Here is a 46,951-nt window from a genome sequence, read left to right as displayed (position 1 = left end):
ACAGCCCAAATATCCCAGGCGACTCATTAGCTAAATTATCAAGGTATTGTACTTATGAGAAAAGGAAAAATCGATTAAATTTTGAGCAACAAATTGAAAGAGCTTTTTGCTTAAGTTAACGCTAATGCCTGAAGGGGCGCTATATGAATAGTGCGGGCGAAGCCCTTGGATATGGATACAATAAGAGTTCAGGTCGGCTACATAAAGATATAACGAAGACTATTCTGTTTGCCGACCCATAAGCATGAATTTAATTGGCTTACACCCCTTTTGTACTTTTTTTTGGAAAAATCTAGTAAAAACAAACCCAATAATTTACCAATTAAGAACAAAGAAAAATTAAAGAAACTTCATCTCCTCTACATTCTCATCAAATACCTGATTCATTACCATAGCTACAGATCCTAGTAGTTTTACTTTATCTTGAAGAAGAGAAGTCACTACTTCAGTATCTTTTTTAATATGACTGATGGTGTATTTATTCAGAGTATTTTGGATTGGATTGATGAGATATTCTTCAGCCAGTGCAACTTTACCACCTATGATAATCATTTCGGGATTGAAAATATGTACTAAACTCGCTAAGGCTTCTCCTAAGAAATTGCCCAATTTATTAATGATTTCAATGGCAAATAAGTCTCCTTTATTCACCGCCTCAATCACATCGGAAACATGAATTTCTTCCAAATCGCCATTTACTAGTTCTTTTATCAAGCTTTCCTGGCCTTTTTTAATTCCCTGCTGTGCTTGTTCTATAATGGCTCCTCCGGATGCTACTGTTTCTAAGCAACCATACTTTCCACAAGTACAAAGATTTCCATCCTTCACCACATTGATATGACCAAATTCTCCAGCCAAACCACTCTTACCGCGGTAAACAATCCCATTCAAGATCATCCCTAAACCTACTCCATCACAGATATTTAAGCATAAAACATCTTTCTTGTCTTTTGCAAAACCAAAAGCCTGTTCTCCGATAGCCATCACTCGGCTATCGCTATCGATAATGGTTGGTAATTGATAATGATTCTCAAATAATTCAACGATTGATTTACCATTGATCCTTACATCCATATAGGTTTGGCCTGTCTTGGAATTAATTAAGCCAGGAATAGAAACACCGATACCTAAGAATAAAGATCTATCAAGATTTGCCGATGCTAAAAGCTCGTCCAACCTTTTAAAAAGATCGGTGAACATTTCATTTTTATCTTTAACATTACCAAAGTAGGTGACGATTTCTGAAACGGCTTCATTATCCAGATTAAAAACACCTAATTTCACCATTCTACAATCCACATCAATACCAATGATATAGCGTGCATTAGGATTAATTCCATAGAGATTGGGTTTTCTTCCCCCGATAGATTCTCCTATCCCCATGTCTTTGATAATACCCAAATCTATCAGCTCCTGAAGTAACTTGGTAATCGTAGGCGAGCTCATCTTTGTTAAGCGAGCAATATCTGGATTTGATGTTGGCCCTAGGTGATATAAGTATTCAATGATGGCATTTTTTTGAAATATTTTCTTAAGTTCTACGTTAGATACACCATTAGTAGACACTGACTTTTCAAGTAGACTTTTATTCATTGATGGGATTTTAGCTTTTGATTTTTTCTAAAGTCGCTAAAGTAATGAAATTATTTAAGAAAGTAATTATTTTGAACATTTTCTTATTAACCAATATAGGATTTCAATATATCATTCATTAATTTGAGAGCTAAAAATCTGCTATTAAACGAATTAGAAGCCTTCAGTTTTTATTAAAAAAATCCACAAGAAACTGTAATTTTGGAAACAATTTGACCATATCTCCTTTTTTCAATTTAAAATTTTAGAAAGATGAAAAGTATTAACCCTTGCAATGGCACTTTAATAAAGGAATATCAAGAACTTAGCACAGACCAAGTAAGGCAACATATTGATAAAGTTCAAAAAGCTTGGATTTCGTGGAAAAAAACCACTTTTGAAGAGCGTTCTAAACTCATGCTTGCTTTGGCACAGGAATTGAGAAAAAACCAAGAAGAATATGCTTCTATCATTAGCTTAGAAATGGGGAAACCCATTATGGAAAGCTTGGGAGAAGTGGGAAAGTCAGCCTGGGTATGTGAGTATTACGCCAATGAAGCTGAGCAAATGTTGAAGGATGAAATACTCGAATCCGATACCAAAGAAAGCTTTGTGAGTTTTGAACCCATGGGAGTGATATTAGCGGTGATGCCTTGGAATTTCCCTTTTTGGCAAGTCTTTAGATTTGCGGCTCCAGCTTTAATGGCCGGGAATGTAGGTTTATTAAAACATGCCAGCAATGTAATGGGCTGTGCAGAAGCTATTGAAAGCTGTTTTATAAAAGCTGGATTCCCTGAGAATACTTTCAAAAATTTAGCGATTGGAAGTTCCAAAGTGGAAGCCATTATCAAAAATCCACATATTAAAGCAACTACTTTAACCGGAAGTGAATATGCGGGTAGCAAAGTGGCCGGAACATCAGGAAGTGAATTAAAAAAATCGGTTTTGGAACTGGGTGGATCTGATCCTTTTATCGTATTAGAAGATGCCAATTTGGAGGAGGCCGCTTATTGGGGTGTATTCTCTAGATTATTAAATAATGGTCAGAGTTGCATCGCCGCTAAGCGATTTATTCTTCATGAAGTTATAGCTGATCAGTTTTTAGACTTGATTCAAAAAGAGATTAAGAATTGGAAAATCGGAAACCCCATGGAGAAAGACTGCAAACTCGGCCCACTCGCCCGACCCGATTTACTCATCGACCTCGAAATACAATTAAAAGATGCTGTGGATAAAGGCGCTGAAATTATCGAAGGTGGAAAAGCCATAAGTGGACCTGGAAATTATTTTGAGCCCACCATCATCAAAAACCTGACTCCTCAGATGAACATCTATCATGAGGAAACCTTTGGCCCTGTTTTCTCCATTTATATTATAAAAAATGAGGAGGAGGCCATTATAATAGCTAATGAGAGTGCATTTGGATTAGGAGCCAGCTTGTGGACCAATGATAAAGAAAGAGGAGTGAAATTAGCCCGACGAGTGGAGAGTGGTGCGGTTTTCGTTAACGGAATGACCAAGTCCGATCCTCGTCTACCTTTCGGTGGAATAAAAAAATCTGGTTTCGGTAGAGAGCTGTCCCATTATGGCATTAAGGAATTTCTGAATATTAAGACTATCTGGGTGGGGTGAGATTGATTGCTTCTAATCAAAAACCAAACGAAAGCGGATATTCTGACCAAACCTATCTGTCCAGCTCGGTAAAAATAGAAGAAAAAAAGGAAGAAACACATCAGTGCTTCTTCCTTTTATTGATTTTACCGAATGATATCTAAAAACCTATATTACTTTGAAGATAAACCTCTACTTTTAAGTAAAGGCTCAATAACGGCTTCTCGTCCACGGAAATTGATATACATTTCCAATGGATCGACTAAACCATTAGGCTCTAAAATGTTTTCGCGGAAAGATTTTGCTGTTTCCTTATCAAATAAACTAGTTTCAACAAAAGCTTCAAAAGCATCGTTGTCTAAAACACCCGACCATAAATAACTATAATAGCCTGCAGAATATCCTCCAACAATATGAGAGAAATAAGTGGTTCGGTAACGAGGAGCTATTTCAGGTATGAGTTTTCGTTCTGCAAAGAATTCATTCTCAAAGGCTCTAACATCAATATCTTGCTCTTCAGTTAGAGAATGGTATTCCATATCGATAAGTGCAGCTGCAACAAATTCAACAGTGATAAATCCTTGATTAAAAAGGCTTGCATTTTGTATCTTCTCTACCAACTCATTGGGAATGGTCTCTCCAGTTTCGTAATGTTTAGCATATACCTTTAAAACTTCTGGATGCATTGCCCAATGTTCCATAAGTTGAGAAGGCAATTCGGTGAAATCGCGAGCCCTATAAGTTGATTGATATCTCACATTGGAAAACAATCCGTCTAAAGCATGACCAAATTCATGGAATACAGTTGTTACATCATCAATACTAAACAAAGAAGGTGCATCTCCTACTGGAGCAGGTGCATTGGTTACAAAAGTAATTACTGGAGTAATTTTTTCGCCATCAACAATTTTAAAGCTTCTATATGCACCACACCAAGCACCACCACGCTTACTTGGTCTTGCATAAAAGTCTTGGTATAAAACGCCGATATGGGTTCCATCTGCTTCTTTTACTTCATAGGCAAAAGCATCTGGATGTGGTTTTGGAATGTCTTGAATTTCGGTAAAAGTAATCCCGTATAATTGTTCAGCCACATAGAAAATAGCATTTTGCACATTCTCGCGAGAGAAATAAGGACGAATCTGGCTGTCTTCGAAAGCATATTTATCAGCGCGTACTTTTTCAGCATAATACCACCAGTCTGAAGCTTCCAATTTAAAGTTTCCGCCTTCAGCATCGATAATGGCTTGCATATCTTCGATTTCCTTTTTAGCCAATTCTAATGAAGGCCACCATAGTTGGTCTAATAAATCATAAACACGCTCGGATGTTTTAGCCATGCGTGTAGATAGAATCAAGTCGGCATGACTTTCAAAACCTAAAATCTTAGCTTTTTTCACTCTTAGGTTGGTGATTTGAGCAGAGATTGCCTTATTGTCTCTTTCGTTATCATTATCACCACGCATGGTGTAAGCCGTATAAATCTGACGCCTTAAGTCGCGGTTAGTAGCATAAGTAAGGAAAGGATACATACTTGATCTTTGGGTCGTAAACACCCACTTACCTTCTAAACCCACACGATTGGCTTCCTGTGCACCAGCAGCTTTAACACTTTCTGGCAAGCCATCTAAATCTTTTTCATCTTCAATAATAAGTTGATAGGCATTGGTCTCACCCATTAGGTTTTGACCAAACTGTACTGCCAAACTAGAAAGCTTTGTATTGATTTCGGAGAGCTTTGCTTTTTCTTCGGCAGGAAGATTAGCACCGTTTCTTACAAAACCACCGTACATATTCTCTAGCATATATAATTGATCTGGATCTAATTTTAAGCTTTCTCTTTGCTCATATACCACTTTAATACGCTCAAATAATTCTTGATTGAACCTAATCTCATTACCATGAGCCGAACGTAAAGGAGAAAGCTCCTTAGCTAAACTCTGTAATTCTGGTGTAGTATTGGCTCCATTTAAACCACCAAATACCGAACTTACTCTGCTTAAAAAAGCACCTGTTTTTGAATAAGCCACTATGGTATTCTCAAAAGTTGGTGCATCAGGATTACTCACAATAGCCTCAACTTCTGCTTTTTCCAATTTCATTCCTTCTAAAAAGGCGGGCATATAATGCTCTGCTTCAATTTTATCGAATGGAGGAACCTCAAAAGGAGTCTCGAATTCCGAAAAGAAGGGATTGTCGCTGTTGGTCGTTTGCTGTTTTTCTGTATTGCAAGAAGCTAGACCTAAGCTGACAACGAAGAATAACATGATAATTTTTTTCATAAAAATATTTTTAAAATGGCTAAATGATTTTGCGCGATAAAAATAGGTCTTTTTAAGCTTCTGTTCTTAATAAGAATAGGTTTTGTTGGTCACAGATAATATTTGCCTAAATTTACCAATCCCAACGATGATGTTATAGACATTATACTGGGAAGCAATTATATAAATGTGCCTGATGGGTGGTGGACCAAATTTTAATAAATACCATCCTCAAAATAGGTTCTAATAATCCAATGAATATGCATGCAAACGAAGAATTCTCAAATCAAGTGATATTACCAGATCTACTCGCTCCAATAGAAGTTCAAGAATTTGAAGCTCTGGAAAAGAAGTATAAACTTATCAACCAAATAGGCGCTGCCATTATATTATTTATAGCACTGACTATCTTTTTCCTGAGTATCCAATTCTCAACTGGTGATATCCCAATCTTAGTATCAATGGGCATACCTTCTGTCTTTGTATTGATATTTATTTTGAGATTTGTCCTCGTCATTCTCGGTTTTCCCAAAAAAGGATATTTGCTTCGAGAACAAGATATATCATTCCGTAGAGGACTTCTGATTTACAAACTAACCACCATTCCATTTAATCGAATACAACATGTAGAAGTGAGTCAGAATATGATGGAAAAGAGCTTTGGTTTGTCGAGGGTTAAAGTATTTACAGCTGGAGGTAGTGTGAGCGATCTTTCTATCCCTGGGCTATTGCCAGATAAAGCCCTTCAAATAGAATCCTTTCTCTTATCAAAAGTAAACCAGCATGACTAAGCCTGATTTAACAAAACCCACTCGACAAGAACCTCGAGGATTTTTAGCGGTTTTCGCTTTTGAACTTCAAGCTAAATTACGAGCCTACTGGCCTATGCTCATCCTTATCTTTGCTCAGAAGCATCGACTACCAGAATCTATAACTATTCCTATGGTCATAGGGATTATTATCCTATTAATACTTGTTCACTCCATTCTTTTTTACCTGAATTTCTACTTTTTTATTGATGAGAATCAGTTTATTCTTAAAAAAGGATACCTCCGCAAGAAAGTACTTTCTATACCATTGGATCGTATACAGAGCGTGAACACAAATCAGAATCTCTTACAGCGGCTACTAAATGTACATTCCCTTGAGGTAGAAACCGCAGGCTCAGTAGGAAAAGAATTAAAGATATATTCCTTAAGTGGAGCTTATACCGAGCATTTAACTGAATTCTTGCAATCACATAAGGAAAAAGCAAATGAAAAAGATTCTGAATCCATTTCTAATGACAATGAAGAAAAAGAAATTCTAAAACTAAGTCCCTTAGATTTATTGCGAATAGGCATCAGCCAAAACCATCTGAAAACAGGATTAATTATTCTTGTTTTTACTTCTCAAATAGTAGATCAGATTCAAGATTTATTCAAAGAAGAAACCGATGCTTATTCTGATTCTTTTCAAAGCATTATAGCGAACTCAAGTATCTTGTTTTTTGCTGGATTAACTATTATTGCTCTACTCGCCTCCGTCCTCGCTACACTTCTATACACCGTCATCAAATATTACGATTTTAGATTGGTCAAGCATCAAGAAAGTTATAAAATTACTACTGGTTTAATTGATAAGCGTAAGGTTTTACTTCCATTCAATAAAATACAGCAACTCAACTGGGAAACCGGCCCCATAAAAAAGATATTTGGTATTTTTAGAATTAGCTTTAAACAAGCGGTAAGTAAACAGACCAAGCAAAAACAAGTGGCTGATGCTCCCGGTTGTCTTGAGCATCATATTTCAAGTATTAGAGGTGAATTATTTAAGGATGATTTGCCTGACCATAGCGAAAAGATTTATTCACATCCCAGATACTTTAATTTGCTATGGCTTCAAAGAGGAGTAATTCCTGCCATAGCCCCAAGCGTATTCTATTTTCATGAACCTTTATTGCTCATTGCTGGAGTTGCATGGTTAATTATATCTGGGCTATACTGCCGGATGATGGTCAGGAAAAGCTATTTTCAGTTTAATAAAACGCAATTGATTGTGGGCAAAGGAGCCATTAATACCGAGTGGCAACAAGCAGAATCTTTTAAAACACAATCTGTTGATTTCAGGCAATCCTTCTTTCAAAAAAGAAGGGGCTTGGCCACCTTAAGGGTAAATAATGCTTCAGGACAAATGAATATCCCCTATATTTCCGAAGATATGGCACATCAACTGATGAACTATCTTCTTTATCATGTGGAGACTTCTCGGGAAAAATGGATGTAATACCAATTGTATTATTATTGAGCCTTTTGTGAAATATGAAATTTCAATAACTTGTTCTGAAATTGTGTCGGATTTAATGCCGATAAGCCATCCCGATTTTTTGGGACAGAATTAAAGAGGTTTCATAAGAAATTCGAAATAAAGCCTGTCTGCTGCCAAGGCTGGCTTGCCTAACTGCCAGGTAGACTCATTTCAATTCATTATAGGGATAAATAAAACCAGTTCGGATAAAAACTCAATGCTTAAGAAAGCAATAAAAGAAAAATTTGATGGCATAACTATCTTATTTATAACGATCATATCGTAAATCTGCTCTAGCTTGGAGTAAGAGGATACACTATCCTTCAATCGTAATAAACTATTGTATGAATGTCCAATTTCAATGCCCAGAAGAAATTGCATTCCATCGTCTATTAAAAGTACTTATCTAATTTCGAAGTGGAATGACCTCATCTGGTGAGCCTATAAGGAAGCTGGATTTTTCGTGTAGAAATGCTTCTTTTTGAGCTTTTTATTGCTAAATAAAAAAGCGATTTTGATTAATTAAAAACCCCCATAACTTGTAAGGTATCCCAGAGATATTCGATTACCTTTGCTTTTTTTTACAAATATCAGATAAGGCATATCTAAATGAGAATATCAAAATATCAACTTTCAGAGACCATATATCTTTACACGCTTGTGCTTATTCTCCTTGCAGCTATAGCCTATAGTGGTGGCCGAAGGCATCTTTTCACTAAATCAAATATAGAGGTCGTTGTTACCTTAGAATCGGTACAAAACATCTTCCCAGAGGCAAATTCTTTTCTAAAATCCAATAGTAATATAATAGAAGTTAGGTCAGGAGAAATAGAGATAGGAAAAGCATTGGTTTCTTCTGATTATGTGACAGATAATATAGGTTATGGAGGGCTCGTGCCGATACTCATAGGTCTTGATGATAAATATAATGTAAAGGGGATAAGCTTGCTAAATAGCGGAGAGACGGTTGATTATTTAGCCTATGTTACTCGTGGTGACTTTTTACAACAATGGAATAATTTATCGCTTCGTGAGGTGAAAGAGCAAAGTGTAGATGGGGCTACTGGTGCTACAATGAGCAGCAATGCTATTATTAAAGGAATGAAAGGAACAGCGGCAGTATTTTATAATTCGCCAATAGATAGTTGGGAAAAACAGCCAATTTTAAGCACGATAAAAGATGTGTTATTTTTGGTTGTTGTCTTGCTATCGCTAGCGTTTGCATTTGGAAAGGCTCATAAGAAACTACGCCCTTACTATTTGGTTTTGGTAGTTATAGTGGTTGGAATTGTACTGAACAAAACCCTTTCGATATTTTTATTATACAGTTGGTTATTAAACGGAATTCCGTGGGTGCTTAACTGGCAATCGGTAATGCTATTTGTTTTAGCCATAGGCATATCATTTTTAGGAAAGCGAAAGTATTATTGCAACTACCTCTGCCCAATGGGAGCATTGCAAGAATTGGTAAATAAGGTTTCGCCATTTAAAAAAAAGATATTGCCAAAATCGTGGAAAAACTTATCGATAAGAGAGGCGTATCTATTCTTTATTGCAGCTATACTATTGTTTGGTTTTTCACCTCAATTAAATCATTTTGAACCTTTTATGATGTTTTCGTTCAGAATAGCAAGCTATGGTTTCTTTATAGCTGGAGGTTTAATTGTTATTTTATCTCTTTTCTTTAACAAACCTTATTGCACAGTCTGCCCAACAGGATGTTTCATGGATACTATTTCATATAAAAAACAAGCTCTTAAAAATACAGAAGATGGAAAAAAGTAAAATTTTAAATATTGGCTTAGCTTTTATCGTATTGGTATTGGTTGTTATGTTAACGCAAAAAGAAGAAACGACGCGTTTGATATCGTTGCCTGCACAGTTAACTTCAGGTTTTGCGGAGAATGATTCGACTGTAAATAATTTTGAAAAAAAATCGTTGGGCATAATATCCGCCTTGTATCCTAAACCAGCATTAGTTATTGGATCATATGATCAGGATGGGAAGCCTAATATGATGACTGCAGCATGGGTGAGTATTGCCAATTCGCAGCCGCTTAGCATTGCTGTATCTATGCGTCCAGCTACCTATTCATATCACAACCTTACCAATAAGAAGTTTTTTACGGTGAATATTCCAACTGAAGAATTAACAAAATATGTTTCTTATGTAGGGAAATATTCAGGAAAGGATATGGATAAGTTCAAAGAAACTGGGCTTACACCTGTAAGAGGAGAATTTGTTGATGCACCCTATATTAAAGAATTTCCTATAGTGATTGAGTGTGAACTAACGGAATATCATGATTTGGGCTCTCATAGACAATTCATAGGAAAAGTAATTGATGTAAAGGCTGACAAAGCTGTATTGGGGGCAAATGGTACTATTGATATGAATCTGCTAAAACCAATTATCTATGCCAATGGCGGCTATTATGGAGCAGGTAATTTTATAGGTATGCAGAGTGATATGTTTGAGCAGGTGGACGGGAAACCTTTTATTCCGTCAGTAAAAAGGACATATGCCAACGAAACATTGAAGACCATTCATAATAGAAAAAGTGTTAGACACTTTACTAATGACACTGTCTCTAAAGCCCAGTTGGAGCTTCTAGTAAGAGCGGGCATGGCTGCTCCTTCAGCAGTCAATCGTCAATCGTGGGCTTTTTATGTCGTTACAGACAAAGCCACACTAAAGAGACTCAGTGAGAAATTGCCCTATGGTAAAATGTTAGCACAGGCCCAAGCAGCTATTGTAGTATGTGGTGATATGGACAAAGCAGGCAAGCTCAAAGACAAAGACTATTGGGTGCATGATTGTGCTGCAGCATCAGAAAACATCCTATTGGCAGCAGAGAGTATTGGCCTAGGAGCTGTATGGACAGCAGCATTTCCCTATGATGATAGAACAATAGCAGTGGTAAAAGAGCTGAATCTACCCGAGAATCACATTCCCCTCAATGTCATTCCCATAGGTTATCCAACAGGAGAAGACCAAGCAAAAGACAAGTGGAAATTAGAAAATCTAATTTGGAAATAACACCCAAAAAACATCCAAATTGCCGATATAAACTATTTTGACTAAACCCTAAAAAAAAAGAGCCAATACACCACAAAGGTGAATCTGCTCTTTTCCATTATCTCCTATTAGCATCTTAGGCTAAGGGTTTTACTTTGAATATCTACCTACTTTTAATTTTGAAATAGCAGCATCGATATCTATTCTTACTTTTTGCTCGCTTGCTTCATAGTTTGAAGTCACATAATCACCATTCCCATTTTTTTGGAAGTTATCTAATTCCATATCTACTAAAAAGGATTCTGATTCTATCAAGCAACCTGCTTCTTGTGGAATATCGACTCTTATGGAAGCTGCACCTGCATCTATCTTGATAAAGGTATCTTCTTGTAGATCTCCAATTTTTACTTTTATTGCAGAGGCTCCACCATCGATATCCAATTTGCTCACTCTAAATTTTCTGAAATCGGCTCTAAAATCTGCTGCTCCAATATCTAAGTCTAAATCCCATTCTACTTTTGGGTTTAATTTAATAGAGGCTCTATTTCTATTGGTGCCATTTCTTATCACGCCATCCTCTAAGTCGATATTAATTTCAGCGGTATTCCCGTTCATTACCATATTGCTGGTATATGGGCCAATATTGCTATAGGCATCAAAGTCTATGATGTGATCATCCGTAGCTTCATCTATTCTAAATTTTCCAGCAGCTATGTCCATATTCAGCTTGGCATTAGTGATATTGGAGGTTGAATCTTCGTCGAATTTGAAATTGTAATAAGTATCATCATCGTCATCATAATCCTCGTCATCATCATTTCCATAATTCATATGAACATTTTTATCGAATTTATTGATGATGTGATCTTGCCACCAAAATGTTTTATCACTTGTAGAAGCATAAACCAAAGCAAATACCGCAATCAACAATCCCCCAACTGTTTTATACATCGGTTTCATTGGTAAAATACTAATTCCCCACAACACTAATAAAAGAGGCCATAGTCCAACTAAAGCAGAGAAACTAAAGTTGATTAAATCCATGTTATCTAGAATAAAGAGTCCGCCAACGGCTACTAAAAGGACTCCCCAAAATATATTACGATTTTCCATCTTGATCAGTTTCTTGTTTCTTATTATTATAATTCACTTTAATGATAGCCAATCCAGCAATAATTAAAGCTGCAGGCCATAGGTATTCCCAGCTCAGCCAAGGAAAGAAATCATCAGCTAGAAAGAACATTCCTATCATTATCAATAGGGCGCCTCCAATTAGGTTTCCATTTTTCCTTCTTTTTAGCACTTCTGGGTCCAGAGACTTACTTTTATCTTTTGCACCAAAAAAGTCTTCTTTAGCTCCCTTAGATTCAGCACCAAAAGGCTCTGCTTTGGGTTCTTGAGCATTGTCATTTGCTTCTGTTTTTTCATTGGCACTTGTGGATTTGTTTTCGAAAAAATCGTAATCGATTTCCGCCTTGGGAATGAATATCCACATTAGAAGATATATTAAAACACCGCCACCTCCTGTAAAGGTCAATACGATAAATAATATCCTGAAAATCACCGGGTCGGTTCCGAAATACTCTCCCAAACCTCCGGAAACGCCTCCTATAACTGAGTCTTTTAGACTTCTCCTTAATTTCTTTGTTTCCATGTTGTTTAATTTTGTCTTTTTGACGGCATTTTTAAATAGAGGTTACAGTATTAGGTGATTAGAATTGAATTTTTAGTCTGATGGCTGTGTTTTCTGGTATTTCGTGGATATATAATGATTTCTGAAACCCCAATTAAACCTTGAATTCATAAACTTGGAACATTCGCTAGTTCCACGCAAATATATACCCAAAGGCCGCATAAGAAAATAGAGTAAATTGAATCTTGAGCCCCACCTAAAGTTTACCTGGCTAGTCAACCGACAGAGGAGGCTGGATTTCAAGCATCTTGCCTTTGAACCTGGAATTCATAAACTTGGATAAACTTAAGGGATCAAAGCCTTGAGTATAGCGAAAGGATTGAGGCCCTGATTTGCTTATTGGTAAGTCAAAAACACTTATTTACCAAACAATAGGCTTGGTCATATCGAAACTCAGGGCAGACTTATACTTTAGGTTCATGATTTAGAATCGACATATATTTTAATAAAGAGAAAATCTAACCACGGATTCCGCTAACCGAAGCGAAGCGAGCTCACTGAAAGTAATTTTCACAGATTATTTTAAATTTGTGTTAATCCGCGGATAAAATAAAAGTATGCGTTTGCCCTGTATCGAAACTGTCATTCTTTATTAACAAACCAACAGAAGGCTGTAAGCTCGGACGATGCTTCACCAATGCATCATTCAATATGAAATAATTATCCAGATCCAGGGACGCGATGCTTTACAACTATAGTTCGCCTAAAATCCTGAATACTAAAACAACTGTTTGCCCTCTCCTTTGCATACTTGGTGTAAACCTCTCTTTGCGGTCTTGGCGTGGGGTCTTCTAAGACCATAATCCCAAGAAAACAAAAAACTATCACTCTAAATACTCCGGGCTTTTTTTGACTATCTAGTTTCAGGGACGCTATCCTTTACAAGGCTATCATCCCTTAGCTATGCCTGACGAAAAAAAATCTAAAAAAATGCTCCAAACCAATAACTTTAAATTCTTTAGGCACTTTAATTTACTTTATTACTTCTACAAAACCACCCTCACTATGCCCGCCAAACTCCGGTGCATAGATAGACTGTACCTCTGCTGGGCCTAGATTGAGCTTTCCGCTAATAGTGGCATTTAATTCGTATTCTATCACAAATTTACCTTTGGGTAGGTGATAGATAAAATAGTCGGTGGCCACATCGCCAGGAGCTTGATAATAGGAAATAGAACCTTGCCAATGATAACCAGACAGTGGATTCTGATTTTCGAAGCCTGCGGGTAAATAATCGCGCAAGTGCACAAAATCCATAGCCTGCTTATTATTTAAAATCATGCGAACTACAATTCTGTCGCCCAATTCTATTTTGGCTCCATCTTCTAATGCTAATAGCTCGTTTTTCCCATCTTCTGTCTTGGCTACAAACACTTGCTTTTGCAATTCCACACCACCTTCATGGGCATCAATTTCCGACATCTTTTCGAAATACTGATCGTAGAAAGCTCCGAAAATCATTCCCTTACCTTCTTTTCTGATTTCAAATCCTTCTAGTGCTTTTGGAATCTCGTTTCCTCTCCAGGTGATTTTGAAATATCCAGTTCCGGCATTTCCATCTATCAGTTGTTCTTCACCATTTATTATAAGGTATACTTTTGGACTATTCGACAAAGCAGTACTTCCGTTTAGCATAGCGAAACAGGCCTGTGCAGTGGCTTTATTATCACCCCAATCGTTGGCACGCTTTTGCTGCAATAACCAAAGTTTCATGCCTTCTATCCATTGATCATCAGTCTTAGCTAAGCTAAATAGCGAAATCATCTCTGCTTGTTTTCTCACCGACTCGTAACGCTGGAAGTCTCTCCAATAGATTCCTCCATTTTCATCAGTCAAGGATATATCTTTAAGAGCGGCCATTAATTCATTAGCCTCCTCAAAACGACCATTATACCATAATATACGAGCCAATCCCATTTTCTGAGATAATGATTTCTGATGTTTCTTTTCCGTCATCTTATTGAGGAAATAATCGAATGCAATTTGCTTTTCTTTTAATGGATAAGACTCTATGAAATAAGCTCTAGCTGAAACCAAACCATGGGCAGAATATCCTGTTTTTTTATTCAAAGCTTTCTGATAATTGATTTCAATTTCATCATCTAAATACTTCACTAAGTTCTTAATCAGATTTTTTATGGCATATTCTTTTTCAGGATTAATAATCCCTGCTTCTAAAAGCTGACCAAGCCCAGCAGAAATTTCAGCCGAGATATAAGTACTTGTTGGCATTCCATCTATCCAAGAAAAACCACCATTCGACTTTTGCAGTTCTTGAAGCTTCATTAATGCAGACTCCAATTGATAATTCAAATTGTTCTCATCGAATAATCTAGCTATTTCTCTTTTTCTGAGGCTTTGGTTTTCGGCATTGAACACCCATGGAGTTTCTTCTATCATTACCTTTTTCAGCTCTGGGTTTTGGAATAATTCCGATTCTAATTCCTCTGGCGAAAGTTGTTGCCATTGCTTAAATACTTCTTGAATCTCAGGATTCGTTTTTACAATATCCGAAGCCATGGCATGGATAAAATAATAATTAAACCAAGACAAAGCATTGGGCTTTTGAGGCAAGGCATAATTGGGTAAAGCCTGAACCACATACCATAATGGGTTTGTGGTGATTTCTAGAGTCAATTCATCCTGATTTGGTCTTTCCACCTCTCTCAAAGATAGCTCCTCTGGCGTGATACTATTTTGTGTAGAAAGACAGAAAGGATAAGTATCAGTCAGGAAATGAAGCTGACTGAGTACTGGAAGAATATGCTCTTCACCATCGCTATGCGCTGGGCCTTGAGCCAATACCCTGATGATAACTGCACCTATTTCTTCTGGAACTAGAATACTCCAACTGACCTCTGCTTGTCCTTTTGCAGAAATACTCAAACTCTGCTCACTTACTTGTCCACTCACCAACATATTCAGTGGCTCTTTGGTAGCCGCATCTAAAATTTCTAACTCTGCATTTATAACTTGTTCCTCCTCTAAAAGATTTAAAATCTTAGTACTTAATGTCATTTGATCACCACCTCTTAAAAAGCGAGGAAGATTGGGCATCACCATTAATTCTTTCTGAGTCACTACTTCCTGAGTAAAATGACCTATTTCCATATCTTGAGTCGTTGCCATCACCATCAATTTCCATCTTGTTAAAGCTTCAGGGCTGACAAAATTTAATGAAACCTGTCCCGCCATATCTGTCTTTAATTGAGGATAGAAGAATGCCGTTTCCTCCAGGTTTTTTCTTGGTGTGACAGGTTTGGGTTCTGTTTTTGGGTTTTCTGGTTCTTCTTCAATTACCATATTTGTTATTGCCACGCTTCTAGGTTGTTCTGGAATTGCTTCTGAATCCATGTCAGCTTCCGCCTTCATACCATCCATCATTGGCATGGCACCTGCACCAGCCATTTTCGAATACATAATCCTGTTATTACGAGAAGAATTAGTGAAAGCCAGTTCTAAAGGACTAGGATTAGAAAATGAAGGATAGGATGGTGAATCATATCTATTTCTAGTTTCGGAGAAATAGCTACCTAAAGAACTCCAATTAAACGGATTATTCTTAGGGTGATAGGGCCATAAAGTCCAATTATTCTCCTGAAAAACATCTAAAGAAGCATCATACATGGCCGCTAAAACTTCGGCATCCACTTGCGCTCCATCTCTATTTCTGATTTTGAGCTTCCAATGCTCTTTAGTTCCAGGTTCCATGGGGCTTCTAAAGGTGATTAATTCCACTTTTAATTCTTTATTATCGAAAGGAATGCTGATGTTTTGAGAAACATCGTGAACTTGATTATTAGCCACAAAGAAAAGCTGTAAGCTCAAACCTCCTCTATAATTCTCTGTAATAGGAATACTTATATGATTCAATCCTTTAGAAACTTTATACCAAGAAGAAGTAATCATTTCGGAACCTGAGCTTAACTGATAATAGTATTGAGGATTCTTTACAGAAGACCCAAAGCTAAAATGCAATGTATCTCCAACTTTTGCATTTTGGTGATTCATTATATGGAAGAACTCTTCGGCTGAAGCCAATTTATTCTCTTTGGAAGAGAATATTTTAAAGGACGCCGTATCTTTCACTTCTATTCCATTTTTATCTACCGTACTTAAAGTCATTTTATAACTGCCAATTGGTAAAGACTGGAAAATGCTTTTAGGTATGATGGAATCTATTTCTGTTTGCAGGGTTTTCTCTAGAACTGTAGCTTCAATTTTCAAAGGAGCACGTTTTTGAGCAAATACAAAATCTTTATAATCCTTTTTCAACTTTTCAGGAGAAATGAGGAGGGTATCCACATTCACTTTCACTAAACGACTGAGTTTTTCCTTCGTAATCAGCTTTTCCAACTTAAAGTGGATTTGGCTATTGAGTTTTTTGCCATTTGGGGTTTCAGCCTTCACTTCCACATCTTTGGGATGTTCCAAATCCATCACCTCAGGTAAATTAGTGGAGATGAGTATGGATTGTTTACCCAGTCGGATATCCATACTAGCAGTATGAGTTTCACCACTTTCATCACTTACTTCTGCTGTGATTTGATAATTAAACCAAGGCAAGAACTCTATATCATAAGGAGCAAGCGCCAAGAAACTGATTTCAAATTCGCCTTGTTCATTGGTTGAAACTTCACCAGCGCTAATATCTAAATCCTCAATTTGCGGCCAAAAACCCCAGCGCCAAGGCATAAATACTGCACGACTGATTCTATACTTCACTTTTGCATTCTGAACACCAATACCAGCAAAATACGTTGCATTTCCCGACAAACTCACCTGATCGTTCAACTGAAATTCTACGCTTGGGCTTTCTAAATTCACTTCAAATTTAGGACGTTTATATTCCTCCATTTTAAAACTTACACTCCCCTTTCCATCAGAAATTCTCATATTTCCAGTTAATCCAGAAAGTGGTAAAACAAAACTACCTGCAACAGAACCAAATTCATTGGAAGTCACATTTATAGTTTGAATGACTTTGCCATTGGTGCTATATAACTTCACCTCTTTGCTTAGCTTAGCAATAGGCTCCACATCGTTTTTCTTTTGATTGGTGAAGATTCCCTTAAAATACACTTTTTGACCTGGGCGATAAATGGCTCGATCGGTAAAGAAGTAATGCTTTTCATTTTTTCGAGCATTTTCACGATAATCTCTTACATATACATTCCCGCTTTTCCATTCGTCTTGTCCTTTGGATATTATAAAGGTGATTTGCTTTCCATTCACATTCATATATTGGAAAGTTCCATCTTTTCCAGATGTGATAGTCTCTTCTAGTTTAGATAGATTGGTTCGTGTAGAATACTCCCATTGAGAAGAGTAAACTTCAACTTTTGCTTTATCTATTGGTTTTCCTGTTTCCCTATCTACTATCAAGAAATGCCCATCGTTTCCCCTACTGATGAGTTGTAACCCGGTCACCCAGAACTCCCCCATTCGAAGTTGGTCTTTTTCCAGATTAAAATCGGGACCCGTACTAGCAATAATAGCATAATGCCCCACTCCCAATTGAGGGAGTTCGAATAATGCTTTCTTCGCAGAAAGGTAGTTTTGAACAGTCAGAGCATAGTCAAATTCTGCTATCAATGGGGAATTCAAATATTTCGATATCTGATCTTCACCTCTGCTATTTCTTTCTATAATTTCGTCCTCAGATAATTGAATAATTTTAAACCAAGCCTGAGTCATATTTTGAAACGAAATAGTAGAAAATGCAGCTTGATTTGGAAGAATAACCCCATCCATAGAAATATTCAATTCTTTGGCTTGAAGACTAGTCAATACGCCTTTAAAATATTTGGAGTTCCTGTCTACCTCAATCATGGCTTGACAAATGGCCTCAGCTTTTCTTAAATCATATTCATTACCGGTATTCCATTTATACTGGTTTATCAATTCCTCAGCTAAAAATTCACTTCCTGCTTGTCCTTTATAATTCTCAAAAACATTGTTTAGCGTTTTTAATAAAAGGGATTCTTTATCATCAATTTGCCCATTGCTCTTTAGATATGCTATTCGCTGTGATTCTGCATATAGAAATGCATTTGGTGTTTTATTGCCTTGATGTTTTTTAATCAGTTTTTGAAATAATTGAATGGTTTTTACTTTAGCGCTTTTGGCTTCAAAATCATTAAATATCACATTTACAAACTGACTGTCATCTCCAAAAAGCATCACCTGATTCAAAATCACCAAATCCTCTTGAGCTGAGTTAGAAAACTCAGAGGCGGAATAAAAAGCGATGGCTTTCCAAGCCACAAAGTCAAATAGTGTGGGGAAGGTTTTGAAATCCTTTTCTTGATCCAGAAAAATCTCTTTCCAAGGTTCTGATGGTGACTTCATCAATAAACCTTCTTCGGCTAATGCTGCAGAAATCAATTTCTCTTTTTCCTCTCTAAAATTCTCCTGACTCCAAGCTTCTAGGTCTTTTGCCACTCGTCCACTCACATGCAAACGCCCACGAATATCCCATTGGTTTCGCTGATAATATTGCTGATACAAATCGCTTAAGGCGATGGATAAGAGTGCTTTCTCAATTCCATTACTAGCAGATAGAATCTCCTTAATTTCTCCAATTGATTTCTTTAGGGCCTCCTCTTCATAGGCTTGACGGAAATTACTTTTATAAATCAAGCTCTTGATTAGCTGTACAGAATTATCCTCTTTTTGAGCTTGAATAAATATGATCTGACATTGCTCTAATGCTTGAGCAGACAAGCCTTTTTTCTCTAAATCATTAATTTGTTTCCAACTTTTTTCAAAATCAAAAGTTTGAGCCATCATTGTATTTCCAATAAGAATACTTAGGCCTATGAATAGAATTTTCAGTGATTTCATCATGCGGATATTTATTTGAAAGGTGAAATTACAATTTTGATGCCAAAAAAATAAAATAAAAAAAATGCCCCCCCACAAATGAAGAGCCAAATCTATATATTTATCATTTAAATCTCAAAATCGATATCCTAAAAGAAAAATATTTTTATTCGTCCAGGAAGATAAATTCATATAATAGGAAATCCCTTGAGAAATCTGGTATCTATATTCCACTGAGAAGCTTTTCCACATTACACCTGCACCTAAGGCACCACCAAAACTCCAACTCCTTACATCCTCAATAGCCAGACCTTCTTTCACCGTATTATTAAACTTATTCTCGACTTTTGAATAATTAGTAGTCCCAATTACAAAGGAGTTTAACACCCCAACATTAGCAAATAAACTTACCTTTCCTACAGTTTGCTTATAACGGAACATATTGACTAGAATCAAATTTGAAGAACCAATTTCCACATACTCTTTAGAATACCTGTCTTCATAGCTATTATTAGTTTCATAGCTAGTATATGCTAGTTCATTATATAAGGAGACCTTTCCCTTACTCCTGCTAAAAATAATCTCAAAAAACCCACCAGCATAAATATTAGACGATTTAGGAAATGGCAAACGAGTTAATAATTCATTTGTTCCATCAAACTTAACTTGAGTAATACTTAAACCAGCGATGAGACCATAGGAAAAAGCAGGTTTTTCTGCCTTAGTTATTAAAGCAGGTTTGTTTTCTGTGCATTGCTTATAATAATTTTCAAACACCCTTTCTAAACTTTCTCTAGTATAGTTTGCTTTAGATATTGATGAGCCTAACTTTTTACATTCACTTAGATAATAAGTCAATTGTCCTCTAAATTTTGTGTTTTCAATAATGACATTTTTTTGATCTATTTCTTTTAAGAATCGTTTATAAGTGAGCAAAATAAAATCATTATCCATTTTAATATAAAAGTTTTCATATCCTAATTCGTCCTTTAAATAATACAAACTTTTTTCGCCTTGAAGGATAACTAACAAGAATACTTTTTGTTTATCAATTTTTAATTCTGAATCAAACTTTAGTGCTGAAGTTGATCTTGCAGAAATTTCCACTTCCACTTCCGCATTAACATATAACTCCTCATGAACTTTAAAGGACTTTATTTCACCTGTACTATATATAACTTCTTCGGAATCTTCAGAAGATTTAAATTTAAAATGATTAGGATTGGTATTCCAATTTCTATAATCAATGAAGCCAGCAATCGTATCACCCTGATTATCTATTATATATGCAGATTCAAAATTTTGTTGGGAATAGATACTAACCGAAATGAATACAGAGATAATAAAACTAAAATACTTTTTCATAATTGGGTTTTAGATTAAAAATAAATGTTCGCAAATATAAAACTACTTATGTATATAGCAAATAAAAAAATAGCCCTCCATAAATGAAGAGCTATTTCAATATATTTTATTGATTTACAATTTAATAAACTGAATGGTAGATACTTTGTTCTTACTCGTTAATACCAAAGTATAGGTACCTGAAGCTAATTCACTTAAGCTTAACTCTATTTGCTGTTCACCTACAGTATATGACTCACTAGAAATTTGGCTTGCTTTACCAAGAGGATCAATCAACTGAATACTGATCACTTGAGCTTCTAAATTTTCAAACTGTAAATAAGCGGTTTCCATCACTGGATTTGGATAAAAATCTAATGAGATTTCTTGTCCAAGTTGTGCTACATTATTAATCAAGCCTAAAGCAGGAAATACAATATAATCTACCCAAGCTTTATCGTCTCCATTTGAAGCAGAACCATCTTTAGTATAATTCCAAGAGAAACTATGAGAACCTGCCGTTATGAGATAAGCTTTTCTGGTCCAGGCTTCTTCGCCAGACCATTTGTCCATTTCGTTTTCATCGATTAAAAATCTAAGGAAATCATAATTGCCCTCGGAGGATACTTTATAATAGAAACTAATGCTATCATTATTTAAAACATCCACTTCGAGCATCATATCACTTGATTGATTATGAGAGATAGTTCCTGATCCTACACAATGATCTCCTTCATAGGGGTTTGTGGTAGTAATACTCCAAGGAGCATCTCCAGATGTTTCCCATTCATATTGGTCAAAACCTGCAGTTTCCCAATCTTCCACCTGTAATCCTATTGTGAAATAATAAGACATATAGGTGCCATATTCACCAGCATCCACATCCATCATTAGATGTGCAATATCACCAACTTGAGCACTTGCAGAAACTGAGATTTCAAAACTAAGCTCGGCTTCTTCGGCAGAAGCTAAGGCATCATGGCTTTGTGTTCCATTATTGATCGTTATAAAATCGCTATCGCTGGTCAATACATTATTAAGATTTGGCGATAATGAAGAACCTGTGTTAGCAACAGCTACACTAAAGATTACAGTTTCTCCTGGGTCAAGTCTTCCGTTATTGTTTCCGGCTTCATCGTTGAGGCTGAAAGATGTAATTTCGAAAGCAGGTGCATGGGCTATAATGGTCATTTGAGTTTCCCAAGTTCCATTATCACCAATAAATTCCAAATCAAAAACCACAGGAGTGCCATTTTCAATATCATTGGAAACAGTAATTTCAAATGCAGCTTCTAATTCTACAGTCGAATTACCAGCGATATCGCCAAATGTTGCTGAGGTATTATTGAGAGTAATATTATCATTAGAACAAGACATATTGGCTACAATACTCTCTGCAGCTATAGCACCTACATTTTCTAGACTCATGTTTAGCGAAACAGTTTCTCCATAATCTAACATTCCATTATTATTTCCAGAAGCATCCTCTATTTCGCAGCCAGCAAAAACCACATAGGCACCTTCGGCAGGAATGATTTGAACTTCGAAGGACTGAGGAAGTAAATTATAACCTGTTACCCAAAGTGTGGCAGCTCCTACATTGGTAAAAACAGGGTCTATTTCCATTTCTAGCATGCCTGTATCTGGGAAATCAGAAGTCCCATAAATATTGTCATCCATAATTAATGTTGCATTCATTGCATAAGGAACATCTCCAGACGCTGTTGAAACTTCAATATTAAATGTTTCTTGACCAATCGCAATTGTTGAAGGACTAGTAATATATACTTCTCTAGGCTCTGCAGTCCAGATACCCATAGCAGGATCCCCTAAAACATTACAATCGTAGAAACACCAACGGAGGGCTCCCTCTTCATGCTGACCTGCAGCGTTTACCCAAGGTGCTGTTTCAAATTTAGAAAGCATATGAGCCATTCCAATTCTATATTCACGCTCATGATAAAGTGCATTTACAAATTCTCGATGTATATGTGCCGATGGTCCTTCAGTTTGTCCTTCGTTAAACCAACCATAACGAGAGTTTCCTACGAAAGCAGCTGCAAAATTGTCAATTTTAACCATTTGTTCAGCTATACAATCGCTAGCATCGAAACTACCACAAATACAACCATGGGTATATATATTGGTGAATTGATTATCGACTCCATTGGCACCAGAGAAAGCGCTATTGGTGATATCACTGGTATAGTATTTCATTACGGTGTTCTCGTTGGCGTGTCCAACATGGTGAACAAAGTTTTTACCTTGGTTGATTTCGTTGGTAAGATCGGTAGAAGACCAAGTAGATTCCTCATCATATAATTTAGTAAAAGTATTAGTTGTAGGGATTCCTGTGGTTTCGTATCCATTTTCATTTTGATAACCAATCATCAATTCTAAATAATCAGATCCCCAAGTGATAGGATTATCATATAAATGTTCTCCAGCCATCATGGGATGTGCTAGGTTACCTAAAACAGGATTGCTTTGATAATTGGTGGTTTTATTGAGCATGCTAGCCAATTCAGTGGTATTGGAGAATGAAAAACGAGCTACGGCTACTTCTGGTAATAAATCATCTTCTCCAATCTCTCCCCATTTACCATCCCCATCAGCATTCCAGTTTCCATCTAAAGCAGAATAATACAAATCGGATGGGATGTTATCATCTTCATAAACAGAGGAAGACTGAACGGAGCAATAAAATCCACGATAAGGAATATGCTCCACATCACCACCAAGCATCACATAAGTTACATTATTTGCTATATATTCTTGAATGATATAGTTTCTGATTTTCTCTTGTGCATCTTGCCCATCCATTTCAGCTAGAACTTCTTCTTTGCTTTTTACTATAGTTTTCATTCCTCTGACAAGGTAATGATAAACCAAAGCATCAAACTCACTAACAAACTCCTCTGGAGTAATAATGAGATAATCGTAATCGGTAGATTTAGAGGAGGCTATTTGAGGATAAGTTTTCAAGCTTTCTGGATTCTCTATAAATTCCGAAACCAGCTGATTTTTGGTGGAGTTCAGGAGTTGAAGAGCAGCTTGAGCCTTTTCAGTACTTTTAGTTTTGATCACCAAGCTCACTTGTCGGTAGTAATTAATTTCTCCAGATTTGGCATGATAAACAAAAGGAGTATAATTTACAGTCCCTATTCCATGACCAGCCCAAAACTGAGTATTATGAGTTTGGTTTCCTATTATTGGATAGGCTTCATTTGATTGATAAATGTTTTCATCTTTTGCAAACTCACCCGATTTTCCTTTACTAATGGGCTGTGCATATTGCTTTGGCATTAACTGATAGTTTCCAGCCATGGTCACCAAATCATTACCAATAAATTCTACGGATTCTATTTCCTCACCTGGAGGTAATACGAAATTGGCTGCAAACCATGGCAATAATGGTTGTCCGATAACTGCAGTATTCAAAGCTCCATTAGCATCAATCATATAGTAATTACCTGAAGTGGCTCTTACTTGAAAATCATTAAAGAAATAGGTTTTCTCAATGGTTTCGGCATGAATTTGAATGGCAAGAAACAAAATCATGATAAAGGATAAAGTTTTTTTCATTTTAGGAATGTGTGTGTTTATAATAGCATACGATGCCTTTTTTGAGACATATATGTGACTCCCACAAAATTAGAAAAGTTGTTTATCCGATGAAATGATATTATTTATTTAGGGGTATTCTAAATAAAAGAGTACTTAGAGTTCGTTGAGTTCGTTGAGTTCGTTGAGTTGTAATGCACTACGGAGCTAATCTTCGAAAGACTCAGGGTCCTTTAGCTAGTGAGATAAAAAACCTAATGAAATTCCTGAATACTATCTATTCTTTCTACTTTTTCTACCCCTCGCAATTCCTTAATATTCCTCATGAGTTTGATGAGACTTTTGGTATCGTTAATATAAAGCGTAATGGTTCCGTCAGCATAATTGGCACTGGTGGTAAAGTGAATAGATCGCATATTGATACCATAATTATCAGAAATCACATTGGTGATATTACTCACCAAACCTTGAGAATCGGACCCTGTAATATGAATACCTGCTAGGAATCCTACTCGTTCACCAAAATTCCACTTGGCTTTAATAATTTGCTTTCCGTAAGTAGACATTAAACCTATAGCTTCAGGACAATTGGTTCTATGGATAGCAATGGGTTTCTTGTTAATATTAATCCCAATGACGTCATCTCCAGGAATAGGATTACAACAGTCAGCTATGATATACTTCAGGTCTTTCCCCTTGGCATTCTTATCGAGCATCAGCTTCTCAGGGTTCTTCTGAATAGCCTCAGTAATAGACTCCTCCAAAGTTTGTGGTCCGGTAGTTCTATTGGTCAAAAAGGAAGGAAGGACTCTTTGCCACAATGACTTTTCATTCTTTTGAAGACATTGCTTGATCTCTGCTTCTGCTACCTTTCCAGTAACAACGTTATGAAAGAAATTGAGTTTAGATTGGCAACCCAAGCACTTCATCAATTTTTGTAATGCTTCTTTATTATACTCTGCATTTTGGTTTTTAAATAAGCCTTCAATAATTTCTTCACCCTGTTTTCTATTGGCTTTCTTTAATTCCTTAAGAGAGTTTTTAATCTGATTTTTGGCTTTAGATGTAATCACCCAATCGAGCCAAGCTTCTTGGGGAGAATGGTTATCAGAACTAATAATCTTAACAATATCACCAGGCTTTAAATTATGGTTAAGAGCGGTGATTTTTCCGTTTACCTCAGCAGCCATACAGGTATTTCCCAAATCGGTATGAATTGCATAGGCGAAATCGATGGGTGTACTGTCCTGAGGTAACTTTTTCATATCTCCTCGTGGTGTAAAAACCATTATTTCTTTTGCAAAAAGGTTAAGCTTGAATTCCGACATAAAATCCATGGCATCTATGTCATTCTTTACTAACATCTCTCTCACTTTAGCCATCCACTCATCTAGACCACTTTCCACCTTATTCACATCCGATTTATACTTCCAATGGGCAGCATAACCTTTCTCGGCAATCTCGTCCATTCTCGTGGTTCTAATTTGAACCTCTACCCATTTTCCTGTTTTGCTCATCACTGTAGTGTGCAAGCTCTCATAACCATTTTCTTTGGGAGTGGAAATCCAATCCCGGAAGCGATCCTCATTTGGAAAATAATAGTCGGTGATAATAGAATAAACCATCAAGCAATCCTTCTTCTCATTTTCCGGTTTTGAATTGATGATGATTCTGATAGCAAAAATATCATAGATCTCACTAAAAGGAACTTTCTTGGTTTGCATCTTCTTCCAAATAGAAAAAGAGGATTTCTCTCGATCTAGAATTTTGTAATCGTATTTGGCCTTATTGAGTTCAATTTTAATAGGAGTTAAGAAGGTTTTAATAAACCTTTTTCTCTCATCCTCTGTCTCTTTCATGTTCTCCACAATCATATCGTAGGCCTGAGGATCAGTATACTTAAAAGAAAGATCTTCAAGTTCCGTCTTTAGAGCATATAAGCCTAACCTATGAGCTAAAGGAGCAAAAAGGTAATTGGTTTCGGATGCAATTTTCAGCTGCTTTTCATGAGGCATACTGTCCAATGTCCGCATATTATGCAAACGGTCGGCCATCTTAACCAAAATCACTCTGACATCTTCGGAAAGGGTAAGAATAAGTCTCTTAAAGTTCTCAGCTTGCTCCGATTCCACATTACTCTTACGCAACATACCTTTGATTTTGGTGAGGCCACTCACAATCATGGCTACTTTATCACCAAATAAGGCTTTAATATCTTCTATGGTATAATCGGTATCTTCTACCACATCGTGGAGGAGGGCACTCACGATGCTTTTGGTACCTAATCCCAATTGTTCTACGCAAATTAATGCCACATTTAGAGGATGCAAAATATAAGGCTCACCACTACGACGGCGCATTCCTTTATGCGCTTCGTTGGCAACATTAAAGGCTTTCCGGATAATTTTAGCATCGCTTTTATCATCTTTTTTGGTCAGTCGCATTCTTAAAATCCTGCGATAAAGCCTTAGTATTTCTTGTTTTTCTAGTTCCTCATCAATTATATACATATGCAGCGGTTTATGTAGTACACAAAGATAGCCAAAGATTCAAGAATTTGGTATGGTTGGTCATGGAAATATTTGTTAAGCAAAACTTACTTAAAAACAATTGATCTAGATTTTTTGCATCTTTTCAGTGAGGGAAGCAATCGCTATTTTAATTCTATCCTCCATCTGCTGATATTTTATATTTGGTTTTCCAACAAATATAAAGACTAACGCTAATTTCCTATCTTCCTTCAATAGAATTTCATGCAGTGGATGTTTATTTTTTCGATAGGTTTCCCTAAATAATCGCTTAATATGGTTTCTACCCACCGCAGTTTTTATTCGCTTTTTACTCACACTTATCATATACTGAGCAGGATGATTTTCATCTAAATCAACGACTTTATAAAGTATTTTAAATGGATAAGTGAACTCAGATTTACCTGACTCAAACAAAAGCCTGATCAGCTTCTTGCTTTTCAGGCTTTCAGTTATAGGCAATGTATTTTTCATGAAAACAAGTTTTCACTTATGAATTCTTTTGAATATACTCTTCAAGGGCCATTGTCATAGATGGTGCTGTTTTTGTAGGTGCTTTAATATCCAGTCTTAGGCCAGCATCTAGTACTGCTTGAGCAGTTGTTGGTCCAAAGCATGCAATGATAGTTTTTCCTTGCTCATAATTAGGGAAATTCTTATGCAACGAATTTACTCCTGTAGGGCTAAAGAAAACCAACATATCATAGCTATTGATATCTAGATCAGTTAAATCACTAGCTAATGTTTGATAAATTACAGCTTTACTAAATTTGAGCTTGTGTTCATCCATTATGCTAGGTAAATCTTGCTTATAGTCATCTGAGCAAGGCAATAGGAAGTTCTCGGATTTATGTTTTTGAATAATTTCAAAAACACCAGCAAAGTTTCCTCTCCCATAAAAAATCTTTCTCTTTCTATAGGTTACATATTTTTGAAGATAATAAGCAATTGCCTCAGAAACACAAAAGTATTTCATGGTATCTGGAATCTCCAATCGCATATCTTTTGCCATTCTAAAATAATGATCAATGGCATTTCTACTAGTAAAAATGACCGCAGTATGCTCTAAAAGATGAACTTTGTCTTTTCTAAAGTCTACAGCATTCACTCCTTCAATCGTAATGAATTTTCTAAAATCAATATTCACCTTGTGCTTTTTGGCCAAAAGGTAATAAGGCGATTTTTCGACATCAGCCGGCTTGGGCTGAGATATGAGTACATTTTTTATTTTCAAGGCGATTAATTTTTGTGTTAAACCTATATCTTCTTACTGATTATTTATAAGCCATTTACACGCCCACAGAATCGGTAAAATTTCGAGGCTGCAAAGGTATAAAAATATATATGATTTAGAAAATTGGCTTTGATTATATCCAATGATCACCCCCCTTAATAACCTAAAAAGCCAAAACAGAAGCAATATAGCAAGTGAGAACCAAAGAAAGAAAACCATTTGACTATAAACAAAAATCACGATAAATGGAAGCTGAAAAAGACCTGAAATACCAAGCATATATAGATGATCAGAAAAATAGGACTGGAAAGTCTTTCTGCTATTAAAGAGCAATGAGATTATTTTTTCTAAAAAAACTTTTAAAATAAATAAAACACTGATTATAAAGGCAAATACCAGAAATAAATAGTCTAAATCGAGCTGTAAATAATTAGGATTTATAAAGAAATAGACATAATAGGCATAAACAATTGATGAAATGGGTGTCAATATATAGCCTGTATTTTGGGTTAGTTTTTCAAAACTGACTTGATCGAGACTTTCTATCTTAAAAAGGCCTTTAAAGGCTTCAGAAAAATTAAAATTAAACAAAAATCGAACAACAATTAAATAAATCACAATCCCAAGAAAAGTTAAGCTGAGCCAATCAGTACTATAGGAACCTTCAACAGCTTTATTGAGATTTTGAGGAGTGATTTGTCCTTCAAAAGTATCAAAAACACTGATACTCTCTTGCGAAACACTATCAAGTGAATAAGCTAGAGAATCTTCAATAGACATAGTTAATATAGCAATGGAATCCTTCAATTATTATTTTTTTGCAAAATTATCAATTCTTCAATTAATGTGACTTAAGAGTGTAAATAAAAAAACGACTTTGGAAATGGTGTTCCAAAATCGTTTTTATCAGTACTTGAAATAAAATTAGAACTTAATCCCTAGTCCTAAACCAAACATTTCTTTAAACTGTGTTCTAGGCCCAAGTGGATTTCCACTTTTATCGTTAATCACAATGTTATCATCATAGATTAAGCCAGTAGTTAATTTCGCAGATAACCAAGAGTTCACAGCCATATCGATAATGACGTCCCATCTTACGATAATATTTTCTGGCTTATATAAATAATCACTAAATAGTTCAAGTGTAGTTTCAAGATTAACATTTTTAGCAATATCCTTTTTAAATGCAGCTTTAAGATTAAATCCAAACTGTGTCTTCATCATTTCACCATCTTTAATTTTCATCCCAGCCGTATCATATTCTGCTGCAGTAACACCATAAGCCCCTTCATCCGCTAAGCGCTGGTCGTTAACAACTACAAACTGAACTGTTGCAGGGCTCATAAAAACAGTAAAGTACTCCACTGGCTTATAGGTAAAACCAGGACCAAATCCTATATAACCAGGAGCCATAAACTTAGAAACATATACCGAGTCATTATCTCCATCGAAACCTTCAGCAAACTGAGTTTTGATAAAAGCATTAAAACTGGCATCCCAATTTTTACAAATTTTATACCCATATAATGAGCTCAAATCAATTTTATCTTCAGTCTTTTTATAATCGTCTTGTAAATATTGAAGACCATAACCCATGATAAATTTGTTTTTCCAAGAGCTCCTACCATCATCATAAGTAACATCATAATTAAAAAGAGTAACTCCAGAAACAGAGTTATCACCCCCGGCAGCCCAATTTGTGAAATTCACTTGATTAAAATTAACAGAAAAGTCACCACCGCGTGTCCATTTACTTGTAGTATCATTTTGAGCAAAAAGAGACAAGCTCAAAATTGATAAAATAATAATTGAATAAAATTTTCTCATTTCGATTTTCATTTGAAAGATTTATGGTTATGCCTCCTAACAAGGAAGCGAAAGGAAATGGAGTTTAAATAAAATTGATGCATATTCACAAATCCAAATAACCAGTTTTTTGATATAATTTTGTTTTTCGTGGCAAAAATAAACATTTTGAGTTCCTAAGCTTTGTTTTGTGCAATTTTCCTTACCATTTTGGAAAAAACAATCAAAATATTCGAAAAAACTAATAAATAATTTTGTCAGTTAAAATAAAAATAGCAATTTGGCGCCCTGAAAAAAACCAGGCAATATGTCAAAGATAAATGCTGCAATTACCGGAATATCAACGTATGTTCCAGAATACATTTTAACCAATGACGAGTTATCTACCATTGTTGACACCAATAATGAGTGGATTATGTCCCGAACAGGGATTAAGAAGAGACATATTTTAAAAGGTGAAGGAAAAGGAACTTCAGATTTAGGAGCACCTGCTGTACTTCAACTTTTAGAAAAAACAAACACTAAAGCAGAAGATATTGATCTTCTTATCTGCACTACTGTGACCCCCGATATGCAATTCCCTTCTACCGCAAATATTATTTGTGATAAAGTTGGACTAAAGAATGCTTTTAGTTTTGATTTAAATGCGGCTTGTAGTGGTTTCATTTTTGGTCTACAAACTGCTCGTAGCTACATTTTGAGTGGTTTATATAAAAAAGTAGTAGTAGTTGGTGCTGATAAAATGTCCTCGATAGTAGATTATACCGATCGCACAACCTGTGTTTTATTTGGTGATGGTGCTGGAGCAGTACTGATTGAACCAACCACTGAGGATTTTGGAATTATAGATGCCGATCTCCATTCTGATGGTGCCGGAAGAATTCACTTACATCAAAAAGCAGGAGGCTCTGTTAAGCCTGCTAGTCACGAAACCGTTGATGCTCGTGAACATTTTATCTACCAAGAAGGTCAGGCGGTGTTTAAGTCTGCTGTTTCTAACATGGCCGATGTTTCTGTTAATATCATGGAGAAACATAATATTAAACCTGAAGATTTAGCTTGGCTGGTTCCTCATCAAGCCAATTTAAGAATAATTGATGCTACTGCTCGTCGTATGGGTATCAGTCCAAAACAAGTAATGGTGAATATTCAAGACTATGGTAACACTACTGATGCTACTATCCCTCTTTGTTTACACCAATGGGAAAGCCAACTGAAAAAAGGTGACAATATCATCCTTTCAGCATTCGGTGGTGGTTTTACTTGGGGAGCTATTTACATGAAGTGGGCCTATGATGGTGCTGCTGTTGCTGATAAATAAAGAAACTTTTTTTGTTTTCATGGTAAGTCGCTCTTTTGGGCGGCTTTTTTTATGCCTGAAAAATCCTAAACTTAAAAATCAAAAGAATCAACTCAATTAATCCGCTTGATTTTGTACTCTTTTTTATATTAATCATTCAAGCCAGACCCAAAAATGATTTTTTTCTCCTATAATACTATTATTAAACCAGAAAAGTCTTATATTTACAATAATAAATATTTTTTTACACCACCATACAACACTCATTACATGTGTTTTATATGACTATAAAATTATTTTTTTGTTCTATTTCACATTTTTAGTACAAATAGTTTATAAAAATACTATTTTTGCGCCCACAAATAAAGTATACTATATGTTTCAATACGGAAAAACAAAACCAAATATACCTTGGCCACATCTAATTATCTTGATGGTAATAATGAGCTTTCCCACCTCAGTAAAATCTCAAAACATTAGCCTTACGGATGCCATAGCTTATGGCATACAACATAACGAAGAGATTTTGCGTCAGAAGGAAGTCGTATTTCAAAAACAATATGAACACGCTGCCATGAAGGGAAATTTCCTTCCAAAGATTACCGCAGCTGGAGGCTATACCTACCTTAGCGAAAACATGCAAATCAATATGGAACAAGTGAAAGGCTCCTTAGATGATGTATTATCAAAATATGGAGTGGCTGTAGCAAACGAAATAATTCCTATTGAAACCTCTCCAGAATTTCAACAAGGATTATATAATTCTATCAATAGCAGTTTAAGCAAATTACCTGCCTACAATATTGAGATTGACAATCAACATATGCCTACTGCCAATATTGTAGCCACACAGCCTATTTTTATGGGCGGAAAAATTATTGCTGGAACCAAATTTGCCAAGGCAGAATCTAATGAAGCCAGTTATGAGCTAATTAAGGTGAGTAATGAAGTCACACAAACCATTATCAAAAGATATTTAGCTGTTGTTTTATTACAAGATGTTGTGGAAACACGTGCAAATGTTCTAGAAGGAATGAAAGAACATCGTAACGAAGCTGAAAAAGCCATTGAAATTGGTGTGGTTCCGCCTCATGTTTTATTAAGAGCTGATGTGGCCGTTGCCGATGCCAAAAGAAAAATGAAGGACGATGAGAACAATCTTCAATTGGCATTATTAGCCCTCAAATCGGAAATGGGTATGAAGGAAGATACAGTATTAGTCATCAGTGACAAAATGAAGTATCACATGAATGCTATCGCCTTGGATTCCTCCTTACAAGACGCTTATGAGGCCCAACCCATCTTTGGTATCTTAGAACAAAAGAGAATCATGGTTCGCCAGAACTATAATGTAAAACGCTCCGAAATACTACCAAAGGTTGTTGCTTGGGGAGAATATGGTTTCTTTAGAGAAGAGCTCCCTATTATTCAACCACCAGTGATGCTAGGTATTCAAGTAAAGATGAACCTGTTTAACGGCTTAAAGAATATTAATGAAATGAAAGCCGCCAAACATTTAGAGATGGAGGTAGATTATGCTGAGGATTATGCCAGAAACCAAATCAAACTTTGGGTGAATAAATCTTATATCAACATATTAAATAGTCAAAGCAAATACCAAGAAATGCAAGCGGTAATCGCCATGGCAGAGGAAAATTTAAGAGTCAACGAAAAGCGATTCACTGAAGGCCTAACAGCTAGCCTTGATGTTTTAGATGCTCGTTTGCTACTTGAAGGCGAATTGGTAGAGGAACTCGTTAGCTTGTACGACTATTATAACGCATTGGCAGATTTTTACACTGCCACTGCACAACCAGAGAAAATATTAGAAATCTTTAATCAGAATTAAATTTTATTCGCTCCTCTGAGTCAATAAATCTTAAAATAAAATACCTTTAGAAATGAAGATAAGAACAAATTATTTAGCCTTAAGCATTCCAGTAATTATTGCTGCTGTTGCCATTTTCTTCCTATTTAAATATAGCAAACAGCAAGAAGCTGACTTCCTCCTAGGAATAGCAGAAACCAAAGTGATTCATGTGGCATCTGAAATCCCAGGACGTATAGATAGTATTTTAGTAAAAAATGGCGATTTAGTAAAAAAAGGTCAGGTATTGGCAATTTACGAATCCTCTATTTTAAACGCCAAACTAGGACAAGCTCAAGGTGTATTAGATGCTGCTGATGGATTGGTAGACAAAGCCAAAACGGGTGCTAGAATTCAAGAAAAAGAAGCCGCCAAAAGCCAGTACGATATGGCCAAAAGCCAATTCGACTTTGCGCAAAAAACTTATAAAAGATTTCAATTATTATATGCGGATAGCATTATCTCTAGCCAAGAAATGGATGAGATGGAATTCAAATATCAGGCCGCGAGAGACCAAATGAAAATGGCAAAATCGGTTTTTGATATGGCAGAAGAAGGAGCCAGAAAAGAAGATATAGCAATGGCCATGGGCAAATACCAACAGGCCAATTCGGTTTATGCAGAAGCCCAAGCTTATCATAAGGAATTAAAAATAATAGCTCCCCTCGATGGTGAAATCAGTAATCAAATTGCTGAGGAGGGTGAGGTAGTTGCAGCTGGTTATCCTGTTTTCAGCATCATGATTCCAGAAAAAACATATGTCATTCTTCAATTAAAAGAAGACCTAATGCCCGAATTTAAAAAAGGAACGAAGATGAGCGGATATATCCCTGGTGTAGATGCCACTGCTGAGTTCCAGGTTTCGTATATGGCACCAATGGCTGCGTTTGCCAATTGGGTTCCTTCCCGCGAAAAAGGGGAATTCGAAATGAAGACTTTTGAAGTGCATCTACATCCAACAAAACCTATTGACGGTTTCAGACCTGGTATGACTGTAAAATTTGACAGATAGATTCATATGCGAGGATTCCTATCGATCATTTGGAGAGAGCTCCAATATTTATATACCAGTAGAAGTGGATTCTTACTTCTAATTGCGGTTCCTATCGTGGTATATTTCCTTTTGAATAGCCTTTATGGCAAAGGAAATATCAATGATTTGCCTATTGCTGTATACGATCAAGATCATTCTGAACTCAGCAGAACCTTAACAAGATTCTTAGAAGCTTCACCTTATTTGTCAGTCGCTCAACAGCTCACTTCTGAGGAGGACATGCAAGAGGCCTTTCAATCGGGGAAAGTACAAGGTATTGTATATATTCCTCACGACCTGGAAAGAGAAGTTCTGAGATCGAGAAGTCAGAAAGTTGTTGTCTATACCAACTCTAGTAATATCGTTTTCGGAAACTTAATCTATAAAGCCAGTTCGGAAATAGTATTAACAACCTCCGCTGGAATCCTTATTCAAAAGATGCAGGCACAAGGACTCACCGAAAAACAAAGCATGGAACTCTTTCAGCCCATGCGATTAAGTTTTAAACCTCTTTATAACCCCAGCTATAATTACTTGTTCTACCTAGGCCCTGGCTTAATGACCGTATTGATGCAGATGTTTATCATGTTTGTGGCCGTGAGAGCTTTTAATAGAGAGTTTAATACGGGCGGAATTACAGAAATGATTAACATAACCAAAGGCTCTGTATTTAAAATGCTATTGGGGAAATATATGGCTCAATTGATTGCCTTCTCCATCTTTGCTTTGATGATTTTTGGTATCTTTTTCCCCTTGTTCAATATCCCATTGAATGGTGAGATTTGGTCTATGATACTACTGTTATTTGTGTTTATTAGCGCCTCCATTTTCCTTGGTTTTGCGGTTTCTACCATCTTCCTCGACGAAATGTTGTCCATGGATGTGGTATTATTTTACAATTCTCCTGCTTTTGTTTTTAGTGGCTTTACTTTCCCTTTACTTGGAATGCCTTGGTATAGTAAATTCTATGCAGGAATCATTCCATACACACACTTCCTATATGGTTTCTTCAAAATAGAACTCATGCAGACTCCTCTAAAATATGCTGTAAATGAAATTATAGTGCTCATCATATTTGCCATAATTGGATTACTGGTGAGCTTCCCTGTTTTAAGCATACAATTGAAGAATTATACAAAAAGACAGGAGGCGAACATATGAAAGGGATACTAAGAGTAGCCAATTACGAAATTAAACAATTATTTAGCGATCATAGTTTGATTCTAACCTTTCTTTTGGCACCAATATTATATGCTTTTTTCTTAGGAAGTATATATATCAACAAAGATATTGAGGAGGTTCCTATTGCCGTTTTCGACTTAGATAATTCATCAAGTAGCAGAGAATTAATTAGAGCTTTGGACGCCACTCAACAAATACAAATAAGTGAGTATTTGACAAGTTTCGAACAAGGAGTCGACGAGATTAATAAGTTAAATGTTCAAGGCTTCATATATTTCCCTGCCGATTTTGAGGCACAACTGCTCAGTATGAAAGGCACTGACTTAGCTGTCTACCTAAATACCACACAGTTTTTGCCCAGCAATAATCCCAATAAGGATTTGCAGAAAGTATTGATTACAGCAGGAGCAGGTATCAGATTAAAATACTATATGGCACATGGAGTAAATCCTGAAAACGCCATGGAAATAGTGATGCCATTGGAACCCGATGTGAGAGGAATAGCCAATCCATTAAATACCTATGGTGGGTTCTTATTGCCCGGATTATTTATCCTTATCCTTCATCAAACCCTCCTCTTTGGAATTGGTGAAAGTTTTACAAAAGACAGGCAGAAAAAAGCTTTGCCAGAAATATTAAGTTTGGTTAATGGTCGAATTTACAAATATTTCATTGGGAAACTGGGTTTTTATATGCTTTTATATTTTGCCTATTTCCTTCTTTTCCTAACAACCATATTCCCTATTTTCGAACTTAATGTTCATGGCTCTTGGGACAGCATGCTTATCATAGCTTTTGCCATGTCGCTTGCAGTATTGATGTTTGGGGTCTTTATCAGTAGTTTCTTCAGAACCCAAGTGGGCTATTTAGAAGTAATCGCCTTTTCTTCCTATCCTATCTTCCTCTTAAGTGGATTTAGCTGGCCATTTCAGGCTATGCCAGTCTGGGTGCAATATTTGGCACAATTCTCCCCCATGACACCTTTCGTACAAGCTTTCACTAGGGTTTTGGAATTGGGAGCCGATTGGGAACATGTGGCATTAAATGTGATTCATTTAATTCTTCTGTTTATTCTTTATGGTTTTGCAGCACTCTTTCGTTGGTCTCGTATCGCCAATAACCAATTGAGAGCATAGACAATACATCTAATCATCTAATTAGCATTTGCCTAATAATTTTTCAACAATCTCTAATTTGCTGATGTGGCATTTCTATTTTTAGTAATTTGGCTGGTTCAATAACGATTAATAATTAAACATCTATAAAATGGCTGGTATAAATAAGGTAATATTGGTAGGAAACTTGGGAAAAGACCCAGAAGTAATGACTTACGAGAATGGAGTAAAAAGAGCTGCATTTAGCTTAGCCACTACAGAAAGTTATAAAGACAAAAGCGATAATTGGGTAGAGCAGACCGAATGGCATAATATTGTTTTATGGCGTTGGTTGGCCGAGAAAAATTTGGTAAAAGGAGATAAAATATACCTTGAAGGCAAAATAAAAACTCGCTCTTGGGACGATGAAAATGGTAATAAAAGATATACCACAGAAATTCAAGGCGAAAAGGTTTTAAAAATCTCATCTGCTGGGGGCGGAGGATACCAACAACAGGATGCGGCATCTCCACAAGCATCGGAGCCAGCACTACCAACTCAAAATGCAGCAACTACCCCAAGTTCTGAAGAGGAGGATGATTTACCATTCTAAATTCCAAAATGAGTTAATAATAATATAGACCCCACGGAGCTTAGATTATTGAACCTGCCGAAATGGTCGGAATACTATAGTAAAAAAGCACATCCCTTTAGGTTTCTGCTTTTTTATACTCGAAAAATTAAAGGCTTTTTTAAACTGAAATTAGAATGATTCACAATAAAGATGATAATCCCTTACAGTCTAGTTCAATACTAAAAGCGCAGAAGATGAAATAATTGATTTACAACTTATTATAAACACATTAAAAAAAAGACTACCTTTGCAAACGAAAATTTCCTAATTCCTTAAGAGGAAAAAGGATCATTTAAAAATTTAAAACAATTAAGAAGCAAGAATGGCTAAATCACAAGAAACCTATAATAAAAAAGAAAAGGAAAAACTCCGCGCTAAGAAAAAGAAGGCTAAACAGCAAAAGAAAGAAGAAAGAAAAAATAACGCTGAGGCCGGAGGAGGCTTTGAAAGCATGTTAGCTTACGTGGATGAGAATGGCCAAATTGTTGACACTCCACCAGATCCAACCAAGAAAACAAAAATTGCCCTCGAAAGCATCGAAATAGGTGTTCCAAAGAGAGACAGAGATGAAGTTATTGGAAAAAGAAGAGGAAAGGTAGAATTCTTTAACGATACTAAAGGATTTGGTTTTATTAAGGAACAAGATACTCAAGAGAAATTCTTCGTTCATATTAATAGCGTAACAGGTAAGATTAAAGAAAACGATATCGTTTTATTCGACGTGGAACGTGGAATGAAAGGAATGAATGCCGTTCGTGTAGAAATAGCAAAATAAATTGGCTCCATAATTAGAGCTTATTTTACAATATATAGTCCAAACTTTGAATTTCATGGTTTGGACTTTTTTTATCAAGCTTTGTATTATTAAGTTTGTACTCCAAATAAATAGAAGGAAAACATGCCAGCAAAAAGAAAACATCCCCAGGTTAAATCTCAACTTCACACTCGAAATAAACATAAAGAACGTTATGACTTCGAGATATTGGTGGAAAGTTGTCCGGAACTAAAACCCTATGTAAGGGCTAATGATTTTGGAGATTTGTCTATTGATTTTGCAAATCCATTGGCTGTTAAAATGCTAAATACTGCTTTGCTAAAGCATTTCTATAAGGTAGATTTCTGGGATATTCCTGAAGAGTATTTATGCCCTCCCATTCCTGGTCGTGCTGACTATCTTTTGTATGCTGCCGACTTATTAGCAGAAAAGAATTATGGAAAGATACCCAAAGGCACAAAAATAAAATGCCTGGATATTGGAACTGGTGCCAACCTCATTTATCCGGTGATTGGTCATCAGGAATATGGTTGGAGTTTTGTAGGTTCTGAGATTGATGCTAAATCCATTAAATCGGCAGAGAAAATCATCGAGAACAACCCTCCTCTAAAAGGAAATATAGAAGTGAGGCTACAAAAGTATAATCAGAATATTTTCAGAGGAGTCATTAAAAAAGACGAACGCTACGATATGGTCGTTTGCAATCCTCCATTTCATTCCTCAGCCATAGAAGCACAAGAGGCAAGCCAGAGAAAGGTGAGTAACTTGAGTAAAGGCAAAAAGATAGAAGCTCCGCTCAACTTCGGAGGCCAAAGTCATGAGCTCTGGTGCAAAGGTGGTGAAGAGTTTTTCCTAAAAAACATGGTGATAGAAAGTAGAGATTTCGCCCAATCTTGCTTTTGGTTTACTAGCCTTATCTCCAGAGAGAGTAGAGTAAAAAATGCCATTGCAACACTTAAAAAATTCCGTCCGAAACAAATTAAGGTCATTCCCATGGGTCAAGGAAATAAAGTAAGTCGTTTTGTGGCTTGGACTTTCCTTACTGATGAGGAGCAAAAAGAATGGGCTAAAGAACGTTGGAAATAAGCATCTAGCTTCTTTAAACAAAACTTCTAACAAGAGGTGTTATCGCTCGGAGCGATAACAGCTCTTTGTCGCAAAAAGCATATTAACTAAACAATTAGTTGTGAAACTAAATAATTAGTTATATATTTGTCGCACCAGAAATAGGAAGATCTATTCTGGTATTATTTTTGTATTTATCAACTAAGAAATTAGTTCACAAATAATAGCATATGGAAAGCAAAAGATTAACAAAGGCAGAAGAGGAAATCATGCAAATACTTTGGGATTTGGAGGAAGCTTTTGTCAATGAAATTATAGAGAAATTCCCTGAACCTAAACCGGCTTATAATACCGTTTCTACCATTGTTCGCATTTTGGTGAAAAAGAAATTTGTGGCCCACAAAGCCTTTGGAAAATCGCATCAATACTATCCTCTTATGAGTAAGAAAGAATATGCCGATAAGTATTTCAGCAATTTTGTGCAGAATTATTTTAGCAACTCCTACCAGTCTTTGGTTTCCTTTTTAACCCGGCAAGAGAAGCTCGATCTTAAAGATATGGAAGCCATTAGAGCCATGATGGACGCAGAAATAAACAAACAAAAAGGAGGTGATGATGAATAGCTTTCTACTTTATGCACTAGAATCCGGTCTGAGCTTGTTCTTGCTTTTCGGATTTTATTTCCTCGTGCTTCGCAAATACTCGAACTTCTTGTTCAACCGAATTTTCTTATTGGTCTCCTTAGCCAGCTCTTTTATGATTCCTCTATTAGATTTTGGCTTTATGAATGAGGTCATCCTTTACCAAGTTCAGTTAGAACCCATAGTGATTGGTAGCCCAACTTTAAACAGCACAAGCACAAATACCTTTTCCATTCTCCCCATTCTACTTTTGGCCTATGCCATCATATCAGGAGTCTTCCTAGTCAAGTTTATATGGGAGATTCTTTCAGTCTTTAATGTAAAAAGACAATCCTCACCCCTATTTTCTGAGCTTGTAGGAGAAAAAATATTCCTCAATAACAAGCATAATTTCAGTTTCTTCAATTGGATATTCATCAGAGAAGAGGACCAACATAATTCCTCAATTATCGCCCACGAGAAATCTCACACTCAGATGCTGCATAGCTTTGACATCTTTATGATCAAAGCCTTTCAAATTGCTTTTTGGTTTAATCCCATCCTATTCTTAATGGAAAGAGAGCTGCGTTTACAACATGAATATGCAGTGGATGAAAAAGTATTAAGCCAATCAAAAAACATCTCCAATTATCAGCAATTATTGCTCAATCAAGTATTCCAAGTGGAATTTAATTTACTCAGCAATCATTTCAATCAAACATTTCTAAAAAATAGATTTATCATGATGACAAAAAAAGAAAACAAAAAGTGGAGCCGTTTATTTTTAATGGCATTTTTAAGTATGGCATTCATTTCTCCAGCCTTTGTGAGTTGCACCATGGACTCAGCCAAGGAAGAAATTAATGAACCACAAGAAGTAACTCAAGAACCTATAAAACCAGAAGTTCCAGAAGAAGTAAAAACCGAAGAAGCAGAAACAGACACTAAAGAAGAAACTTTCTTAGTTGTGGAAACCATGCCCATGTTTCCTGGTGGAGAGAAGGCCATGTATACTTATATCGGGCAAAATGTAACATACCCTGAGAAAGCCAAAAAAGAAGGTATTGAAGGCCGAGTATTTGTAACCTTTGTGGTGGAAAAAGATGGAAGCATTACAGAAGTAGAATTAATGAGAGGAGTTTCTGATGAATTAGATCAAGAAGCCTTAAGAGTCATTAAGTCAATGCCCAAATGGAAGCCTGGAGAACAAAGAGGAAAAACGGTAAGGGTTCAGTATAGAATGCCTATTAAATTTACTCTTAATTAATGTCTGTCTATAAAATCCACTAATTTCGTTAGGCTTGCACTGAAAACAAGCATTTACAAAAGTAAACTTATGGTTATTCAGCTCATCGCAAGTCTCATTATCAAACTTTCTAGAGCAGACTCTTGAGTCTATTGACAGGCTTTAATTAGATTACAAAGAAAACCATGAATTAAAAAAGCCTGCGATTGCAGGCTTTTTTAATATCTAAGTATTCATATTACAAACCTTTACTGGGATTTTCACCACAAATTGGCTTCCCTTGCCTTCCAAAGTATTGAATTCTATTTCTCCATTTAATAAGTCCACCATAGCCTTAGTAAGGGTCAACTTCAAACCAGTTCCATCGAAGCTAGCTTGTTCTCCGCTAAGCTCGATATGCTTTTTAATACTTCTACTGATGGTTTCTGGCAACTCTGTAAAATCACTAGAAATCTTTAAAACCAATTGGCTTCCTTCAGAAACTTCAGCTTCTAAGGTGATGTTTTTATTGTCAATAAACTTAATCAAATTAGAAAGCAGATTATCGAGTATTCTACGCAATTGATATGGATCCGTATAAACACACGCATCTTGCGCTAGGTTAGCACTAGTCTTTTTCCTCAATACAATATTCTTACTTTGTGCCAATTCTTGAAAATTGGAAATAAAAGACAATAAGAAAACATTAATTTCAAACTTCTCCATCCTCACATTCACCTGTAAGTTTTCAATTTTTGTTAAATCCGTTAAATCATTTAAAAGTTCTACCAGCTGTTCCGTATTTTTTTCAATTAATGAAATAAACTCATCTTTCTCTTCTAAGGTAAAATAGCTATCTTTCAACAAACCTGTAAAGCCTAATATTGAATTCATAGGGGTTCTAATTTCGAAGCTCATCTTTTCCATCAAGCCCAATTCGTTAGCTGCTTTAATATCTGTTCGTTCCGATAACAAAGCTAAATCACCAACTAAACCCTCCATTTTAGATTGAAATTCTTTATCCGATAGTTGAGTTCTCTGCTTTAATAATTCCGCAGCAGAATGACTTAGTTTATTGACTGAAGTATTCATTATTTTTATTTTTCAGTGATTATTTTACAAACCTTATACCATATTCATATCTAATATACAAAAAATATTGGAGCGATTAAAAACTTAGCCTGCCTTTTTTGATAATCGACTGGCCAAAATCGCTGATAGTAGAATTAAAAAGCCACCAAATAATAATTTACCATTCAAACTTTCACCTAATAATAAAACAGCAAATAAAATGCCCCAAACTGGCTCCATATTGGAGATTAAGGAAGCGGTTCTAGCTTCTACTTTCTTCAATCCATTAATATATAACAGGTGAGCTAAAGCAGTAAACACCAATCCTAATAAAAGCAATTGCGACCACGCCATTATATTTATATCTTCAGGAAAAAGAAATAATAAAGGAAACAGACAAACCATGGCAAATAAATCTTGAAAGAAGGTCAACTCAATGGAAGAATTCTCTTTTCCAAAAGTCTTATATAATAATAGATAGCGATTTAAAATGGTGATAAAAGAAAAACTCAATCCGCTCATGATGCCCCAAAAAACGCCTTTTGTATATTCAGATTCCCAATTCCATTCTGGTAAAATCAAATAAATACCAATAGAACTGAGGAGGGCTAAGATAAACCAAGAATACTTCCAAGGTTTTTTGAAAATGAGAGGTTCAAGTAAAGAAGTAAAAATAGGAAAACTCGAGAAGCTAATGAGTCCAATGGTAACAGTACTCATTTGAATAGATGCAAAGAAACTCCACCAATGAAAGGCCAATAAAGCACCCAAAGGGAAATAATAAATATAAGACTTAAATGGAATTCGAAATGGATTTTCGCGTTTCACCAGAAACCACATTCCAAATGCCAATGAAGCAAAAAGCACCCTCCCCCACACTATAGTTATGGCATTTAAACCGATCCATTTCCCAAACAAACCTGCAAATCCAAAAAGGAATACAGAAATATGTACCTGATAAATAGAGGTAATTTTAGAAGCTTTTTTAGCCTTCATCCCGTTTCATCTTTGGCTCTCCAGAACCATCCTCCGTTTCTAGAAGTTTTTTATCCTGCTCCTGCTCCTCCTTCACATGTAAATCGAGCTGTGGGAAAGGTATCTCAACATTGTTTTTAGCAAAAGCATCGGCTATTAAAACCGAAATATCACTTCTGGCCTGTAAGCCATTATCAAACAAAGTCCAAAATAGCAAACGGAAATTCAAAGAACTATCACCAAACTCATTGAATAATACACGTGGTTCTGGCTGATTTACCACCATATCACTTTCTCTAGCCACCTTATTCAAAATTTCAATCACTTTATTAGGGTCGGTACCATAAGCAACTCCAACAATGATCTCTATCCTTTTATAATCATCCGATAAAGTCCAATTGATCAATTGGTCTGAAACCAGATTAGAATTTGGCACCACCACTTCAGACCCATCATAGGTTCTAATATTACTACTTCTAATACCTATGCTTTTAATCTCTCCAATTAATGGTCCTATTTCAATGATATCACCAACCTGCACAGGACGCTCATAAATCAGAATCAATCCTGAGATAAAGTTATTCACCACATTTTGCAAACCAAAACCAATACCCACACTTAGTGCTCCCATGATAATACTAAGTTTGGTCATATCGAAACCCGCCGCTGTAAGAGCAATCATAACACCACTAAATCCAATAATAATTTTTAGTGTCATCCCAATAGCAGCAGGAATACCTCTTAAGGATTGCGATTTCTTGAAGTTTTTATTGTCAAAAATAATTCCAACAAGCGAATACAAACCATAGGTGATAGCTATGCTAATTATAAATTGGAATATGCTCAGATAAGTAAACACAAACCCTCCTAAATGCCTCTCCATCTCAAAAAAATCTTCCATAAACTCATCAAAAGGAGCTTCAAGTTCAAGAATAGCCAAGATAACATAGAGAAGTAAATACATAAACAAAACACCAAGAAATTGCGTCAAACGCTTTTTAAAAAGCGGAACATAATGGAGTACTTTAAGATTTTCATGATTACGAATCAGGTGGCTTATAATCTCTATCAAACTTAAAACCATATGCCATAATCCTACGATGATAATAATAGCGGCAGTAATTTGTATGCCAATTTTCAGGAATAAGACTGATAGGTTTAAGAAACCAAAAATATTTCCAATAAAACTGGCCAAAAATAAAAAGAACACCGGATACCGAAGGATGGAAATTGCTTTTCTAAAACGAAGGTTTGGTAAGGTTTGTGTTGTAAATTTAGTGGTTAAATAGCCTGCAGTGAAAACAACAGCTAAAGTGGTCTCCAATAAAATATATAGTCTAGAATAATGACCAAAATACCAGAATAAAACTTCTATATTATTCAAAAGCATTAGGATAATGAAACGTACTAAAATGGATTTCCCTTGTTTCTTTGTATAGGAGAAAGAAGCCGAATATATGTTTATCAATAATAACATTCCCATGATCCCAGTTAAGGCTAAAGGAATATTTCGAAAAGTAATAAAGAAGAACAAAATGAATAAACTTGAAGCGCTGGCATAGGGCTTTGCAATCAAAATATAGTTAATATCGGATTTTAAAGACTTATGATCCGAGCCGAAAATCTTAATATATCGGAATCTTAAAAAGATAATGAGAGCCAAAATGAAGAGACAAGCAAAAACATAACTGCTGAGGTACTGTAAATAAACTTCTGCATTATTATTAAAAGACTTGGTATTCTCGTACCATGCTTTTTTCACCCTTGCAAAGGCGGTACCTTCAAATGAGTCTTTAAGACCAATATTCCAAATAGCTACTTCTGACATTTGAAATAATTTGGTTCTATAACTCTCCTGAAGCTCCTCCAAATCCAAAATAACAGACTCAACCACCACCAGCTGATCAGTGATGTCATTTTCTAGGTTAATCAGTCTGATACTATATTGATAATTGGCTTTTTGAAGTGTTTTAATCTCCGACAAGACCTTTTGTATCCTTTCTTTAATAGACAATGGAACATTCTGATCACCAATATTTTTTGCAGTACTTTGCCACTTTTGCTTTTTCTCATTTAAAGAGAGTGTCTGTTTTTCTAGTTGGCTTAGGGTTTCATAAATATAAGTTTGCCAACCCTTTAACTGACTCTCATACCCCGCCCATATTCTATTGGTATTGATCAAAAAGAACTTGGATAAATTCTTATGATTATAATCTTCAAACTCCTCCTCTTCAATATTAATCCTTTTGGTTAGCTTTCTGAAATTACTATCTACCAATGCAGATTGCGATTTATTGGAGAGGTTTTTCTTGGTGGTTTTTAGATATTTATTGAGTTTTTCAATCTCAAAATCAATATCCGGAAAACCATAATAATTCTCGGTGGAATCACTAATAATGGTTAGTTGAGCCTGAGCAATACTTATACTACTCATGAAAATAATAAGTAGCAAACAAAGCGTCTTTAAATAGGAAGTGTTTATTTTTCGTGACATAAAAGAGTTCTTATATTATTCAAAAATAAACATTTTTAGCTAATTTACTCAGAAATAGACAAGTATTAATAATTATCACAATAGGCTGCTCAGCTATAACACTTCGTTCTGCAAAATAGACATCGAATATACACTAAGTAAATAAATACATCAATATATTTAATTGCCTCCTAAAATAAGAGGAAATAATGGGTATTATTTTTTATACAAACTCAGAACAATATTTAAAAACACAAAATTCTCACCACTTTTCATATACATTTGAATAAAAATACATTCTCACTGTAACTAATCACAATTCAAAACAGTCTAAGAAACATGAAAAAACGCAGCTTAATATTCTCAATTTTTGTTTTTGTTACCCTCATCTCTTTTGGGCAAAATGAAGAAAACCATATTATTCGTGGCTCCATCATTGATAAAAACACCAATGAAGTACTACCCTATGCCAATATCGTTATACTTCAAAAATACAAAGGAACGGTAAGTAATGAAAAAGGAAGTTTCTCATTTGACCTATCTCCTTTCTCAGCTCAAGACACGCTCAGTTTTCAGTTTATTGGATACAAGTCGCATAAGGTACTCGTGAACCAAACCACTCCTGAAATGACTGTTTATCTCGAAGAAGATATGATCAATTTGAGTGAAGCTTTTGTGTATGGGAATCCTCCGAACCCAAAAGATATCATCAAAAAGGTAGTTGAAAACAAAGACAAAAACTATAAATACATCAGTTCAAATAATCAGGTTTTTATTCGTTCCAGAGATATTACTGATATAGAAAACCTCAGTACGAATGTTAAGAAGCTATCCATTGATCAACTTGATGAGGATTTAATACAAAATACGGTAAAAAAAGTTCCTAGACATATTACTTCTTACACTGACTTTTTGGGAAACCTTTACTTTTTCGAAGGCAAAAGTGACAGCTTAAAAGTAGATCCAAAACGTACGGTCTCTTTAAAAGAAGAAGATATTGCTGAGTTTGAACAAATAGGTAAAATATTTGAAAACCTATTTAAAGATACAGGAGAAGAAGAATATTGGAAAATAAAAAGTGGGATCTTTGGCCAAAAGCTAGATATCCAAGAAGAAGAAAATGATAGCATTACCGAAACTCCAATTTCCAATGACAGTAGCAGCACCAGATATATGAGATCGAGCATTAGGTATTGGTTAGAATACTCAAGCATTGAAAATACTGATGAATGGGAATTCCTCTATAGCCCAGGGAAATATAAATACACTTTAACTGGAGGAACCAGAGTAAATGGAGAAGATGTTTTTATTATAGATTTCACTCCAAAAAGTGGAGGGGAATATATAGGCAGGGTTTATGTTTCTACTGAGTCCTACGCGCTCATTAAAGCCGATTACGAATATGCTGCTGGAAAAACGGGCAGAGATATTCATTTGTTAGGAATTGGCTATACAGAGGACTATTTTAAAGCGAGCATTTATTTTGAAAAAATTGAGGATTCCTATCAGCTAAAATATTTCTCAAAGAAAGCCGGAAAACATTTCTCCATCAACAGAAGCCTTCAATTGATTAAAAAGAGAAAACGTTGGCTGTTGAACAAAACACTAAAAGAAATGAAGCTAAGGCTGAAAATGGCAGCTAATCAAGAAGAATCAGTAGAAGTCCTCTTCTTGAATCATGAAAAAATCAGTAATGAAAGTTTTGCCCAATTCAATCAGCCCAAAAAGATGAAAATTCAATATATCGAACAATTCCACGATGATTTATGGATAGGCTGACTCATGTTGTGCCACCTATACCGATGTAACTGTGCCACTCAAACCGGAGCAAGTTGTGCCACTCATACCGGAGCAAGTTGTGCCACTCGTACCGGAGCAAGTTGTGCCACTCATA

The 46,951-nt window shown here is 35.8% G+C and carries 31 protein-coding genes; 16 read left to right on the top strand and 15 right to left on the bottom strand.

Features of this window, described 5'->3' with window-relative positions:
* Window positions 1-339: 339 nt before the first annotated feature.
* Complete coding sequence (locus tag HNS40_RS13945; protein ID WP_172281847.1) at window positions 340-1,593, bottom strand: ROK family transcriptional regulator; 1,254 nt, start codon at window positions 1,591-1,593, stop codon at window positions 340-342.
* Window positions 1,594-1,845: 252 nt separating this feature from the next.
* Here HNS40_RS13945 and HNS40_RS13940 point away from each other — a divergent pair, with 252 nt between their 5' ends.
* Window positions 1,846-3,204: an NAD-dependent succinate-semialdehyde dehydrogenase gene (locus HNS40_RS13940; RefSeq protein ID WP_172281845.1), complete on the top strand. Its 1,359-nt coding sequence runs from the start codon at window positions 1,846-1,848 to the stop codon at window positions 3,202-3,204.
* Window positions 3,205-3,356: 152 nt separating this feature from the next.
* Here the strand turns inward: HNS40_RS13940 and HNS40_RS13935 are convergent, their stop codons facing one another.
* A complete protein-coding gene (locus HNS40_RS13935; protein ID WP_172281843.1) occupies window positions 3,357-5,465 on the bottom strand; it encodes a M3 family metallopeptidase in 2,109 nt (702 codons plus the stop codon).
* Between the two features lie 182 nt (window positions 5,466-5,647).
* On the opposite strand from HNS40_RS13935, the gene HNS40_RS23740 reads away from it, so the two are divergent.
* From HNS40_RS23740 to HNS40_RS22945, 4 genes are all read left to right on the top strand, one after another.
* Complete coding sequence (locus tag HNS40_RS23740; protein ID WP_172281841.1) at window positions 5,648-6,235, top strand: PH domain-containing protein; 588 nt, start codon at window positions 5,648-5,650, stop codon at window positions 6,233-6,235.
* The gene (locus HNS40_RS13925) at window positions 6,228-7,709 is read left to right on the top strand and encodes a PH domain-containing protein (protein WP_172281839.1); all 1,482 of its coding nucleotides are present in this window, start codon (window positions 6,228-6,230) and stop codon (window positions 7,707-7,709) included. Before HNS40_RS23740 ends, HNS40_RS13925 begins: the two co-directional genes overlap by 8 nt.
* A 630-nt stretch (window positions 7,710-8,339) precedes the next feature.
* A complete protein-coding gene (locus HNS40_RS13920; RefSeq protein WP_172281837.1) occupies window positions 8,340-9,515 on the top strand; it encodes a 4Fe-4S binding protein in 1,176 nt (391 codons plus the stop codon).
* The gene (locus HNS40_RS22945) at window positions 9,502-10,770 is read left to right on the top strand and encodes a flavin reductase (RefSeq protein WP_216663708.1); all 1,269 of its coding nucleotides are present in this window, start codon (window positions 9,502-9,504) and stop codon (window positions 10,768-10,770) included. The genes HNS40_RS13920 and HNS40_RS22945 overlap by 14 nt, the downstream gene beginning before the upstream one ends.
* A 129-nt stretch (window positions 10,771-10,899) precedes the next feature.
* Here the strand turns inward: HNS40_RS22945 and HNS40_RS13905 are convergent, their stop codons facing one another.
* The 10 genes from HNS40_RS13905 to HNS40_RS13860 form a co-directional block, all read right to left on the bottom strand.
* Window positions 10,900-11,862: a LiaI-LiaF-like domain-containing protein gene (locus HNS40_RS13905; RefSeq protein ID WP_172281835.1), complete on the bottom strand. Its 963-nt coding sequence runs from the start codon at window positions 11,860-11,862 to the stop codon at window positions 10,900-10,902.
* Window positions 11,849-12,403: a PspC domain-containing protein gene (locus tag HNS40_RS13900; protein ID WP_172281833.1), complete on the bottom strand. Its 555-nt coding sequence runs from the start codon at window positions 12,401-12,403 to the stop codon at window positions 11,849-11,851. The genes HNS40_RS13905 and HNS40_RS13900 overlap by 14 nt, the downstream gene beginning before the upstream one ends.
* Window positions 12,404-13,414: 1,011 nt before the next feature.
* Window positions 13,415-19,291, bottom strand: a complete 5,877-nt coding sequence (locus HNS40_RS13895) for an alpha-2-macroglobulin (protein WP_172281831.1) — start codon at window positions 19,289-19,291, stop codon at window positions 13,415-13,417.
* 111 nt (window positions 19,292-19,402) lie between these two features.
* A complete protein-coding gene (locus HNS40_RS13890) occupies window positions 19,403-20,632 on the bottom strand; it encodes a hypothetical protein (protein ID WP_172281829.1) in 1,230 nt (409 codons plus the stop codon).
* Between the two features lie 114 nt (window positions 20,633-20,746).
* A complete protein-coding gene (locus HNS40_RS13885) occupies window positions 20,747-24,196 on the bottom strand; it encodes a C25 family cysteine peptidase (RefSeq protein WP_172281827.1) in 3,450 nt (1,149 codons plus the stop codon).
* Window positions 24,197-24,429: 233 nt separating this feature from the next.
* Window positions 24,430-26,685 (bottom strand): bifunctional (p)ppGpp synthetase/guanosine-3',5'-bis(diphosphate) 3'-pyrophosphohydrolase, encoded by a 2,256-nt coding sequence (locus tag HNS40_RS13880; RefSeq protein ID WP_172281825.1) that lies wholly within the window; start codon window positions 26,683-26,685, stop codon window positions 24,430-24,432.
* A gap of 105 nt (window positions 26,686-26,790) precedes the next feature.
* A complete protein-coding gene (rnpA, locus tag HNS40_RS13875; protein ID WP_172281823.1) occupies window positions 26,791-27,177 on the bottom strand; it encodes a ribonuclease P protein component in 387 nt (128 codons plus the stop codon).
* Between the two features lie 16 nt (window positions 27,178-27,193).
* Window positions 27,194-27,937, bottom strand: coding sequence for a uroporphyrinogen-III synthase (locus HNS40_RS13870; RefSeq protein ID WP_172281821.1), 744 nt, complete (start codon window positions 27,935-27,937; stop codon window positions 27,194-27,196).
* A gap of 33 nt (window positions 27,938-27,970) precedes the next feature.
* Window positions 27,971-28,744: a DUF4271 domain-containing protein gene (locus HNS40_RS13865; protein ID WP_172281819.1), complete on the bottom strand. Its 774-nt coding sequence runs from the start codon at window positions 28,742-28,744 to the stop codon at window positions 27,971-27,973.
* Window positions 28,745-28,861: 117 nt separating this feature from the next.
* Complete coding sequence (locus tag HNS40_RS13860) at window positions 28,862-29,764, bottom strand: DUF3078 domain-containing protein (protein WP_172281817.1); 903 nt, start codon at window positions 29,762-29,764, stop codon at window positions 28,862-28,864.
* 286 nt (window positions 29,765-30,050) lie between these two features.
* Between HNS40_RS13860 and HNS40_RS13855 the strand changes: the two genes are divergently transcribed.
* The 10 genes from HNS40_RS13855 (at window position 30,051) to HNS40_RS13810 (ending at window position 40,580) form a co-directional block, all read left to right on the top strand.
* Window positions 30,051-31,064, top strand: coding sequence for a beta-ketoacyl-ACP synthase III (locus tag HNS40_RS13855; RefSeq protein ID WP_172281815.1), 1,014 nt, complete (start codon window positions 30,051-30,053; stop codon window positions 31,062-31,064).
* 355 nt (window positions 31,065-31,419) lie between these two features.
* A complete protein-coding gene (locus HNS40_RS13850) occupies window positions 31,420-32,892 on the top strand; it encodes a TolC family protein (RefSeq protein WP_172281813.1) in 1,473 nt (490 codons plus the stop codon).
* Between the two features lie 52 nt (window positions 32,893-32,944).
* On the top strand, window positions 32,945-33,922 hold the full coding sequence (locus tag HNS40_RS13845) for an HlyD family secretion protein (protein ID WP_216663707.1): 978 nt from the start codon (window positions 32,945-32,947) through the stop codon (window positions 33,920-33,922).
* A gap of 6 nt (window positions 33,923-33,928) precedes the next feature.
* Window positions 33,929-35,104 carry an ABC transporter permease gene (locus tag HNS40_RS13840; RefSeq protein WP_172281811.1) on the top strand — a complete coding sequence of 392 codons (1,176 nt, stop codon included), beginning with the start codon at window positions 33,929-33,931 and terminating at the stop codon, window positions 35,102-35,104.
* On the top strand, window positions 35,101-36,261 hold the full coding sequence (locus tag HNS40_RS13835; protein ID WP_172281809.1) for an ABC transporter permease: 1,161 nt from the start codon (window positions 35,101-35,103) through the stop codon (window positions 36,259-36,261). Before HNS40_RS13840 ends, HNS40_RS13835 begins: the two co-directional genes overlap by 4 nt.
* 130 nt (window positions 36,262-36,391) lie before the next feature.
* Window positions 36,392-36,832, top strand: coding sequence for a single-stranded DNA-binding protein (locus tag HNS40_RS13830; RefSeq protein WP_172281807.1), 441 nt, complete (start codon window positions 36,392-36,394; stop codon window positions 36,830-36,832).
* Between the two features lie 343 nt (window positions 36,833-37,175).
* Window positions 37,176-37,628, top strand: coding sequence for a cold-shock protein (locus HNS40_RS13825; protein ID WP_172281805.1), 453 nt, complete (start codon window positions 37,176-37,178; stop codon window positions 37,626-37,628).
* Window positions 37,629-37,751: 123 nt separating this feature from the next.
* Window positions 37,752-38,714, top strand: coding sequence for a 23S rRNA (adenine(1618)-N(6))-methyltransferase RlmF (gene rlmF, locus HNS40_RS13820; RefSeq protein ID WP_172281803.1), 963 nt, complete (start codon window positions 37,752-37,754; stop codon window positions 38,712-38,714).
* 209 nt (window positions 38,715-38,923) lie between these two features.
* Window positions 38,924-39,316, top strand: coding sequence for a BlaI/MecI/CopY family transcriptional regulator (locus tag HNS40_RS13815; protein ID WP_172281800.1), 393 nt, complete (start codon window positions 38,924-38,926; stop codon window positions 39,314-39,316).
* 133 nt (window positions 39,317-39,449) lie between these two features.
* Complete coding sequence (locus tag HNS40_RS13810; RefSeq protein ID WP_172281798.1) at window positions 39,450-40,580, top strand: TonB family protein; 1,131 nt, start codon at window positions 39,450-39,452, stop codon at window positions 40,578-40,580.
* Between the two features lie 204 nt (window positions 40,581-40,784).
* Here HNS40_RS13810 and HNS40_RS13805 read toward each other — a convergent pair whose 3' ends face one another.
* The 3 genes from HNS40_RS13805 to HNS40_RS13795 all read right to left on the bottom strand — a co-directional run bounded on the left by HNS40_RS13805 (window position 40,785) and on the right by HNS40_RS13795 (window position 45,078).
* A complete protein-coding gene (locus tag HNS40_RS13805) occupies window positions 40,785-41,630 on the bottom strand; it encodes a HAMP domain-containing sensor histidine kinase (protein ID WP_172281796.1) in 846 nt (281 codons plus the stop codon).
* 84 nt (window positions 41,631-41,714) lie between these two features.
* Window positions 41,715-42,605 carry a DMT family transporter gene (locus HNS40_RS13800; protein ID WP_172281793.1) on the bottom strand — a complete coding sequence of 297 codons (891 nt, stop codon included), beginning with the start codon at window positions 42,603-42,605 and terminating at the stop codon, window positions 41,715-41,717.
* Window positions 42,595-45,078, bottom strand: a complete 2,484-nt coding sequence (locus HNS40_RS13795) for a mechanosensitive ion channel family protein (RefSeq protein WP_172281791.1) — start codon at window positions 45,076-45,078, stop codon at window positions 42,595-42,597. Before HNS40_RS13795 ends, HNS40_RS13800 begins: the two co-directional genes overlap by 11 nt.
* 318 nt (window positions 45,079-45,396) lie before the next feature.
* On the opposite strand from HNS40_RS13795, the gene HNS40_RS13790 reads away from it, so the two are divergent.
* On the top strand, window positions 45,397-46,836 hold the full coding sequence (locus HNS40_RS13790; RefSeq protein ID WP_172281789.1) for a carboxypeptidase-like regulatory domain-containing protein: 1,440 nt from the start codon (window positions 45,397-45,399) through the stop codon (window positions 46,834-46,836).
* The last annotated feature ends 115 nt before the right edge of the window (window positions 46,837-46,951 follow it).

The organism is Lentimicrobium sp. S6 (genome assembly GCF_013166635.1).
In the GTDB taxonomy this organism is placed as follows: Bacteria; Bacteroidota; Bacteroidia; order Bacteroidales; family UBA12170; genus UBA12170.
Note: the sequence above shows the minus strand (reverse complement) of the source record. Positions and strands in the feature narration are given on the sequence as shown.

Coding starts and splice junctions, on each gene's coding strand:
- HNS40_RS13840 (WP_172281811.1), top strand. CDS start 33,929: ATGCGAGGATTCCTATCGATCATTTGGAGAGAGCTCCAATATTTATAT.
- HNS40_RS13885 (WP_172281827.1), bottom strand. CDS start 24,196: ATGAAAAAAACTTTATCCTTTATCATGATTTTGTTTCTTGCCATTCAA.
- HNS40_RS13845 (WP_216663707.1), top strand. CDS start 32,945: ATGAAGATAAGAACAAATTATTTAGCCTTAAGCATTCCAGTAATTATT.
- HNS40_RS13825 (WP_172281805.1), top strand. CDS start 37,176: ATGGCTAAATCACAAGAAACCTATAATAAAAAAGAAAAGGAAAAACTC.
- HNS40_RS13795 (WP_172281791.1), bottom strand. CDS start 45,078: ATGTCACGAAAAATAAACACTTCCTATTTAAAGACGCTTTGTTTGCTA.
- HNS40_RS13920 (WP_172281837.1), top strand. CDS start 8,340: ATGAGAATATCAAAATATCAACTTTCAGAGACCATATATCTTTACACG.
- HNS40_RS13810 (WP_172281798.1), top strand. CDS start 39,450: ATGATTCCTCTATTAGATTTTGGCTTTATGAATGAGGTCATCCTTTAC.
- HNS40_RS13790 (WP_172281789.1), top strand. CDS start 45,397: ATGAAAAAACGCAGCTTAATATTCTCAATTTTTGTTTTTGTTACCCTC.
- HNS40_RS13895 (WP_172281831.1), bottom strand. CDS start 19,291: ATGATGAAATCACTGAAAATTCTATTCATAGGCCTAAGTATTCTTATT.
- HNS40_RS13935 (WP_172281843.1), bottom strand. CDS start 5,465: ATGAAAAAAATTATCATGTTATTCTTCGTTGTCAGCTTAGGTCTAGCT.
- HNS40_RS13830 (WP_172281807.1), top strand. CDS start 36,392: ATGGCTGGTATAAATAAGGTAATATTGGTAGGAAACTTGGGAAAAGAC.
- HNS40_RS13890 (WP_172281829.1), bottom strand. CDS start 20,632: ATGAAAAAGTATTTTAGTTTTATTATCTCTGTATTCATTTCGGTTAGT.
- HNS40_RS13855 (WP_172281815.1), top strand. CDS start 30,051: ATGTCAAAGATAAATGCTGCAATTACCGGAATATCAACGTATGTTCCA.
- HNS40_RS13900 (WP_172281833.1), bottom strand. CDS start 12,403: ATGGAAACAAAGAAATTAAGGAGAAGTCTAAAAGACTCAGTTATAGGA.
- HNS40_RS13800 (WP_172281793.1), bottom strand. CDS start 42,605: ATGAAGGCTAAAAAAGCTTCTAAAATTACCTCTATTTATCAGGTACAT.
- HNS40_RS13925 (WP_172281839.1), top strand. CDS start 6,228: ATGACTAAGCCTGATTTAACAAAACCCACTCGACAAGAACCTCGAGGA.
- HNS40_RS13940 (WP_172281845.1), top strand. CDS start 1,846: ATGAAAAGTATTAACCCTTGCAATGGCACTTTAATAAAGGAATATCAA.
- HNS40_RS13945 (WP_172281847.1), bottom strand. CDS start 1,593: ATGAATAAAAGTCTACTTGAAAAGTCAGTGTCTACTAATGGTGTATCT.
- HNS40_RS13905 (WP_172281835.1), bottom strand. CDS start 11,862: ATGGAAAATCGTAATATATTTTGGGGAGTCCTTTTAGTAGCCGTTGGC.
- HNS40_RS13815 (WP_172281800.1), top strand. CDS start 38,924: ATGGAAAGCAAAAGATTAACAAAGGCAGAAGAGGAAATCATGCAAATA.
- HNS40_RS13880 (WP_172281825.1), bottom strand. CDS start 26,685: ATGTATATAATTGATGAGGAACTAGAAAAACAAGAAATACTAAGGCTT.
- HNS40_RS22945 (WP_216663708.1), top strand. CDS start 9,502: ATGGAAAAAAGTAAAATTTTAAATATTGGCTTAGCTTTTATCGTATTG.
- HNS40_RS13850 (WP_172281813.1), top strand. CDS start 31,420: ATGTTTCAATACGGAAAAACAAAACCAAATATACCTTGGCCACATCTA.
- HNS40_RS13835 (WP_172281809.1), top strand. CDS start 35,101: ATGAAAGGGATACTAAGAGTAGCCAATTACGAAATTAAACAATTATTT.
- rlmF (WP_172281803.1), top strand. CDS start 37,752: ATGCCAGCAAAAAGAAAACATCCCCAGGTTAAATCTCAACTTCACACT.
- HNS40_RS13805 (WP_172281796.1), bottom strand. CDS start 41,630: ATGAATACTTCAGTCAATAAACTAAGTCATTCTGCTGCGGAATTATTA.
- HNS40_RS13860 (WP_172281817.1), bottom strand. CDS start 29,764: ATGAGAAAATTTTATTCAATTATTATTTTATCAATTTTGAGCTTGTCT.
- rnpA (WP_172281823.1), bottom strand. CDS start 27,177: ATGAAAAATACATTGCCTATAACTGAAAGCCTGAAAAGCAAGAAGCTG.